Raw genomic sequence first — 54,925 nt, 5'->3', positions numbered from 1 at the left:
ACGCTTTGGAATTGACCTGCGTCAAATGCCGCCGCTGCGGCGCGCGGATGGGGCGGGAGTGACGAAAACGCCACATTGCGCAGTTCCCCTTACCTGAGCGCCGATTCAGGACTAGACTGCAGGCCGTTCTCCTCGGGAGGCGCTCATGACGGATCCGGCCTGGCCCGAACTGCCCTATTCCGCCTGGCGTGAAACGGCGGCGACCCTGCAGCTCATGACCCAGATCGTCGGGAAGATCCGGCTTTCTCTCACGCCCTGGCTCAATCACGGCTGGCATGTGCCGCTCTATGTCTCGGCGCGGGGATTGAGCACGTCGCCGATGCCTTTCGACCGTGAGATGCTGGAGATCGAGTTCGACTTCATTGCCCATCGCCTGCTCGTCCGCACGAGCCGCGGAGAGGAGCATTCCCTGCCGCTTCGGCCGCAGAGCATCGCGGATTTCCATTCCGGCCTCATGAGCCTTCTGAACGAGATCGGCATGCCTGTCGCGATCAACGAGATGCCGAACGAGGTTTCCCACCCCATCCGCTTCTCGCAGGATCGCGTGCATGCGGCCTACGATGCGGATGCGGTGCATCGCTTCTGGCGCGCGCTCGTGCAGGCCGACAGGCTGTTCAAGGTGTTCCGCAGCGGATTTCTGGGCAAGTCGTCGCCCGTGCATTTCTTCTGGGGCAGCTTCGATCTCGCCGTGACGCGCTTCTCGGGGCGCCACGCTCCGCCCCATCCCGGCAGCGTGCCGGGCCTGCCGGATGCGGTCACGCGCGAGGCCTATTCGCACGAGGTTTCGAGCGCGGGATTCTGGCCCGGCAGCGATGCGTATCCGCAGGCGGCGTTCTATTCCTACGCCTATCCCGAACCGCCGGGTTTTCGCGACGCTCATGTCACGCCGGGAGCGGCCTTCGATGCCGCCCTGGGCGAGTTCATCCTGCCCTACGATGCCGTGCGGCAGGCGGGTGATCCCGATGCGACGCTGCTCGACTTTCTCACCGCCACCTACCGCGCGGCGGCCGATGCGGGCGGATGGGATCGCGCGGCGCTCGAATGCGATTTCGGAGTGCCCGGACGCGTGCGCGCGACGTGAGTCTTGCAAGGTGATGACGTTGCCGTGAGCTGCCACGCCTCTGCCACATCCCGAGTCTAGCCCTAATGCTCAAAAGATCTCCGTCGTCGAGCAAAAGGTTGCGAGGATTCCCATGCAAGTCGGACATTTGCCCCGAAGCCGGACAAAGCGCGACATGCGCGACAACGCAGTCCTGCAGGGATTGCGGATTCTGCTGGTGGCAGGCCTCATGGCGGGCGGATCGCTCGCCCTCTGGCGTTCGGGAATCGGCGGTTCCTCGGCCGAGGGCATGATCGCGGCAGCGCCGCCGGAGACCATTCCGAGCGAGCCGCAGAACTCTCGTCCCGCCCGTGTTCACGTCGCCGATGCGGCCCCCGCCGCGCCCGTCGCCATCCCCGCTCCCGAGCCGGAACCGGTTGCCATTCCCGAGGCCGCGCCGAAGGATCCCGCCCGAGCTCCCGCCATGGAGGCGCAGGCTGCGGGCATCCCGGAACGGACCATCGCCGCGCCGCCTGCGCCGCCCGTGCCCGCTCGTCCGGACGACATGAACATGACCGGCACGATCGCGAAGCAGGCGAGCCTCGCTGAGCCTGCGGCTGCGGAAACCTCAGCCGCCGCCGGTCAGGCCCTGGTCGATCTCAACACGGCCTCGTTCGCGCAGCTGAATTCCCTCAAGGGCGCCGGCGCCATGGGCCGCGCCATCATCAGGGGGCGTCCCTATGCATCCGTCGAGGATCTGGTGACGAAGAGAATCGTTCGCCGGAATGTGTACGAGCGCATCAAGGAGCAGGTCACCGTGCGCTAAGTTTCAAGGCCCTCTGTCGAGGGCGATGCTCCCTCCATGGCTGTGGAAGAGGGAGCGGACGGCCGCAGGGAGCGGTTCAGCAGAAAGGCGCCGACATCGCTTCCCGGCATGGGCCTTCCGGTGAGATAGCCCTGGGCCTGCATGCATCCGGCCTCGCGCAGCGCGGCCAGGTGCTCCTCCGTCTCGACGCCCTCCGCGACGGTTGTCAGGTCGAGACGCCGCGCCAGCTCCAGCACCGTTCGCACGATGTTTTCGCTTTCCGCGGAGGCTCGCATGTCCCTGACGAACGACTTGTCGATCTTCAGCTTCTTGAAGGGGAGGCGGCGCAGGTAGGCCAGCGAGGCATAGCCGGTGCCGAAATCGTCGAGAGCGATGGCGACACCGATCTCCTTCAGCTTGTGCAAGGCGGCGTCCGCCTCCTTTGCCTCGAGCAGCGCCGATTCCGTGATCTCCACTTCGAGGCGGCTCGCCGGAAGGCCCGCCTTTTCCAGCGCGCCGACGACAACCTTGTAGATGTCCTGGCTCTCGAACTGAACGGGCGAAAGGTTCACCGCCACAGTGACGGCAACGGGCCACTGCGCCGCGGCCCGGCATGCTTCGTGAAGAACCCACTCACCCAAAGGGACGATAAGGCCGATGGCTTCCGCCGCCGGAATGAACGCGTCGGGCGAAACGATGCCCCGTTCGGGATGCCGCCAGCGCAGGAGGGCCTCGAAACCGGCCACGCGATTGCTCCCGATATTCAGAATGGGCTGGTAGTAAAGTTCGAATTCATTGTCTCTCACCGCCCTCCTGAGATCGCTCTCGAGCTGGCGTCGCGCGGAGGCTTCCTTCTCCAGGGCCTCATCGAAGAACATGATGCTCTGATGTCCGTCATCCTTGACGGCATAGAGAGCGAGATCGACTCGTGACTGGAGCCTGTCGGGATCGCGCCCGTGATCCAGGGTGTTCACGACGCCGATGCTGATGCCGAGCGTGATGCGGATGCCGTTGATGTCATAAGGCCGTGTCAGGACGTCGATAAGACGTTCCGCGAAAGCTTGCGCGGATGCCCGGTCGCAATCGCCCATGCGGATGACGGCGAATTCGTCGCCATCGAGGCGGGCGATGAAATCGTCCGGCCCCACGCATCGATGCAGCCTGACCGTCAGCTGCTTCAGGACCGCATCGCCGATGACGTGGCCGAAGCGATCGTTGACGTTCTTGAACAGATTCAGATCGAGCGTGAAGAGCGAGAAGTCATCCTGCCCTTTCGACAGCTTTCGGATCGTCTCATCGAACCGGATGCGGTTCGCAAGGCCCGTCATGGCGTCGTAGCGGGCCAAGCGGCCTTCCATGCTGGCCAGCCGGGCCATCGCCCGGCCTTGGCGATAGCTGACATAGCAGAATGCAATGAGTGCGGTGTCGACAAGTGCGACGAACAGGCTGACCAGAAGAGACTGCGTGCGCCATCTGGACAAGGCCGAGGCATAAGTCTGGCTGACGGCGACGGAGAGCGGATAGTTTTCAAGTTCATGCAAACCGACGAGACGCGCTGCGCCATCGCCCGGATCGGCGAAACTGACCACGCTCGCATGCCTCTGCGTCGAATCGTCCGGCCGTTTCTCAAAGATCGTGCCGTCGCTGCTCTTCTGCACGATGGGCTCTCCCACCCGGGTCAAGAGAGCGGCCGCGATATCGGGGCCGGGCCCGACGATTGCAAATTCCCTCTTGAAGAAATCGACCGGGATCGCGCCGGTGACGACGCCGATGAAAAGCCCGTCCCTGTTGACGATCTTTCGCGCGAGGACGATGACCGGCTCTCCGCTCGCCAGGTCGATATCCCGTTCACCGATGGCGACGATCTCCTGCGGATCGTTCTTGAGCGACTGGAAATAGCGCCTGGAGGAGGCATTGATCTTTTCCGGGGGCCAGCTTGAAGACCAACCGGCGAGGTCGCCGTTGCTGTCCAGGATCGCCAGCGTCCCGATGTAGGAGAAGGAGGAGACCTGCTGCTTGAGAAGCGCATGGATCTCGAACTGCCCGGCGATGCCCTTGACGGGTTCTCCGAAGAACGCGGTCCTGTCGCCGATGGTTTTCGCGACATGGGTCTGGATGGCGCTGATGGTGTCGAACGCCATGCTGAACCCGTGGGCCAGCGTGCGGGCGGTATTCTGTTGCATTGTTTCGGCGTCATGCAGATCCGTCGTGTAGCGGCGATGCATGAAGACCGCGGATCCCGCTGTCGATATCGTCGTGATCAGGGCTCCTGCGACGAGGATCCAATGCAACCGCTTCCACACGATACCAATTCTCGAAACGCAGAGCCGCGAAGGAGGGCAAATCTGAACGGTGCCGTAAGGTTTGGCAAGAAGACTTCCCTTTTCCGGTCGAGTCTCATGCGCCTCGAAAGGCGTTCCCGATCGCTGCCTTCACGATCTCGGACGGCCCCTGCCTGAGCGCAAGGGGCCGCAGCCACGCCCGGCTGGAGCCGTTTGCATTTCGTGGAACCGTGAGCCGCTGCACAAGTTCTTGCTTGCCGCCATGCCGGACGGAAAACCGGTTCCCACTTGTCCCGAAATGGCTCTATAAGACAATAATCTTCCTTCGCGATTTGGATCACGACCCATGGCCGTCAGCGTTACCGACCGTTTCCTGCGTTACGTCGTCATCGATACCCAGTCCGACGCCTCGTCCCGGACACAGCCTTCCACGGAAAAGCAAAAGAATCTCGGCCGCCTGCTGGTCGAGGAACTGATCGCCATCGGCGTCACCGACGCGCATCTCGACGAGCACGGCTATGTCTATGCGACCATTCCGGCGAATACGACGAAGAACGACGTTCCCGTCATCTGCTTCTGCGCCCATATGGATACCGCGCCGGATTATTCCGGCACCGGCGTGAAGCCGCAGATCGTCAGGAACTACCAGGGCGGCGACATCAGGCTTCCGGGCGATGCCGCCCAGGTCATCCGGGTTGCCGATCATCCGGTGCTGAAGGACCTGATCGGCCATGACATCGTCACCTCGGACGGAACGACGCTTCTCGGCGCGGACGACAAGGCAGGCATCGCCGAGATCATGGCGGCCGCCGAGTTCCTGATGAAGAACCCGGACATCAAGCACGGCGCGATCCGCATTCTCTTCACCACGGACGAGGAGATCGGCCGCGGGGTCGACAAGGTGGACCTGCAAAAGCTCGGCGCCGATTTCGGTTACACCATGGATGGGGAGACCGCCGGCACGATCGAGGACGAAACCTTCTCCGCCGATGCGGTGGAGATCGCCATCAAGGGCGTGGCGATCCATCCGGGCTTCGCCTATGGCAAGATGGAGAACGCCGTCAGGATCGCGGGCGCCATCGTCGACCGGCTGCCGAAGGACATGGCCCCCGAGACGACGAAGGGCCGTGACGGCTTCATCCATCCGACCGGAATCTCCGGCGTAATGGAAAAGGCGAATGTGAGCTTCATCATCCGCGACTTCACCGAGGAGGGCCTCAAAACCAAGGAGGCGCTTTTGGAGAAGATCGCCCGCGACGTGATGGCGGATTACCCGGGCTCCAGCTACACCTTCACGGTCAAGGAGCAGTACCGCAACATGAAGGTCGTGCTCGACAAGCATCCCGAGATCGTCGAGTACGCGGTGGAGGCGATCCGCCGGGCCGGGATGAACCCCGTCCGCGGCAGCATCCGTGGCGGCACGGACGGATCTCGCCTCTCCTTCATGGGGTTGCCCTGCGCCAACATCTTCGCCGGCGGCCATGCCTTCCATTCCCCCCTGGAATTCGTCAGCAGCCAGGACATGGAAAAGGCGGTCGCAACCATCGTGGAGCTTGCAAAGCTCTGGGAGGAGCGTGCGTAAGTCACACCGAGGGCAAGGCGGCCACGAGGCGGGGGATGGCCTCGTCCACCGTGGCTCGCGGGCAGCCGAGGCTCACCCGCATGGAGCCCGTCTCCAGGCAGATCCTGGCGTGAGCCCAAGGCCGCCCGCGGCAACACCGCACGGTGGAGACCTCCGCCTGATGCTCACCTGGCGGCTGCCGGACACGGCGTTCCGGCTCTGCCGGATTGGCTCGTGCGTGAGGAGGGCGCGCACGTTACCGTCCGCACGATGCGCTAGGCCGGCAGGACGACCACCTTCGTCTTGACCGGCGTGCGGTCGTAAAGGTGCAACATGTCCTGGGTGAGCAGGCCCACGCAGCCGCTCGTGATGCCGTTGCCGATCGATTCGGCATCGAGGCTGGCATAGATCGTGTAGAGCGTGTAGGCGCCGTTCTGGTAGAGATAGAGCGTGCGGGCGCCGAGCGGGTTTTCGAGGCCGCCCGGCATGCCGCGGGCCCATTTGGCCGCCTCGGGCTGGCGCTTGATCATCTCCCTGGGCGGGGTCCAGGTCGCCCATTCGCCCTTGCGCCCGACATAAGCCTCGCCGCTCCACCGGAACCCGTCGCGGCCCACATTGGCGCCGTAGCGGGTGGCGTTTCCGTCCTCCTCGATGCGGTAGACGTAGTAATTGCCGGGGTCGACGATGATCGTGCCCGGTTCCTCCTTGGTGTCGTAGCGAACGGTCCGGCGAAAATATTTCGGATCGACCTTGCTGACATCGATCGCCGGGATCGGGAATTTCTCATCGGGGACCGGCCCGTAGAGCCTCGACGCTTCTGCGAGGCTCATGCCGTCGGACGTCGCGCAGCCGGCGAGCCCCAGCGCGCCGACGCTGGCGGCCGAGCCGGCCAGAAACGACCGGCGGCTGAGAAGTCCCGCCCGGCGCTTCAGCGAAGCGACCTCGTCCGTCCCGCCGGCCTCGGCGTTCTTATCGTCCATGATCATGATTGGGCCGCTTCCCTTGTCCAGGTGACGGACGCAACGATGCGCCGGCACCTACCTGCTGCACGTTTTGGTAAGCGTCAGAGTGCCGTTGCACGGCCCGATTGGCAAGCCCGGGCCTCCGCTGCGCGGACCTGCGGGCCGCACCGGCTCCGGCTTGCGCGGCGTCCGGCGCGCGGTTTGCGAGGCTCCGGTGGCGACGCCAGCCGCCTTCCGCCGCATAGCGGGATATTCCGAGCGCGGTGCCGATGCGCTTGAAGGAGCGGGTGGAATCCTCCACCCATTCGCGCATCTGCGCGATCCGTTCGGGCGCGAGCTTGTCCCGCAGGAGCGAGGGCAAGGGCCCGCCGGGGTCGCTCGAAGTGGGGGAGGAAGCATCGTTCGGCATGAGGTCGGGCTTCTTTGTCGAGCAAAGCAGGAACACGACAATCTCCTCGCTCCGGTTTGAGAGCTGGAGCTTTTCCAGCAAGGGGAAACGGCTCCAAGGACGGGGCTGGCTCAAATTCCTCCGCCGTCCTCGAACGTGTCCATCCAGCGTTCCTCGTAGTCCCGCTCCTCGCGCTCGATGCGCTCCAGATGTGCGACGAGCTCGTCGCGCAGCTCGTGGAGGGTGCGGCCCTTGGGTTTCTTGATGTCGGGATAATCGTCATCGGGCGGGGCTGCGAGGGGCCTGTGCTTGTCCATCTCGCCGAGGGTGCGGGTGAGGCGGGCGAGCGGCGGGAGGGAGCGTTCGGCGCGCTCGATGGGCTGGCTCTCCAGGACCTCGGCATGGCGCTCGGCGAGAGCCCAGAGCCTGTCGACGATGTGCTCGCGCCGCTCGCCGGCCTGCGCAGGCGCGTTCTTCCGCGGGCGCAGCGGTTCGGGGTTGCGCCGGGCGATCCGGGGCGGCGGTGCCGCGCCCGCCGGGCGCTTCCAGCCGCCTTCCGTCGCGTAGCGGGAGACGGTGGAGGCCGAGACCCCGAGTTCCTCCCCGATGCGCTTGAGGGAGCGGGTGGTGCATTCCACCCAGTCGCGCATCAGGGCAATGCGTTCCGGGGCAAGCTTCTCCCGGATGGGCGAGGAAGGCCGGGCCTCGGGCTCCGACGGAGCAGGGAAGGAAGAAGAGGGCGTCATGGCAATCGGCTCTCCGGCGAATAGAACAAAGAGTGAACAATATGGGCGACCGGAAAGGTACGGTCAAGCTCGGGGATCGGCCGCTTCTCGCCATGCCTGGAACGGGGCGTTCCAGGGCATTCCAGGGATTCCAGGCCGTTCCAGGGCGTATTCCAGGGGAGACCCTTGGAACGTTTCATCACCGTTTCAGAGGATATCGATCAGCTTTCATCATTTGTGTTCATGGCTCACCCGCCGTATCCAACCCTCCTGTGAGGGAAGAGACGCCATGAGCCAAGCCACCGCCGCCATGCCCGGACCGAGCCTGAAAGGCCTGAGCGGGACCACTCTCGGCCTCTACGCCGCCACCGTGTTCCTGTGGGGCGTGAGCTGGATCGGGATCAGGGCGCAGCTCGGCGTCGTGGCGCCGGAGATGTCAGTGCTGTGGCGCTTCCTGCTCGCCGCCGGGCTCATGTGGGGCTGGGTGCTCGTCTCGGGCCACCGGGTGCGCTTCGGGCTCGCCGATCACCTGCGCTTCATGGCGGTGGGATGCTGCCTGTTCTCGTTCAACTTCATCTCGTTCTATTACGGCGGCCTGAGCGTGCCCTCGGGCCTGCTCTCCGTGGTGTTTTCGCTTGCGTCCGTGTTCAATCTGGGCCTGGGCTTCCTGATCTTCCGGCAGAGGGTCGAGCCGCGGGTGGCGCTCGGCGGCGTGATCGGCGTCGTCGGAATCCTGTTCCTGTTCTGGCCGGAAATCGCGGGCGCGGGCTTCAACACGGCCGCTCTCAAGGGGCTCGGGCTCTGCGTGATCGGCACGCTGTTCTTCTGCTCGGGCAACATGGTCTCGACGGTGGTGCAGCGCCGGGGCGTGCCGCTGCTCTCCGCGGTCGCCTGGGGCATGACCTATGGCTGCGCGGTGCTGCTGGCGCTCAACCTCGCGCGCGGCAACGCCTTCATCATCGAGCCCACGGTCAGGTATATCGGGTCGCTGCTTTATCTCGCCGTCGGCGCATCGGTGCTGGCCTTCATGTGCTACCTCACCCTGCTGCGGCGGCTCGGGGCCGCGCGGGCGGGCTATGCCACGGTGCTGTTTCCCATCGTGGCGCTCACGGTTTCGACCCTGATCGAGGGTTATGTGTGGACGCCTCTCGCCGTGCTCGGCGTCGCGCTCGCTCTTGCGGGCAATGTGCTCGTGCTGCGGCGCTCGGCGGCCTGACGGGCCTCACTCGGCCGCGATGGGCTGCACCGTGCGGGTGGAGCCCAGGTTGTCCAGCGACTGCTTGATGTGGAAGCCCAGCGCATCCGCCAGCGGGTTCTCCTCGCCGCGGGCGCGGATGAGGCCGATCTTGCAGGAGGGCAGGGCGGGGAAGCCGTCGGAGGGGCCGAGAATCCGCATGCCGGGACGCACGGCGCTCTCCGGCAGCACCGAGACCGCGAGGCCCGCGAGCACCGCCGCGCCCACGGCGGTGGAATGCCAGCTCACATAGGCGATGCGGAAAGGGCGGTCGGCGCCTTCGAGCGCTTCCGTCGCCGAGTGGCGCCAGTCGCAGCTCGGACGGCCCAGGGCCAGCGGAATCGGCGTTTCCTCATGCACGCCGTGGCGGGCGGACGTGACCCACAACAGCTGCTCGATGCGCACGATCTCGGACGGGCCGCGCCGGTCCACATGGGTGATGATGGCGAGGTCGAGATCGCCGTGCTGCACCCGCTCGATGAGGTTCGGCGTCGGCTCGCACATCACCGTCACCTCGGCCTTCGGGTTCGAACGCGAGAAGCGCGCCAGGATCTCCGGCAGATAGCGGTCGGCGTAGTCGTCGGGCAACCCTAAGCGCACGCGGCCGGTGAGCTCGTTGTCGTTGAAGGAGGCCATGCATTCCGCGTTTAGCCGCACGATCCGGCGCGCGTAATCCAAAAGCCGCTCGCCCTCGTCCGTGAGCTTGGACAGGCGCCCGTCGCGCTCGAAGATCGGCTTGCCGACCCGGTCCTCCAAGCGTTTCATCTGCATGGAGACCGCACTCTGCGTCTTGTGCACGATCTCCGCCGCGCGGGTGAAGGACCCGGTATCGGCAATGGCGACGAAGGTCCTCAGCTGGTCAATGTCGAGCAGGTGCATGGCTCTCACATCCATCATCAATCATGTTGATGATACGCATCTCAAACAATCGTTTCAAGTGATGAAAAACATTTGGTAGATCCTTTCCAAATGCAAAACGGACATCAGTAAAATCAATCACTTAAGTGAGAGTTTTCCGATAGGAGCTCTCATTCATCCTGGAAGGGCCCGCCACGCTTCCGGGTGTGACTTCGAGAGACGAAAGCAAGGAGACGACCGATGGACCGGTCTCTATCGACAAGGACATCCTTCCCAGGTGCGGCCGCTCTGGAGCGGCTCCTCCGCTCGCTCGTCGATCTTGCGAAAGCCCTCCGGCACCGCCGCGAGATCAAGCATCTCGCCGAGTTCGACGACCGCATGCTGAAGGATATCGGTCTCACGCGCAGTGACGTATACAGCGCCCTGTCGGAGCCTCTCGTGCGCAATCCGTCATGGGTGTTGGTTCGAAGGGCGGAGCGGGAATCCAGGCACGCGAGGAACACTCATCCGGTTCGTCAAACACGCCCTGTCGTTCCGGTCGTGAAGCCGTTGAAAGGCTGCGCATAGCCCATCGTAGGCGCACGTAGGTGCGCCTTTGCGATGCGCTCATCCCGGAGCGGGAACCGGATCCGCAGATGGAAGTCCGCTGCCGGGTCCTAAGCCTTCTTGTCGTCGATCTTCCACGCCTCCGCGAAGATCGATTGAAGGGACGTGAGATACTGTATCTGCATCTCACGTCCCTTTTCCATCATCTCGTCGAAAGACGGGGCTGAAGCCTGGTCCTGCGCTTCCGGTTCGGAGTGTCGAGAAGGCTGCGCAGGCTGCATCTGGAGGAAGGCGGTGAGCACGTCCTCGAGCGGAGAGGCAGGCTTCTTCGCAGGCGTAGCAGCCTTCATCCAGCTGGACCAAAGATCGGCCCAAGGATTGGCAGCCCCCGACCGGGCCTGCTTGTTCTCCTTCGGAGCGGCAAAGGCCTGCATGGCCTGGGCCTGGGCCATCATCCACTGAGACATGCCGCCTGCCACGATGCCGGCGAGGAGCGGCAGCAATTGCTGCATCGTCTCCGCGCTGATGCCGGCATAATCGGCGGCCTGGTGCGCGACGCGGCGGCTGATCTCGTCGGAGCCGAAAATCTGGTCGAGCAGCCTTCGCCCCTCCTGCTGCGCCTGGGGCGTGAAAGGGTTTGCCCCGGCCTGCCAGAAATTCTGATAGGCGCCGCTCATCATGGATTGCATGAGGCGCGTGGGATCGCTCGAGGCCATGGCGTGCTGGAGCCCCATGGCGAAGGCAGGGATGAAGGCCGCGATGGTCTTCTGGGGCTGATCGCCGGAGAGCTGGAACTGCCGCGTCAGGGCGTCCAGGGCTGCACTGGTCTGGGCCTGCCGCATCAGATCGAACCAGTTGAACATGGCAGCCTCCTCAACGCTGAAATGCCGGTTGCCCTATCCGGGAACAGCTTGCCTCTCCAAACGCCGGATTGTCCAGAACGCCGTGATCACGGCGGCGATGCCGAAAGCCACGGATCCCACGCCGATGCCGATCAGGGCCCCGTTCGGCCCGCCCATATGGGCGCCGACATAGGCGAAGGGTATCATTCCGAGCGTGGCGCGCCCCCAATTGAAGAAGGTGGAGAGCAGGGGATAGCCCAGGTTATTGAACGAGGCATTCGCCACGAAGACGAGGCTGACGAAGAACCAGATGAAGCCGCTGACGCGGCAGAAGAACTGCACGATGTCCGCCGTCATCGGCGGCGCATTGAAAGCCTCGGTGATGGGAACCTGTACAAGGACCAGCATCAGCCACACGCCGCCCACATAGAGAATCGTGAAGGTCAGCGCGTCCTTGAGGGTCTGCCGCATGCGGTCGTAGCGCTGAGCGCCCCAGTTCTGCCCCAGCACGGGGCCGATGGCGCCAGCCAGGGCGAAGACGCCTGCGAAGGCGACGGGCGTCACCCGGTCGATGATGGCGGAGGCCGCGACCGCCTGGTCGCCGAACTGGGCCATGATGCTCGTGAAGAACGCATTGGCGACAGGTGCGGCGATATTGGTCAGGATGGCGGGGACCGCGATGGCGAAGAACGGTCGCGCATCGGAGAGGATTGCCTTGAGCCGCGGCTTTTCCAGAAGATCGTGGCTGCGGGTGAGATACCTGTAGCCGACATAGAGATAGGCCACGCGGGCGATGTTGATGGACATCGCCGCGCCGTTGGCCTTGAGGCCGAACCCGAAGATCAGGATCGGATCGAGGACGATGGTGACGGCGGCGACGGAGAGAGTCGCGTACATGCTGCGCTTGGCATCGCCAGCGGCGCGCAGAACCGTGGAGAACGCCATGCCGAAGGCCATCAGCACATTGGTGGGCAGGGCGATCCAGAGAAAATTCAGCGCCACCTCGTAGGTCTGCGCGCCCGCGCCGATCGCGTTCAGAATGAGCGGCAGAACCGGCAGAAGGACCATGCTCACCGCAGCTGCGACCATGGCCATGAGAATGCTGCCCGAGGTCGCCATGCGCCGGGCATCCTCCGGGCGGCGTGCGCCGAGGGCGCGCGAGACCAGCGCTCCGATGGGGATCATCAGGCCCACATTGATGGAGACCGTGAAGAACATAACGACGGTGGCGAGGCCGACCCCTGCGGTCAGGCTCGGGTCGTTCAGCCATGAAATGTAGAGAAGCGAGATGAGATCGACGATGAAGATCGCGATCAGACCGGCCGCTCCCGTTCCCGTTCCCGTCATGACGAGGACATGGCGCATGGTGGAACCGGCGACGAAGCGCGGCGTCTCGGCCTTTCGGCTTGCTTCGTTTACGGAAGGACTGGCGTCCATCACATCACCCCTTCGCCAAGGATATCGCGCGTTTCGGGACTCAAGGCCTTCGCCTTGCCCGTCGGTGCCGTGAGCGGCTCGGGGGCAATCTTGGCGCCGACCACGAGTTCCGCGCCGCCCATTGCGCCGATCTCCTTTTGCAGGACGAGGCGGGCGATGTCGCGCTTGCGCACGTCGTTGGCGGCGGCGGCCGCCGTTTCAGGATCCGTTCCCAGCTCTTCCAGGGCCGCGCGCCCGAAGACGATGGCGGATTCGAAGACCTCGCGGATCTGGTAGTCCACATCAAGCTTCATGAGCTCGACCGCGTGGATGCGGTCGAAAGCCCGCACGAAGCTGCGGGCATTCTGGAAATTCTCGTGAATAATCTCGATGATCTTCGTCAGGGCATCCTGGTCGTCGATGCAGACGCAGATCATCTCGGCTTTCTCGGCTCCTGCCGCGCGCAGCACGTCGAGGCGGGTGCCGTCCCCGTAATAGACCTGAAGGCCGAAGCGCCCCGCATCGCGGATGCGCTCCACATCGTTGTCGATCACGGTGGCCTGAATGCCCCGCGCAAGAAGAACCTGGTTCACGATCTGCCCGAAACGGCCGAAGCCGATCACGAGAACGCGGCTTTCAAGGGTGCCCTCCTGGCCGGCGAGACCCTCCAGATCCGGCTCCTCCTGCTGTTCGCCGTCGCGGCTGAGCAGTTTCTCCACGAGGGTGGAAAGGAGCGGTCCGACCAGCATGGTGATGGCGGCAAGGGCCGTGAGCGGCTGCGCTTCGCCTTGCGCCATGAGGCCGAGCCCCGCCGCAACGGGAATGAGCACGAACGCGAATTCGCCCGCCGTGCACAAAAGCGTGCCCGACCGAAGGCCGTCGCGCCAGCTCGCGCCGAACAGCATCGAGAGAATGGCGATGATGAAGGTCTTGCCCAGAATGACGATGGGCGCGGCCAGCGCCAGCAGCAGCCATTGCTCCCGCACGAGGGCGAGATCGATCGACATGCCCACGCTCATGAAGAACAGGCCGAGCAGCATGCCGCGGAAAGGCTCGATATCCGCCTCCAGCTGATGGCGGAAATTCGATTCCGCGAGCAGAAGACCCGCCAGGAACGCACCCATGGCCATGGAGAGCCCGACCTCCTGCATGAGCATGGCCGCGCCGAGAACGACGAGCAATGCCGAGGCGGTCATCACTTCGCGGGCGCCGCTGCGGGCGAGAATCCGGAAGAAGGGGTTGAGCCCATAGCGGCCGATCAGCACGACGGCGGCGATGCCGAGAAGAGCCTCGCCCACGGCGAGCAGGCGATCCGCGAGCGAGCCATGCTCCTCGGCGGCTCCCGAGGCGAGGAGCGGGAGGATGGCGAGCAGCGGAACGACGGACAGGTCCTGGAAGAGCAGGATGGCGAAGGAGCGCTGTCCGTAAGGGGTTTGCAGGTCGCTTCTCTCGCCCAGCATCTGCAGGGCGATGGCGGTGGCGGAGAGGGCGACGGCCACGCCGGTGACGAAGGAGGCTTCGGGCGAGAAGCCGATGCAATAGGCCGCGGCCCCGAGGCAGATGGCTGTCACCGTCAGCTGCGCGAAGCCCAGGCCGAAGATGTCGCGCTTCATCTCCCAGAGATGGGAGAGCTTCAATTCGAGCCCGATAATGAAGAGCAGAAGCACCACCCCGAGCTCGGCCACGGTCGCGATGGTCTGCGGGTCGCCGACCAGGCTCAGGCCCGACGGACCGATAGCCACGCCCGCCGCGAGATAGCCCAAAACCGCGCTCAGGCCGATCAGCCGGAAGATCGGCACGGCCACGACCGCTGCTCCGCAGAAGGTCAGGACGGGGGGAAGAAAGCTGACGTGGGAAGCCGTGGATGCCATGGGGATCGGAAGGAAACGAAGGTCTGTTGCACCTTTCTAGGGATTCTTGGGCATGAGAGCGAGCGTTTCTTGAGGGCGTTGTCCCGTCTCGTGCCTCACCGCACAGGTTTGGGCTGGATGCCCGCGCCGTGCCGGCCTTGGGTCGAGGGCTCGATCCCAGGCGCCGCTTCCCTTGCGGGGAGGGAAGAGCGCGCCTTTCGGGCTCACCTGCGCCGCGAATAAGCGCCGCTCCCGCTTGACAGGAGGGGCCTCGTCTCGCCACATCGGCACATCATGACGAAGCCCCCTCTCGACATTCTGCTCTGCGCCCCGCGCGGCTTCTGCGCCGGGGTCGTCCGTGCCATCGACGCGGTCGAGAAGGCGCTCGCGCTCCATGGCGCACCGGTCTATGTGCGCCATGAGATCGTGCACAACAAATATGTCGTGGAAAACCTGAAGCGGAAGGGCGCGGTCTTCGTCAAGGAACTCGACGAGGTCCCCGATACCCGCGCGCCGGTGATCTTCTCCGCCCACGGGGTTCCGAAATCTGTTCCCGAAGCGGCCGAGAGCCGGAACCTTTTCGCCATCGACGCGACCTGCCCGCTGGTGACCAAGGTGCACCGCGAGGCGCAGATTCATCACAAGCGCGGCCGCCACATCGTCCTCATCGGCCATGCGGGCCATCCGGAGGTGATCGGCACCATGGGCCAGCTGCCCGAGGGGGCGGCGACCCTGGTCGAGACCGTCGACGATATCGCCCGTCTCCAGCCCGCCGATCCGGAAAACCTGGCCTTCGTCACCCAGACCACGCTCTCCGTCGACGACACCAAGGACATGGTGGAGGCCCTCAAGAAGCGCTTCCCGTCCATCGTCGGCCCGCACAAGGAAGACATCTGCTACGCCACCACCAACCGCCAGGGGGCGGTGAAGCGCGTGGCGCCCCAGGTCGATGCCATGATCGTGGTAGGCTCGCCCAATTCCTCCAATTCCCAGCGCCTGCGGGAGGTCGCCGAGCGGGAGGGATGCTCCCTGGTCAGGCTGATCCTGCGGGCCGAGGATATCGACTGGTCTCTGTTCGGGAACATCCGCAGCCTCGGCATCACCGCCGGAGCCTCCGCGCCCGAGATCCTGGTGGAAGAGATCATCGACGCCTTCGCCGAGCGCTACGAGGTCTCGGTGGAGAGCGTGTCCACGGCGGACGAGAGCGTGTTCTTTCCTTTACCTCGCGAGCTTCGTGAGCAGGCGGCGGAGTAAGCGGTGGCAGTCTATACGGAAGTCAGCGACGAGGAGCTGTCGGCATTCCTCGCAACCTACGACATCGGCACGGTGCTCTCCTACAAGGGCATCGCCGAGGGCGTGGAGAACACCAACTATTTCCTCCATACCACCAAGGGGTCCTACATCCTCACCCTCTACGAGAAGCGGGTGCGGGAGGACGACCTGCCTTTCTTTCTCGCGCTCATGCAGCACCTGGCGCAGAAGGGGCTCAACTGCCCGCTGCCGGTCAACAACCGCCGCGGCGAGCCCCTGGGGAGGGTCGCCGGGCGGCCCGCCGTCATCATCACCTTCCTGGAAGGCATCGCGGTGCGCCGCCCTACGGCCCAGCATTGCTGGGCGCTGGGCGCGGCCCTGGCGAAGCTGCACCTGGCGGGGCGGGACTTTTCCATGCGGAGGGCCAACGCCTTGTCGCTGGAGGCCTGGGGGCCGCTCTTCGCCCAGGCCGAGGCCCAGGCGGACACGGTCTCCGCGGGGCTGGCCGAGCGCACGCGGAGGGAGCTGGCGAGCCTGGAAGCCGACTGGCCGCGCGGCCTGCCCGGCGGCATCATCCATGCCGATCTCTTCACCGACAACGTGTTCTTCATCGGCCCCGAGGTGTCGGGCCTCATCGACTTCTACTTCGCCTGCACCGACGCTTTCGCCTACGACGTCGCGATCTGCCTCAATGCCTGGTGCTTCGAGGCCGACGCTTCGTTCAACCTGACCAAGGGCCGGGCGATGCTGGCGGGCTACCAGTCCGTGCGCCGGCTCGAGCCGCAGGAGATCGAGGCCCTGCCGGTTCTCTGCCGGGGGTCGGCCATGCGCTTCATGCTGACCCGCCTCGTGGACTGGCTCAACGTGCCGCCGGGCGCGCTGGTGAAGCCGAAGGATCCGCTGGAATACGACCGCAAGCTCAACTTCCACCGCCATGTGCAGCATGCGCGCGAATACGGGCTCAAGGCATGAGCGATCCCGCGCGCGTGATGATCTACACGGACGGCGCCTGCTCGGGAAATCCCGGGCCGGGCGGCTGGGCCGCGATCCTGTTCTTCAAGGGCAGCGAGAAGGAGATTTCCGGCGGGGAGGAGCACACCACCAACAACCGCATGGAGATCCGCGCCGCCATCGAGGGCCTGAACGCGCTCAAGCGCTCCTGCGCGGTCGATCTGTTCACGGATTCCCAATATGTGCGCCAGGGCATCACGCAATGGATGCACAACTGGAAGCGGCGCGGCTGGCGCACCGCCGACAACAAGCCGGTGAAGAACGAGGATCTGTGGCGGGCCCTCGACGAGGCGGCCTCCCGCCACGATGTCGCCTGGCACTGGGTCAAGGGGCACGCGGACGACCCGACCAATATCCGCGTCGACGAACTCGCCGTGGCGGCCATGCAGCCGTTCAAGAAGCAGGGCCGGAGGGCGCAGGTTTAACCCTCCGGCTTCGGGAGCAGGAGGATCAGAGGTCCTTCAGGATATTCTCGGCGCCGGAATGCTGCGCCTTGGAGGGAGCGTCCTCGATGTTGAGCGCCTTCACCACGCCGTCCTCGACCACCATGGAATAGCGCTGCGAGCGCGTGCCGAGGCCGAAGCCCGAGCCGTCCATGGACAGGCCGATGGCCTTGGCGAAATCGCCATTGCCGTCGGAGAGGAAATCGATGCCGTCGGCGCTCGAGGCCTTGCCCCAGGCATCCAGCACGAAGACGTCGTTGACCGCGGTCACGAGGATCGCATCGACGCCCTTGGCCTTGATCTCATCCTTCTTCTGCACGTAGCCGGGCAGGTGGTTGCGGTGGCAGGTGGGCGTGAAAGCGCCGGGAACGGCGACGAGAACCACCTTGCGGCCCTTGAAGAGATCGTCCGTGGTCTTCGCGACGGGACCGTCGGGCGTCATGACGCGGAAAGTGACCTGGGGCAGGCGTTCTCCAACCTGGATGGGCATGCGGATCCTCCAAAGCTATGCCGTTGAATGAGACTCTTCCCTAGCGCGGCCGCCCGCTGCCGTCGATACCGATCTCCGTCTCGACGGCCTTGTCCCCGGCCACCAGGGTCAGGCGCAGGGGAACAGGGCCCGAGGCGTCCCGGGGCTTGTCCTCGATGGTCACGGTGACGCGGTTGTCCCCATCGGGCTTCGAGGTCGAGAGATACCAGTTCTCAGGCCCCTCGGCGAAGAGAGCCGGAACCGTGCCGGACGGGGCGCGGACGGTGACGGACAGGGCGGGCTTGTCCGGGGTGGAGGAGGCCGGGGCGACCGAAAGGACGGACAATTCCGCCGGCGCGCCGAGAGGCTGCGGGACCGGAACCTTCGCCAGGGCCGTCTCGATGGCGCCTCGGTCGGCGCCGGCCCCGCTCAGGTCGAGGGAGAGGTTCGCCTGGGCCGGAATGCAGATGTCCTTGCAGATCCCGTATTCCGCCGACAGCACGAGCCTGACGGGCCTGGTGGCGTCCTTCGCCTTCACGACCACGGGAAGAACGACCTTCTTGCCATAGGCATAGGTGATGCCCGCCGCATCCTCGTGGCGCGCGGGAGCGGGCCATTTGATGTCGGCGCTTTCCACGTTTTCCGAGCCCGTCCAGTCGAATCGGGGCGGCAGGCCGGAATCGCCCGGCGTCCGCCAATAGGTCTTGAATCCCTCGTCGAGGCTGATCTCGATCCCGGCGAGCCAATGATCGCCCTGCGCGCCGCCCGAGATCAGGCGGGTGCGGGAATGGAAGCCCTGGGTCGTGGCGGAAGACGCAAGGGGTTGCGCGACGGCGGCTTCCAGGGACACAATCAGAAAAAGGGCGGCCGAAGCGGCGCGGAGCATGAAAGCCATGGAACTGACGCCTCCCTGAGGCGCTTCCTTTATGCGTTTATTCCCGGATCGGCCATCCACAATCCTGTGATCGCGTGGCCGGGTCCGGCAAGGCAGATTGAGGATATGGGCTCTCAACCTTCTCCATACGGCACCGAATCCCCCTACCTCGACGGGCAGGTTCTCGTGGCCATGCCCGGCATGATGGACGAGCGGTTCGCCCGCTCCGTCATCTATGTCTGCGCCCATTCGGCGGAGGGGGCGATGGGCATCGTCCTCAACCGTCCCGCCGCGCATGTGAAGATGCCGGACCTCCTGGTGCAGCTCGAGATCGTCCCCGAGCCGGAGCGCATCCGGCTGCCGCAGAGGGTCGGCAACATGCAGGTTCTGATCGGCGGCCCTGTCGAGACGACGCGCGGCTTCGTGCTTCACACGCCCGACTATCACATCGCCCAGTCGACGCTTCCCATCGATGACGGCATCTGCCTCACGGCGACCGTCGACATCCTGCGCGCCATCGCCACGGGCGATGGACCCGAAAACGCAGTGCTCGCCCTCGGCTATGCGGGCTGGGGCGCGGGGCAGTTGGAGCTCGAGATGCAGGCGAACGGCTGGCTCAATTGCCCAGCCGATGCGGAGCTGATCTTCAACACCGCCGCCGACCTGCGCTACGAGATGGCCCTGCGCCGCATCGGCATCGAGCCGGCCATGCTGTCGATGGAAGCCGGCCACGCCTGAAATCAGGCGGCGACCGGGGAGGCGCCGACGAGCTGCCGTGCCTGGAGCGTCGACATCGGCTCGCCGAAGACGGGCCCCTGCGCATATTCGCAGCCGAGCTGGTAGAGCTCGATCGCCTCGGATTCGCTCTCGACGCCCTCCGCCACGATCTCCATGCCAAGTTCGTGCGCCATCTTGACGATGGAGCGCAGGATCACCGGCTTGCCGGCCGCCATCTGGCGCACGAAGGACTCGTCCACCTTGATCGTATCGAAGGGGAAGCGCAGCAGGTAGGAGAGGGCGGAATAGCCCGTTCCGAAATCGTCGAGCGATAGGCCCGCGCCCAGATCCCTCAGGCGCGTGAGCATCTGGGCGGAATATTCCGGATTCTCCATCACGAGACTTTCGGTCATCTCGATCTTGAGCGAGCCGGGAATGACCCCGGTGCGGGCGATGACCGCCTTCACGTCCTGCAGCAGGTCGTGCCGCAGCAGGTGGTGGCTCGACATGTTCACGCTGGCGAAGATCGGCGGATCGACCTCGAGCGCGTTCTGCCAGGCGGAGAGTTCCCGTCCAGTCTGCTCGAGCAGGAACACGCTCAGCTTGACGATGAGGCCCGTTCCCTCGGCGATGGACATGAAATCCTCCGGGCCGATGCGGCCGAGCCGGGGATGATCCCAGCGCAGCATGGACTCGAATCCCGCGATGGTCCGGTCCTCCAGGCGCACGATGGGCTTGAACAGGACCTTCATCTCGCCGCGGTCGACCGCATGACGAAGGTCGGTCTCCATCGTGAAATGGTCGCTGCGGTCCGAGCGCATGGTGGGGCGGAAGACCTCGATCCGGTCGCCGCCGTGACGGCGCGCATGGGCCATGGCGATTTCGGCATTGCGCAGCACCTCCTCGCGCCGCGCCGCGATCTGCGGATCGTACAGGGCGATGCCGATGGAGGCGGTGAGGAAGAACTCGCGCTCCGCATAGGTGTAGGGCGTCGTGACCACGCGCCGCACCATGTCGGCGAAGGAAATGATCCGGTCTGGCTCCCGCTCGGAGAGCAGGATGATCGCGAATTCGTCGCCCGAGATGCGCGACAGGGTGTCCTGCGGCTTGAGCAGGCGGCTCAGGCGGCGGGAAAGGGTCAGCAGCATCGAGTCTCCGGCGGCGTAGCCCGCCGTGGCGTTGATCTCCTTGAGCTTGTCGATGTCGATGACGAGCACGGTGGGGCGCAGCGAGTCGTCCTGTCCGGCGAAGGTGAGGGCCGCTTCCAGCCTGTCGTAGAAGAGCTGCCGGTTCGGCAGGCTCGTCAGGTTGTCGTGCACCGCGTCGTGGAGCAGGCGCTCCTCGGCGGTCTTGGTGTCCATCACGTCCGCGAGCGTGCCGACGATGCGCAGCACCTCGCCGTCGGAGCCGATCACAGGACGCGCCTTCAGGCGGAACCAGTGATGCGCGCCGGAAGACGAGCGCAGGCGGAAATCCTGGGTCAGGCGGCCCCGGCGCTGCTCGATGACCGCATCGAGGCCCAGCCGGTAGCGGTCCTTGTCGAAGGGGTGGATCAGGTCGAGCCAGGCGGAGGCCGGGCCTTCCAGCGAGCCGCGCTTGAGCCCGAGCTGCTGCTCGACCTCGGGGCTCACGAAGATGTTGTCGGAGACCACGTCCCAGTCGAACACGATGTCTCCGGCGCCGGTCAGGGCGAGGGCCCGGCGCTCGGTGTCGTTCACGAAGCCGCGCGCGAAGGCGCCGCCGGCGAAGGCGTGCTGCATCACCGTGAAGCCGATGAGCATGACCACCAGGACGAGGCCGCCCACGAGGGCGGGGGGCACGAGGTCCGAGGTGAGCTGTCCCACCACCGTGAAGCTCGCCGCCGTCACCCAGGCGACGAGGAGCAGCCAGGTCGGGACGAGCATCACGGCGCGGTCGTAGCCGTGGGTCGCCAGATGGATCACGAGCACGAAGCCGATCCCGGCCACCGCCGCGATCGACATGCGGGCGACGCCCGAGGCCACCGGTGGGTCGACGATGGCGAGCGCCACCAGCCCACCGAGGAACAGGAGCCAGAATCCCGTCACGTGGCTGTAGCGCACGTGCCAGCGGTTCAGGTTGAGATAGGCGAAGAGGAAGACGAGAAGCGTGGCCGCGAGCACCGCCTCCGCACCGGCGCGGTAGACCTGCTCGGTCGTTTCCGTGATGGGGAAGACGCGCTGGAAGAAGCCGAAATCGATGCAGGCATAGGCCAGCACCGCCCAGGCCAGCGCCGCCGCCGCCGGGAAGATCAGGGCGCCCTTCACCACGAAGACGATGGTGAGGAACAGGGCCAGGAGCCCCGCGATGCCGATGATGATGCCCTTGTAGAGGGTCAGGCCGTTCACCCGGTCCTTGTAGGCATCCGCATCCCACAGATGGAGCTGGGGAAGGTTGTCGGTGCGCAGCTCCGCCACGAAGGTCACGGTCGTGCCCGGATCGAGGGTGATGAGGAAGATGTCCGCATCCTCGCTGTCGTCACGCTCGGGCCTGATGCCCTGGCTCGCGGTGATCGCCGCGATGCGGGTCGCGCCGAGATCGGGCCAGAGGACGCCCGAGCCGGTGAGCCGGAAATGCGGGGCGACCAGAAGGCGCTCGATCTGCTCGTCGGTGTCGTTGGTGAGCGCGAAGACCATCCAGTCCGGCCGGGTGCCGGCCTCGCGCGCCTTCACCGCGATGCGGCGGACGATGCCGTCGCGTCCGGGCGCGGTCGAGATCCGGATCTCGTCCCCATCGGAATTGTAGTGCTCGATGGCCGGGGTGAGGTCGATGGCCTTCATCTTGGGGTCGACGCGAACGGACTCCACGGCCCAGCCGTTCGCCGGCCAGGCGAGCCCCAGGAATGTCGCCAAGAGAAGGGTTATGGCGAAAGATACGATCCGCAATGCTTCGGTCTTTCGTCCGGTACTAGACAAGGGAGCTGGATAGGTACCGGTCAGGAGCCTTGAGGGCAAGCTGAAGCCCGGTCAGGCCCCCACTTGTCCGCAAGACTCGTTCGTTATTGTTAACCACAGGCCATGGGACCCGTTTGCGGCGGGATTGAGGAAAAACGAGCCTGCCGTTGGGGCATGTGCGACGGAAAGGCTCAGCCGCGCAGGCCCAGGGCGATGGATTCCAGGGACGGCAGATCCTTGATGGGGCCGATGGCCGCCAGGGTAGGCGTTCCCTGCAGCAGGCGTCGTCCCGCCTCGCGGACACGGTCCACGTCCAGGGCGTCGACCTTGCGCACGATCTCCTCGCTGGAGATCAGGCGGCCCCAGGACAGGAGCTGGCGCGCCACCCGCTCGATGCGCCCGCCCGGCGTCTCCAGGGCCGTGAGAAGGGCGACCTTCATCTGCGCCTTGGCGCGCATGAGCTCGACCTCGCTGATGTCCTGGGTGGCCTGGACCATGCAGGCGAGCGTCACCTCCATGAGTTCGCGCACGTCCGAGCCTGCCGTTCCCGCGCCGATTCCGAACAGGCCGCAATCGGAGAAGGGCCAGTGGAACGAGTCGATGGAATAGGCGAGGCCGCGCGTCTCGCGCACCTCGTGCCAGAGCCGGGACGTCAGGCCGCCGCCGAGCATGTGCGCGAAGAGATGGGTCGCGTAATAGTCGGGGTCCTTGAAGGAAAGCCCCTGCAGGCCCAGCACCAGACTGGCCTGTTCGAGCTTGCGGGGAAGCCGCCGCTCGCCGCCGGTATAGCTCCCCGTCTCCGGCTTGCGGGCCTCGGCCGCGGGCATCGTGCCGAACAGGCGTTCGGCCATGTCGACGATGCGCGCGTGGTCCACGTCGCCCGCTGCGGCCAGGACCATCTTGCCCGGAATGTACTCCCGCGCCAGGAAGGCGCGGATCGTCGCCTCGTCGAAGCTCCGGATCGTCTCCGGCGTGCCGAGGATCGGGCGCCCGACCGCCTGGCCCGCGAAGGCCGTTTCCATGAAGGCGTCGTAGATGAGATCGTCGGGGGTATCCTCGACGGCGGCGTATTCCTGCAGGATCACGCCCTTCTCGCGGGCGAGTTCGCCCGCATCGAACACCGAATGGATGAGGATGTCGCCCAAGACGTCGAGGGCGACGTCCACGTTCTCGCCGAGAACGCGGGCCGTGTAGCTCGTATATTCGACGCTGGTCGCGGCGTTGATGTCGCCGCCCACGTTCTCGATGTCCTCGGCGATCTGTCGGGCGGAGCGGCGCGACGTGCCCTTGAAGGCCATGTGCTCGATGAGATGCGACAGGCCGTGCTCATGAGGTTGTTCGTGGCGCGAGCCGGTGCCGACCCAGACGCCGAGCGTCGCCGTGGCGATCTCGGGCATGCGCTCGGTGGCGACCATCAGGCCGTTGGACAGGGTCGTGATGTCGATCCGCTTTTCGCGGACGAAATGCTGGTTCATGCAGCCGCGCCTTTGACCGCCCGCGCGCGCTCGCGGATGAAGCGCTCCACGGCAGCCTGGTCGTTGGGGAGAACGGTGAAGCTCTCCTTGCGCTCCATCAGATCAGCCATGTGCGGCGGAAGTGCGGGCCGCACGCCGGTCGCGCGCTCGACCGCGTCCGGGAACTTCGCCGGATGCGCGGTGGACAGGGCGACGACGGGAACGCGCGGATCGGCCTTCAGCTGGGCGCGGCCGGCGCGGGTGGCGACGGCGCTGTGCGGATCGAGAACATAGCCGGTGGCGCGATAGGTTTCGGCCATTTCGGCGGCCACGTCCGCCTCGCTCACGGCTTTGGCCACAAACTCAGCGCGGATGCGCGCGAGCGGCTCCGGCGCGATGGTGAAGGAGCGTGACTGGCCAAGGCTCGCCATGAGGCGGCGGACGGCCTCGCCGTCGCGGCCATAGGCCTCGAACAGCAGGCGCTCGAAATTCGACGAGATCTGGATGTCCATGGACGGGGAGGTCGTGGGCTCCACGCCGCGGATCTCGTAGGTGCCGGAGGCGAGCGTGCGGGCCAGGATGTCGTTGGCGTTGGTGCCGATCATCAGCCGCTCGACGGGCAGTCCCATGCGCTTGGCCACCCATCCGGCGAGGATGTCGCCGAAATTGCCGGTGGGCACCGAGAATGACACGGGCCGGTAGGGCGCGCCGAGGGACACGGCGGCGGTGAAGTAATAGACCGCCTGCGCCGCCACGCGGGCCCAGTTGATGGAGTTCACGCCCGAGAGCTGGAGCTCGTCGCGGAAGCGGGCATGGTTGAACATGCCCTTCACCATGGTCTGGCAATCGTCGAAGGTGCCCTCGACCGCCAGCGCGTGAACGTTGGGCGAGGCTACCGTCGTCATCTGCCGCCGCTGCACGTCCGACACGCGGCCATGCGGGTAGAGGATGAAGATGTCGACCTGGTCGAGGCCCTTGAAGGCCTCCACCGCAGCGCTGCCCGTATCGCCCGAGGTAGCGCCCACGATGGTGGCCCGCGCCCCGCGCTCCTTCAGCACGTGGTCCATGAGCCGCCCCAGCAGCTGCATCGCCACGTCCTTGAAGGCGAGGGTCGGGCCGTGGAACAGCTCGAGCACGAAGAGGTTGTCGGCGATCTGGGTCAGCGGGCAGACCGCCGCGTGGCGGAAGGAGGCATAGGCCTCGTCGATCATCCGACCGAGCGGGCCTTCAGGAATGTCGCCGTCCACCAGCGGTCCGAGCACGGCTTTCGCAACCTCGGCATAGGGCTTGCCGGAGAAGTCGCGGATCGTCTCCGCCCCAAGGACCGGCCAGCTTGCGGGCAGGTAGAGGCCGCCGTCCCGGGCGAGGCCGGTCAGCAGGGCATCGGCGAAACCGAGCGCGGGGGCTTCCCCCCGGGTCGAAACGTGGAGCACGGTGGATCTCCTGGAAAATTCGGCCGGACATTAGCGCATCGTGCGGAAAAGTGGACCCGCTTTTCGCTGACGCGACCCTTCGTTTCCGCTCGATACGGTGCGCTCGTCCGAGAAAGAGGCACCGGATCGAACGCGAATGCGCAAATCCGCTTCGGGGCCGTTGCTTTAGGGGCAGCGGCCGGTCGCGGCAAGCCGCAACCGGCCTTGGCGGTCACGGTTTCAACCGGGCCATGGTATGGGCATCGACGAAGGAGCCGTCCCGGAAGGCGAAGTCCCGGTGGGTGCCCTCGATTGCGAAGCCATGGCGCTTGTAGAGAGCGATGGCGGGCGCGTTGTCCACGTAGACCGTCAGCTCCATCCGCCTGAGGTTGAACCAGTTGTCGGCGGTATCGAGGATTTCCCGCAAAAGACGCGCGCCGATTCCCCGGCCGTGATAATCGTCGTGCAGGCCCATGCCGAGAGAGGCCACATGGTTTCGCCGGCCCTGATAACGCTCGAAGCCGCCGCTGCCGATGATGACGCCGTCCTTTTCGACCACGAGGCTGAGATTGTTCGGAGTTTGGCTTTCCAGCCATTTCTTCGTCGCCTCGGGGGATTGATAGGGCAGTCGCAAAGTCCCCCAGCGGAGGCGGGGCAGGCTCCCCAAGGCAGCAATGCCTTCATAATCGGAAGGCCGGGCGGCGCGGATGACGATGCCGTCGGCCGCGATGGGGCTGGGAGGATGGATGTCCGGTTCTGGGTTCATGTCGCTCTCTTCTGGAAGAGGCGGAGGCGAACCGAACCGTTTCAAGCCCTGCTCGTCTCCGCAGGGCTTTCGGGAAATGCTCGACGCCGATCAGACGCGCAAAGCCTCTCCCGTGCGCCCTGCCAGGCGCATCGTGAGATGGGTTACGGTCGTAAGAAGCGTGAACATGGGCGCAGAATAGCCGCGCCCGGATGAAATGACAAACGTCCTATTTCAGCGCGGTTGAATCGGCCTCTTTCAGCCGCTTCCATGCGAATGCCGCGAACACGCCGACGAGCGTGAGCGCGATGCCGAACCAGGTCAGCGCGTATTGCAGGTGGTTGTTCGGCAGGGTGAGCGGGGTCTGGCCCACGCGCGGCCAGCCGCCCGGGTTGGGGCTCGCATCGGCATCGATCAGGAACGGGGCGACGCGCTCCAGGCCATGGGCCGCGGCGATCCCTCGAGGGTCGCGGGCGAACCATTGGTTGCGGGCGGGGTCGTCGTTCGGCGTGAAGGGATTGCGGGTTTCCGGCGCGCGCACGAGGCCGGTGACCGTCACCTCGCCCGAGGGCTGGCTATCGGTCCGGCGCGCCGGATCGCGCAGGTCGGCCGGCACGAATCCCCGGTTGACCATCACGATGGCGCCCGTCGCGAGCTTGAGCGGCGTGATCAGGTAATAGCCCTGGATCGGTGCGCCCTGCCTTTCGCCTTGGGCGAGGCCGTAGACCGGGGCCTCGAAGGGATGCAGGAAGGTGCCGGTCACCCGGACCTTGCGGAACTCGTCCCGGTCCGCCCGCCAGGACGGCCATTCCGCTTCCGGCACGAGGGCTCCGGGCTCGCCATAGGCGCGGGCCTCGATCTGGGCGATCAGGTCCTCCTTCCAGGCCTTGCGCTGGAGTTGCCAGGTGCCGAGCCCGAGGAGGATGGCGAGCGCCACCAGCGTCGCGAGGCCCGGGAGGACGAGGGAGCGTCCCCTGCTCGACGCGGCGGCGGTCACTTCTCGAAACGCCCTTCCTCGGCCTTGTGGTGGTATTGCAGGTTCACCAGAACCCCCTTGAGCGGCCGCACCATGGCGAGGCTCAGGACGATGCTCAGGGTCGTCCATAGGACGATGTGCAGCCAGATCGGCGGTTCGAAGGCGAACTCGGCCCACAGGGCGAGGCCCACGACCACGATGCCGACGATGGACATGACGAAGAAGGCGGGGCCGTCACCGGTATCGGCAAAGGCCAGGTCGAGGCCGCAGACCTCGCATTTCGGCTGGACCTTCAGGTAGCCCTGGAACAGATGCCCCTTGCCGCAACGGGGACACAGGCCCTTGAGGCCGGTCGTGACGGGGGAGGGGGCGGAAGGATCGTGGGCCAAGGCTGTTCTCCGAAGTGATGGGCCGGGAAGGGCTGCCCGTCCCATGGACGTCACATGGGGTCGGAAGGCCCAAATGCGAAGGGCGGCTTTTGGGAGCCGCCCTTGCCGAGAATGCATGTGGTGGGCGGTCAGTGACCGACGCCGCCTCCGCCGTAGCCCCACACGTAGATGGAGGCGAAGAGGAAGAGCCACACCACGTCCACGAAGTGCCAGTACCAGGCGGCAAACTCGAAGCCGAGATGCTGCTGGGGCGTGAAGTCGCCGCGATAGGCGCGCAGCAGGCAGACGGCCAGGAAGATCGTGCCGATGATCACGTGGAAGCCGTGGAAGCCCGTCGCCATGAAGAAGGTGGCGCCGTAGATGTTGCCCTTGAAGCCGAAAGCGGCGTGGCTGTACTCGTAGGCCTGCACGAAGCTGAACACGATGCCCAGGATCACCGTGAGCCACAGGCCGGCCTTGAGGCCCTGGCGGTCGTTCTCCAGGAGCGCATGGTGCGCCCAGGTGACCGTGGTGCCCGAGGTCAGCAGGATCAGGGTGTTGAGCAGCGGCAGGTGCCAGGGGTCGAAGGTCTCGATGCCCTTCGGGGGCCAGACGCCGCCGAGCGCCTCGACGCGCGCATAGAGCTGCGGGTCGCCGGCATAGAGGGCCGCGTCGAAATAGGCCCAGAACCAGGCGGCGAAGAACATCACCTCGGAGGCGATGAACATGATCATGCCGTAGCGGTGGTGAAGCTGGACCACGCGGGTGTGGGAGCCGGTATTGGCCTCGCGCACCACGTCCGTCCACCAGCTGAGCATGGTGTAGAGCACGCCGATGATGCCTGCGCCGAAGATGTAGACGCCGATATGCATCCCCGCGATGGAGATGTCCTTCCACCAGGTGACGAACCCGGAGGCCATCAGGAAGGCGCTGAGCGAGCCGATGAGCGGCCACGGGCTCGGTTCAAGGATGTGGTAATCGTGGTTCTTGGCGTGGGCCTCGGCCATTTCGTGTCGTCTCCGTGCCTCGAATGTGAACTCGCTTTAAGACGTTTCTGTCCAGCTTGTCACGTCCCTTATTGAGCGATGGGTTTGGTGGATGATGTCGCCTCCGCCACCGGCTGCCCCCCCTTGGAGGGGAAGTAGGTGTAGGAAAGCGTGATGGAGGTCAGGTGCTTCACGTCGGGATCTTCCGCCAGACGGGGGTCGACGTAGAACACAACCGCCGATTCCAGGGTTTCGCCCGGCTGCAGGGTCTGCTCGGTGAAGCAGAAGCATTCGAGCTTGGAAAAATAGGTGCCAGCGAGATCGGGCTGCACGTTGTAGGTGGCGATGCCGGTGGTCGGCTTGTCGCTCTTGTTGGTCACCTTGTAATGGACCGTCGTCGTCTCCCCGAGCTTCACCTTGACCTCGGGAGTCTCGGGCGCGAAGCGCCAGTTCAGGCTGGGAGAAACGTTTGAGTCGAAGCGGACGGTGATCGTCCGGTTCAGGATCTCCGAGCCATTGCTGTCGCGGGCGATCGGCGTGCCGCCGAAGCCGGTGACCTTGCAAAAGAGGTCGTAGAGCGGCACGGAGGCATAGGCGAGACCGACCATGCCCACGACGATGCCGGCGCAGGCGAGGGCCGTGCGGTTCATCTTGCGCCGATGCTGGGAGGTTTCAGCCATTGTCAGCCTCACATGGGACGCTTCAGGACACCGGGTCCGAGCTTCGCGATGGTGACCACGTAGAAGATTAGCACGAGGGCGCCGAGGGTCAGCGCCAGGGCGAGCGACCGCTTGCGGCGGCGCTTCTGTTCTTCGGGAGTCAGGCTCTGGGGGGCTTTGCGGTCGGTCATCGGATCACCCGAACACGGGCCGGAAGAGGCCGAATCCATGCTCCGCGAGAAGGGTCGCGAAGAGCAGGAAGAGGTAGAGGATCGAGAACCCGAAGAGCTGCTGGGCCACCCGCATGGCAGGCTCCCCCTGCCGCAGGCGGTAGACCTGGACGGCCAGCGCGAGCATTCCCAGGCCGCCGACGAGGGCGACGATGGCATAGGCCAGTCCGCCGAAGCCGAGGGCCACAGGGGCCAGGCCGAGCGGCGCCAGGAGAACCGTGTAGGCCAGGATCTGGAAACGGGTGGAATCGGGGCCCGCCACGTTCGGCATCATCGGGACGCCCGCGCGCTCGTAATCGCCGGATTTCACGAGGGCCAGGGCCCAGAAATGGGGCGGGGTCCACATGAAGATGATCGCGAAGAGGACGATGCTGTCCCAGGACACGTGGCCCGTGACGGCCGCCTGCGCCACGATCGGAGGGAGGGCGCCCGCCGCGCCGCCGATGACGATGTTCTGCGGCGTCGAACGCTTCAGCCACATGGAATAGACGACCACGTAGAAGAAGATTGTGAAGGCGAGAAGGCTCGCGGCCAGCCAGTTGCTGGCGAGCCCGAGGATGATCACGGAGCCGACGGAGAGCGTCACGCCGAAAGCCAGGGCCTCGCCGGGCTGGATCTTCCCGGCCGGGATCGGGCGCTTGCGGGTGCGGGTCATGACCGCGTCGATATCCGCGTCCCACCACATGTTGAGGCAGCCCGAGGCCCCGCCGCCGACGGCGATCATCAGGAGCGACACGAAGGCCAGGATCGGATGAACGGTGGGATGGCTCACGACCATGCCGACCAGGGCCGTGAAGACCACGAGGAACATCACGCGCGGCTTCAGCAGGGCGAAGAAGTCGGACACGTCGCCCTGCGAAAGGCCTGCGGTGGCAAGGCTTTCGGCTCGGGTTTCGGTCAAACTGTTCGACATGGTGCTCATAACAAATGATCTTCCGAATGCCGGGACAAGGCCGAAAAGGCCTCGGGAATTGTCGGCTCCTCGCCGGAAGGCTTGTGGGTCCAAGCCCTCTGGGGAGGAGCGGGCGGCGCGGGGCCGCCCACTCGATCGTTTCTTAGTGACCCGTATCGACCACGCGGGGGAGCGTCTCGAACTGGTGGAACGGAGGCGGAGAGGACAGGGTCCATTCCAGCGTCGTTGCACCTTCGCCCCACGGGTTGCCGGCAGCCTTCTCCTTGCGGACGAAGGAGTAGATCACGCCGAAGATGAAGATGAAGAGGCCGGCGAAGAAGATGTAGGCGCCGATCGACGACACGTAGTTCCAGCCCGCGAAGGCATCCGGATAATCCGCGTAGCGGCGCGGCATGCCGGAGAGGCCGAGGAAGTGCATCGGGAAGAACAGCACGTTGGAGCCGATGAAGGCGACCCAGAAGTGCAGCTTGCCGATCCATTCGGGCATCACGTAGCCGGTGATCTTCGGGAACCAGTAGTACATGGCCGCGAAGATCACGAAGACCGCGCCGAGCGACAGCACGTAGTGGAAGTGGGCCACCACGTAGTAGGTGTCGTGCATGTAGCGGTCGACGGGAGCGTTCGCGAGCACGACGCCGGTGACGCCGCCGACCGTGAACAGGAACACGAAGCCCACCGCCCATTGCATGGCTGCCGTGAAGCGGATGGAGCCGCCCCACATGGTGGCGATCCACGAGAAGATCTTCACGCCGGTGGGAACCGCGATCACCATCGTGGCGAACACGAAATAGGCCTGGGTCTGGAGCGAGAGGCCGACCGTGTACATGTGGTGCGCCCACACGATGAAGCCGACCACGCCGATCGCCACCATGGCGTAGGCCATGCCGAGATAGCCGAAGATCGGCTTCCGGGAGAAGGTGGAGATGATGTGGGACACGATGCCGAAGGCCGGCAGGATCATGATGTACACTTCGGGGTGGCCGAAGAACCAGAACAGGTGCTGATAGAGCACCGGGTCGCCGCCGCCCGACGGATCGAAGAAGGTCGTGCCGAAGTTACGGTCCGTCAGCAGCATCGTGATCGCGCCCGCGAGAACCGGCAGCGACAGGAGCAGCAGGAACGCGGTGACGAGCATCGCCCAGGCGAAGAGCGGCATCTTGTGCAGCGTCATGCCGGGAGCGCGCATGTTCAGGATCGTCGTGATGAAGTTGATCGCGCCGAGGATCGAGGCCGCGCCGGCGAGGTGCAGGGCCAGGATGCCGAAGTCGAGCGCCGGGCCGGGATGGCCCGCGGTCGAGAGCGGCGGATAGACGGTCCAGCCGCCGCCGAAGCCGAGCGAGCCCGGAGCGCCCTCGACGAAGAGCGAGCAGAGCATCAGGGCGAAGGCCGAAACGGTAAGCCAGAACGAGATGTTGTTCATCCGCGGGAAGGCCATGTCCGGCGCGCCGATCATGATCGGGATGAACCAGTTGCCGAAGCCGCCGATCAGGGTGGGCATCACCATGAAGAACACCATGATGAGGCCGTGGCCGGTCACGAAGACGTTGAAGGCCTGCGGATTCGAGAAGAACTGGAGGCCCGGCTCCTGGAGTTCGAGACGCATCCCGATGGAGAGCAGGCCGCCGACGATGCCCGCCGTGAAGCCGAAGATGAGGTAGAGCGTTCCGATATCCTTGTGGTTCGTGGAGTAGAACCACCGGCGCCAGAAGCTCGGAAGGTGATCGTGGTGATCCGCGTGAGCGGCATCAGCTGCATGTGCCATGATGAGACCTCTGTGGCCTTGTCCAGATTACTGAGCGGTCGCGAGCTTGAGCGGGGCCGAGCCCTCGGTGGAAGCATAACGCTTCTTCGCCTCGGTCAGCCAAGCGGCATATTGCTGCTCGCTCACGACGCGGATTTCGATGGGCATGTAGGGGTGGCCGTTGCCGCAGAGCTCGGAGCACTGACCGTAATACACGCCCTCCCTGTCGGCCTTGAACCAGTACTCGTTCAGGCGGCCGGGAATGGCATCGATCTTCACCGCGAAGGAGGGAACCGCGAAGGAGTGGATGACGTCGGCGGAGGTCACCTGGACCAGGACGGTCTTGCCTACCGGAACGACCATCGCGTTGTCCACGCCCAGCAGGCGCGGCTGGTCGGGCTTCCGGTCCTTGGCTTCGGTGATCATGTTCGAATCGAACTTGAAGCCGCCGTTTTGGTCGGCCGGGTACTCGTAGCCCCAATACCAGGAATAGCCGGTCACCTTCACCACCAGGTCGGCCTGCGGCGGCACGAGCTGCTGGCGCAGGAGGCGGAAGGAGGGGATCGCGATCGCCACGAGGATCAGGACCGGGATGATGGTCCAGGCGACCTCGAGGAGGGTGTGGTGGGTGGTCTTGGAGGGGACCGGGTTCTTCTTCTCGTTGAAGCGGGCGACGACCACCAGGAGCAGGGCCAGCACGAAAAGGCAGATGCCGGTGATCAGCCAGACGAGATAGGTGTGGAAGTTGGACACGCCATGGGCCAACTCGGTCACCATTTCCTGCATGCCGGTTTCCCAGGGGGAGGGCTGACCGACACCGGCCCACGCCTCACTTATGCCCAACACAAGTGCGACCGCTGCCGTGGAGAGGGCGGTCACCGATCGACGTTCATTCTCGATCCGCATCGGCGTTCCAAAGCTCCTAAAGATGTGATGGCCGGGGGCCATGAAAGCATCGGGGAAGGCGCGGGCGCACGAAAAGCGGCGCCCGGCTTGCGCCATCACCTTTGATCTGCGTCAAAGATCACAGGATCGACTGAAGCGCAACGGTTCAGTCGCCTCAATTTATGCGTCATAACCGCCAAAACGCGTTTCGGGGCCCGAAAGCGGCCCTCTCGCTTGACATCGCGCCCCCTGCCATGGTCCCAACGGGCCAACGATGGATCGGAGCGGCGGCGCGCCGCGACTCCCTCCGCAGGGTTAACGAATGGAGAAACCGATGGGCGCATCGCAGTGGGTTCGCCGTGGCGTGGCCGCATTCCTGGGGCTGTCCGCCCTGTTCGGGGCCAGCGGCGCCGGCGCTCAGGGCATGGTCAAGAACACGTTCGGCGACTGGCAGATGCGGTGCGAGATCCCGGCCGGCGCTACGGCGGAGCAATGCGCCCTCGTGCAGAACGTTGTCGCCGAGGACCGACCGAACGTCACCCTCGTCATTATCATGTTGAAAACCGCCGACGGCAAAAGCCGCCTCCTGCGCGTCGTTGCGCCGCTGGGTATTCTGCTGCCCTCGGGCCTGGGCCTCAAGATCGACCAGACGGATATCGGCCGGGCGGGATTCGTCCGCTGCCTGGCCTCCGGGTGCGTCGCCGAGGTCGTGATGGAGGACAGCCTGGTCGAGCAGATGAAGACCGGCCGCTCGGCCACCTTCATCGTCTTCCAGACGCCGGAGGAGGGGATCGGGATTCCCGTGTCCCTGAACGGGTTCGCGGCTGGGTTCGATGCCCTTCCGTAAGATGTAAAGACAAGGGTGGGGGACACCATGACGAATGGATGGGGCCGGAAGGCCGGATGGTCGCTCGCAGCGCTGGGCCTGACGGCCCTGACGGCCTGCGGAGCGCCGGGAGAAGGCGGGTTCGGCGTAGGCGACATGCTGCTCACGGCGGGAACAACCCAGGCGCCGCCCCAGGCTGCGGAGATCCGGGACGTCTATTGCCCGACCGTCGACGTGGTGGACGGCGGCGCGGCCCTCCAGGTCCGGGGCGGGGGCGAGGGCGCCTCCATCCGCAGCCAGGTCTCCTTGAGCGACGTCGCCCGCGAATGCATCGGCCAGACGGACGGCTCGACCGTCGTCAAGGTCGGCGTCGAGGCCCGGGCGCTCCTGGGTGTCGGCGGTTCCGCCGGCCGCTATGACGTGCCGGTCCAGATCGTGGTCCGGGATGGCTCGACCGTCTTCGCCAACCGCTCCCGCCGGGCTGCGGCGGCGATCCCGGCCGGCCAGACCCAGACGACCGTCTCGGTGATCGAGGACGGAATCGTGGTTCCCGCCGCCAGCGCCAACAGCTTCAAGATCGAGGTCGGCCTCGGAGGCCGCGCCCCCGCCGGCCGTCGCGGCTAACGCCGCGAAGGCCGCGTGGCCGATCAATTTGGCCGATCAATAGAGAGCGGCTGCGCCCGCTCTCTGGTTCAACGGAATGGCCAGCACCTTGTCGATCCGGCGCTCGTCGAGATCGATGACCTCGAAGCGCCAGCCGAAGGTTTCCACGTGCTCGCCCGTCGTCGGCAGGTGCTGAAGCTCGCTGATCACGAGACCGCCCACCGTGTGGTAGCTGCGGGCCTCCGGCAGCGTGACCCCGAGAACCTCGGCCATTTCGTCCACGGGCATGGACCCCGCAAGCAGCCATGAGCCGTCCTCGCGCCGGACCGCATCGGGTTCGGGCGCTTCGCCGTCGGAGCGGAAGGCGCCGACGATCGCCTCCAGGGCGTCCGCCGGGGTCACAACCCCCTCGAAATGGCCGTACTCGTCATGGACGAGGGCCATGGGCACCTCCGAGTCCCTGAGGATCGCCAGGGCGTCCAGGGCGTAGAGCGTGTCCGGAATGACGGGCGCGCGCAGCACGTGCTTGCGGATGTCGAGGGGCTGGCCCGACAGCATGGCCGCCAGGAGCTCCCGCGAGTGGACGACGCCGATCACGTTGTCGGGCGTGGTCTCGCTGACCGGCAGGCGCGAATGCGAGGTTTCGATCAGCGCCTGGCGGATCGCCTCATGGTCGTCGTCCAGGTCGATCCAGTCCACGTCCGTGCGGGGCGTCATGAGCCCGCGCACCGTCCGGTCGCCGAGGCGGAGCACGCCCGAAATCATGCGCCGCTCCTCCTCCTCGATCACGCCGGCGCTCTCGGCCTCGCCGACGAGCATCTTGATCTCCTCCTCGGTGACGGTCGAACCGTCGTCCGACTTCGTCCCGAAGAGGCGGAAGATCATCCCCGTGGAAGCGTTGAGCAGCCACACGGCGGGGCCGGCGACCTTGGACAAGACGAGCATCATCGGCGCCATCGTGCAGGCGATGCCCTCCGGATGGCGCAGCGCGAGCTGCTTGGGCACGAGCTCGCCGATGACAATGGAGAGATAGGTGATCACGCCGATCACGAGACCGTAGCCGAGGGGCTGGGCGGCCCCCTCCGGCATGCCCTGGGCCAGGAAGAACTGGGTCAGCCGGTCGCCCAGGGCCGCGCCCGAGAAGGCACCGGCCAGGATGCCGACGAGGGTGATGCCGATCTGGACCGTGGACAGGAAGCGCCCCGAATCCTCCATGAGGGTCAGGGCCGTGTTGGCTCCGGAGCGGCCCTGCTCGGCCATGGCCTTGAGGCGGGGCCGCCGGGCGGAGACGATAGCGAGTTCCGAAAGAGCGAAGACGCCGTTCAGGGCGACGAGAGCAAGAGCGATGATCAGTTCGAGCAACGAATTCAGGAGCTGCTGACCGGATCGGGCCGCGCTTCTCCCCTTCTGTGACAGGTGGCCCTAAAATGGAGCCTGGAGGAGGCCGCGTCAATTAAAGGGTGAACAGGGATGCCCTGATTTGTTGACAGGACCGCATTTCCTCTTCAGAGCTTAATCCCAGCCGATGATCCCCGCGGAAGAGACCGGACTTCTTCTCAAGTCCGGCGCCGAAGGCGCAACCGCCCCGGAAACGCTCAGGCCAAAGGACCGCGCGGGAGCTGGCACTCTGGAAAGCGGCGACGTTTCGAGAAATGTCGCCCACCGACGGGCGTAACCTGGGCGCTTCATGGCGCGAAAGGGAAATCTCTCAGGTCTCGGGACAGAGGGGGCGCAAAGCAACGGGCCGCAAGGCTCGATGGAACGCGCACCTTTGAGGGATACCAATGGCCGAGCCTGCCCATAGCGACGAGCCGCTCCTGAAAACCCCGCTTCATGCCGAGCATGTGGCCCTTGGCGCCCGGATGGTGCCCTTCGCGGGCTACGACATGCCGGTCCAGTATCCCTCCGGCATCCTGACCGAGCACAACTGGACCCGCGAGCATGCGGGCCTGTTCGACGTGTCGCATATGGGCCAGGCTTTCCTCTTCGCAGAGGACAAGAGCCACGAGACGGTGGCCAGGGCGCTCGAGGCACTGATCCCGGCGGATGTGCAGGGCCTCAAGCCGAACCAGCAGCGCTACTCGCAGCTGCTCTCCGAGGACGGCGGCATCCTCGACGACCTGATGGTCACCCGCGTCGGAGCGCCTGGCCATGAGGGCTGGCTCTATCTCGTCGTGAACGCCTCCATGAAGGAGGCGGATTATGCTCATATCGAGGCCCGCCTGCCGAAGGGCGTCGCGTTGCGGCGCAAGGACGATCTGGGCCTGATGGCCCTGCAGGGGCCGTCCGCCGAAGCCGTGCTGGCCAAGCTCGCGCCGGAGGCGGCAGCTCTTGCCTTCATGATGTCCGCGGATGTGCAGATCGGCGGAATCTGGTGCCATGTCTCCCGCTCCGGCTACACCGGCGAGGACGGGTTCGAGCTTTCCTGTCACGGCAAGGATGCGCCTACGCTCTGGAACAAGCTTCTGGCCGATCCCGAAGTGAAGCCCATCGGCCTCGGCGCCCGCGATTCGCTGCGCCTCGAAGCGGGCCTGTGCCTCTACGGTCACGATATCGACACCACCACCTCGCCCATCGAGGCGGGCCTGATCTGGTCGATCCAGAAGCGCCGCCGCGAGGAGGGAGGCTTCCCCGGCGCCGCACGCGTTCAGCGCGAGATCAAGGACGGTCCCGCCCGCGTGCGTGTCGGCCTCAAGCCTGAGGGCCGTGCTCCGGCCCGCGAGGGCACGATCATCACCACGCCCGACGGCCGCGAGGTCGGCATCGTGACCTCCGGCGGCTTCGGCCCCACGGTCAATGGCCCGGTCGCCATGGGCTACGTCGCCAAGGACGTGTCCGCCATCGGCACGGATCTTCATCTCGTCGTTCGCGGCAAGCCGCTGCCCGCCAAGGTCGCGGCCATGCCGTTCGCACCGCATCGCTACAAGCGCTAATCTTAAGGGGAAGCAATCATGACCACGCGTTACACCAAGGATCACGAATATATCCGCGTCGAAGGCGATGCCGGTATCGTCGGCATTTCCGACTACGCTCAGAGCCAGCTGGGCGACGTCGTCTTCGTGGAACTGCCGAGCGTCGGCAAGTCTCTCTCGAAGGGCGATGAAGCAGCCGTCGTCGAGAGCGTGAAGGCTGCGAGCGAAGTCTACGCTCCGGTCTCCGGCGAGGTCGTCGAGGTCAACAGCGACCTCGAAGCCGCCCCCGGCACGGTCAACGAGGATCCCGCCGGCCGCGGCTGGTTCCTGAAGCTCCGCCTCACGAATCCGAGCGAGCTCGACGGCCTCATGACCGAAGAGCAGTACCAGGAATTCGTGAAGTCGATTTCCTAAGGAAGGGCACTTCGATGGCGCACGAATATACGGCCACGGTTCTGTGGACGCGCGGAGAGGGCGAGGCCTTCTCCGACAACAAGTACAGCCGCGGACATCGATGGTCGTTCGACGGCGGCATCGAATTCATGGGCTCGGCATCGCCTTCCGTGGTGCCGCTTCCCTTATCCCGCGAAGATGCGGTGGATCCCGAGGAAGCCTTCGTTGCGGCAGCGTCGAGCTGCCACATGCTGACCTTCCTCTCGATCGCCGCCAAGAAGCGCTTCGTGATCGACTCCTACAAGGACAAGGCTCTCGGCGTGATGACGCCGAACCAAGAGGGCAAGCTCTTCGTCTCCAGGATCACGCTCGATCCGGTGATCGAATTTTCGGGCGACAGGATCCCCAGCCCTGAGCAGATCGCCGAGATGCATCACCTCGCCCACAAGGAGTGCTTCATCGCCAACTCCGTTCTCACGGAGATCGTGGTGAAGGGCATTCCCTCGCACTAACCCAAGGTTTTCAGCCGATGCGTTATTTGCCTCTCTCCGACACCGACCGCAGCGAGATGCTCGCGCGCATCGGTGTCAAGAATGTCGACGAGTTGTTCGCCGACGTGCCGAAGAACCTGCTCCTGAAGGAACCGGTCGACCTGCCGCGCCGCAAGGGCGAGCTGGAGGTCGAACGTATCCTCTCCCGCATGTCGTCCAGGAACGTCACGGCTTCATCTGTGCCGTTCTTCGTGGGCGCGGGCGCCTACAAGCACCATGTGCCGGCCACCGTCGATCACCTGATCCAGCGCTCCGAGTTTCTGACAAGCTATACGCCGTATCAGCCGGAGATCGCTCAGGGCACGCTGCAATACCTGTTCGAGTTCCAGACGCAGGTCGCCGCGCTCACCGGCATGGAGGTGGCGAACGCCTCCATGTATGACGGCTCTACCGGCACGGGCGAGGCGGTGCTAATGGCGCATCGTGTCACCAAGCGCCGCAAGGCCGTGCTCTCCGGCGGCCTGCATCCGCATTACGCCGAAGTGGTGCGCACGCTCTCCGACATGGCGAGCGATGCTGTCGTCACCATGAAGCCGGACGTGGCGGGCAACGAGGACATCCTCTCGCAGATCGACGACGAGACCTCCTGTGTGGTCGTGCAGTCGCCGGACGTGTTCGGCAACCTGCGCGATCTGAGGCCCATCGCTGAGAAGGCGCACAAGCATGGTGCGCTGCTGATCGCCGTGTTCACGGAAGTGGTGTCGCTCGGTCTCGTCGCGTCTCCCGGCAGCCAGGGCGCCGACATCGTCGTCGGCGAGGGCCAGTCCATCGGCAACGCGCTGAATTTCGGTGGCCCCTATGTGGGCCTTTTCGCCACGCAGTCGAAGTTCATCCGCCAGATGCCGGGCCGCCTCTGCGGCGAGACGGTGGATGCGGACGGCAATCGCGGTTTCGTGCTCACGCTCTCGACCCGCGAGCAGCATATCCGCCGCGACAAGGCAACCTCGAACATCTGCACCAATTCGGGGCTTTGCGCGCTCGCCTTCACCATTCACATGACGCTGCTTGGCGAGGCAGGCCTGAAGCGCCTTGCCCGCGTGAACCATGCGAACGCGATCAAGCTCGCCGATCTTTTGGCAGGGGTGAAGGGCGTCGAGGTTCTCAACAAGTCCTTCTTCAACGAGTTCACCGTGAAGCTGTCAAAGCCCGCGGCTGAAGTCGTCGAAGCGCTCGCCAGGAAGGGCGTGCTCGCGGGCGTGCCCGTCTCGCGCCTGCTGCCCGGCGCCGACCTGGAAAACCTGCTTCTCGTGGCCTCCACCGAAGTGAACACCGATGATGATCGCGCGGCCTTCGTCGCCGCCTTGAAGGAGGTTCTGTGATGTTGAACCGTCAGGGACGTCCCACCGCCGCCGGAGAAGCCGGCACCCAGGCGCATCCGACCTTCACCGGCAACAAGGCGCTGGCGCAGATCGAGCCTCTGCTCTTCGAGATCGGCCGTCATGACACGACGGGCGTCGACATCGACGAGCCGGAAGCCTTCACGCCGCGCCTCGGCGGGCTGGAGCGCAAGGAGGCCATCGGCCTGCCGGGTCTCTCCGAGCCCGAGACCATGCGCCATTATGTGCGCCTGTCTCAGATGAACTACGGCATCGATACGGGCCTCTTCCCCCTCGGCTCCTGCACCATGAAGCACAATGCGCGTCTGAATGAGCGCATGGCGCGTCTGCCGGGTTTCTCGGACGTGCATCCGCTCCAGCCGGTCTCGACCGTGCAGGGCGCACTGGAACTCATGAGCGAGCTCGGGCGCTATCTGATGACGCTCACCAACATGAAGGCCGTGGCGCTCTCGCCGAAGGCCGGCGCGCATGGCGAGCTCTGCGGCATGATGGCGATCAAGGCCGCCATCGAGGCGAAAGGCGAGGGCAAGACGCGCAACGTGGTGCTCGTGCCCGATTCCGCGCATGGCACGAATCCTGCGACCGCGGCGCTGATCGGCTTCGTGGTGAAGCCGGTTCCGGCCCGTGACGACGGCTCCGTGCATGTGGAGGACGTGAAGAAGCTTCTCGGCCCCGATGTCGCCGCGATCATGCTCACGAATCCCAATACCTGCGGTCTCTTCGAGCCGCAGGTGGTGGAGATCGCCAAGGCGATCCACGATGTGGGCGCTTACTTCTATTGCGACGGCGCGAACTTCAACGCCATCGTGGGCAAGGCGAAGCCGGGCGATCTCGGCGTCGACGCCATGCACATCAACCTGCACAAGACCTTCTCGACGCCGCATGGCGGCGGCGGCCCGGGCTCCGGCCCCGTGGTGCTCTCCGAGCGCCTCGCGCCCTTCGCGCCCGTGCCGTTCGTGCGCGCGGGCAAGAACGGGTTCGAGCTGGTGGAGCAGGCCTCCGACACGGACGAGAAGCCTTTCGGCCGCATGACAGCGTTCCACGGCCAGATGGGCATGTATGTGCGCGCGCTCTCCTACATGCTCTCGCATGGCTCGGACGGCATGAAGCAGGCCTCGGAAGACGCCGTGCTCAACGCCAACTATATCCGCGCGGGCCTGTCCGACCTCATGTCGCTGCCCTTCGGCAACAAGCCGTGCATGCACGAGGTGCTGTTCGACGATGCGTGGCTGAAGGATACGGGCGTGACCACGCTCGATATCGCGAAGGCCATGATCGACGAGGGCTATCACCCGATGACCATGTACTTCCCGCTGGTGGTGCACGGTGCGATGCTGATCGAGCCGACGGAATCCGAATCGAAGGCGTCGCTCGACCTCTTCATCGCGACTCTGCGCGATCTCGCCATGGCCGCGAAGACGGGCAACGACAAGGAGCGCTTCACCGGCGCCCCACATCATGCCCCGCGCCGCCGCCTGGACGAAACCCGCGCCGCCCGCAACCCGATCCTGAAATGGACGCCGCCGTCGCCGGTGGCCGAGGCTGCAGAGTAGGGCTCGCACTTCTCACGGCTTGAGCTGGAACTCGACTGATATAAAGTGGCGCCATGACCATCATGGCGCCACTTGGTTATGAGCTTGCCGCAGGCATTCCGAGCGTCGACGATTATGTTCGTCTGCGCGTCGCCGCCGGATTGGGCGGGCGCACGCAGGAAGCGGCTGCGGCGGGATTGCCGAATACGTGGTTCGGCGTTCTCGTGGCGCACCAGAAAGAGGTCGTCGGCATGGGGCGCATCATCGGCGACGGTGGGTGCTTCTTCCAGATCGTGGATATGGCGGTCGATCCAAGGCACCAGGGCAAGGGCTTGGGTCAGTGCATCATGCGCGCGCTTGTGGAGCATCTGAAGGCGCACGCGCCGGACAGCGCCTATATCAGCCTGATCGCCGTGCGGCGGGCGCAGAGCCTCTATGAGCGGTTCGGCTTCAGGCCGACGCGGGGCTTGGGCATGTCGCTCGATCTGAGCTGACCCGACAGGCGGCGCCGCTCAACCGATGCTCTTCACGACGTGCGGTAAATCCGCCATCCGCCCGATGATCGTGGACGCTCCCGCCTGCCGGAGCTTCTCCGCATGGTCGGGGCCGCAATGCCCGCCGCCCGTGAAGCCGATCACGCGCATTCCGGCGGCAATCGCTCCCTGCACGCCTGCAGGCGAATCCTCGATCACGATGCATTCATCGCTTGGCCGGCCCATGCGGCTCGCCGCATGGAGAAACAGATCGGGAGCGGGTTTCCCGCGTGCGACCTGCGTCGCGCTGAAGACGTGCTCGAACAGGTCGTCGAGGCCGGTGACGCGCAGCGACAACGCGATTCGGGCGGGCGTGGAGGAGGATGCGACGCAGCGGGAATGGGGGAGGGCCAGAATGGCCGCTCGCACGTCCTCGATGGGCTGCAACTCCGCCTCGAAGCGGGCGAACAGAACCTTGTCCATTCGCTCGCCGAAATCCGCAGGAAGGGCGCGGCGGTGCTCGGCCTCGATTTGCGCCACCATGTCCTTGAAGCTCACCCCGACGAACTGGCGCTTGATCGCGTCAACGGTATAGGGAAATCCCAGTCCGGTCAGAAGGTCCGCATCGACCTGGCAGGCGAGCGCCTCGGAATCCACCAGGACACCGTCGCAATCGAAGATCAAGAGCATGGCGTTCTCCAGCAAAAAGGCCGCCTCGGAGGGCGGCCTTTGAATCGTTGTCGACGTCAGGAAGCTTACTGAAGATTCTTGCGCACGTCGCTGAGGCTGGCGCTGACGAGCGAGGCGGCGGTCGGGCCGGTGATCTGCTCGCGCAGAACGCGCTCGGAGGCCTTGATCGCGACGTCGACGGCGGCGGCGCGGACCTCTGCGGAAGCCTGAGCCTCGGCCTGGGCGATCTTCGCCTCGGCGGAGGCGGTGCGGCGCTTCACGAAGTCGGCCATCTTCTCCTGCGCTTCGCGGGCGAGGCGCTCGGCCTCCTCGCGGGCGGTGGAGACGATGTCGGCGGCTTCACGCTCGGCGGCGGCGCGCTTCGCCTCGTATTCCTTGAGGAGCTTCTCGGCGTCCTCGCGCAGGCGCTTGGCCTCGGCGAGTTCGTCGGCGATGCGCTTCCCGCGGCTGTCGAGCTGCTTCGCGACGTTGCCGGGCACCCCGTAATAGACGAGAACGCCGATGAAGATGGCAAGGGCGACGGCGACCCAGAAGGTTGGATTGGCCAGCATGGGGCTCTCCTTACGCCTTGGTCTGATCGAGGGCGGCTTCGACCACCTGCGGGGCAGGGGCCTTGCCGGTCAGCCGTTCGACGATGGCCGTCGCCGTCTCGGCGGCGATGCCGCGGACATGGCCCATGGCCTCGGTCTTCTTGGCCGCGATGGTGGCCTCGGCTTCGGCGAGACGCTTGTTGAGGTCGGCTTCGAGCGCCTTGCGCTTGGCGTCGCTCTCGGCGGCGAGCTTGGCGCGGGTCTCCTGAGCGAGAGCCTGCGCACGGCCCTTGGCTTCGGCCAGTGCCTTTTCATAAGCCGAGCCCGCTTCTTCCGCGCGGGTCTTCATGGCGGCGGCCTCGTCGAGATCCTTCGCGATCAGGGCGCGGCGGTTCTCGATGATGCCGGAAAGACGCGGCAGGACGAGCTTGGAAAGAAGGGTGTAGAGCACCACGAAGGTGATCGCGAGCCAGATGATCTGGCCGGCGAAGGTTTCCGTCGCGAAGGGCGGAAAGGTGGCATCCGCAGCGTGGGCGCCGCCGTGCGCTTCCGTACCAGCCTGGGTGGTCTGAGCCTGAGCCATGGATATGGTCCTGGAATGTGTAAATGACGGCGGTCGGGCCGCCGTCACTGTCTCAAGCAAGGCGCGGCATGCGCCTTGCTCTCCCGATCACCGAATGACGTGGATTAGGTGAACAGCAGGAGAAGGGCGACGACGAGGCAGAAGATGCCGAGACCTTCCGCGAGCGCCGCACCGATGAACGCGCGAGCGAACTGGCCGTCGGCAGCCGACGGGTTGCGCAGGGCGCCCGAGAGGAAGTTGCCGAAGATGTTGCCGACGCCGAGAGCGGCGAGGCCCATGCCGAAGCAGGCCAGGCCCGCGCCGAGGTACTTGAAAGCGATAGGATCCATCGTGATCTCCTAGGTGATGATCGGGAGAGAGAAAGGACGACGCCGAGCCTTAGTGTCCCGGATGCAGGGCGTCGTTGAGGTAGATGCAGGTCAACACCGTGAAGACGTAGGCCTGCAACGCGGCGACGAGGAACTCGAGCGCCGTAAGACCAACCGCCATGAGAAGCGGAAGAGGGGAAAGGAGCGCGATGCCGATCCCGGCGGTGCCGAGGGAAACGACGAAGCCGCCGAACACCTTCAGGGCGATGTGGCCCGCGAGCATGTTGGCGAAAAGACGCAAGGACAGCGAGATCGGGCGGGACAGGAAGGAGATGATCTCGATGACGGTGATGAAGGGCAGGAGCCAGCCCGGCACGCCCGACGGCGTGAACAGGTGCAGGAAGTGCAGGCCGTGCGCCACGAAGCCGTAAATGATGACGGTGCCGATCACCAGGAACGCGAGCGCGAAGGTCACGACGATCTGGCTGGTGACGGTGAAGAAGCCGGGGATCATGCCGAGCAGGTTGGCTGTGAGCACGAACATGAAGAGCGAGAACACGAAGGGGAAGAACTTCATTCCCTCGCGGCCGGTCGTATCCGTGAGCGTGGTGGCCACGAAATCGTGCAGGATTTCAGCGACCGACTGGGCGCGGCCCGGCACCAGCGCGCGCTTGCGCGTGGCGTAGAGCAGGCCGCCGACGATGAGGCCCGCGGCGCCGATCATGAACAGCGACGAATTGGTGAAATTGATGATCGGAATAATGGGCTTGACCTGGAATTGCTCGATCGGGCTCGCCATGATCCGCTCTCAAACTCGCTGTTGTTCGCTGCCTGTCTGCTCTTCAAAGGTCAGGCGTCACTTTTTGTCGTCATACCGGGCCGGCTTGATCGTGCCGGACGCTCTCAGAAGGTTGAGCATGCCGGCGCAGAAGCCGAGGATGAGACAAATTATGAGTCCCCAAGGAGAGATGCCGAACAGGCGATCGACGAGCCATCCTACGATCCCGCCGGCGATGACCCCTGAAACGAATTCGGCCGAATAGCGAAACGCCTGGCCGATTGCACTGGAGTCGGTCTTAGAGCGGGGACGGGGCTCTGCTTCTGCCCGTTGCGCGGATGCTTGAGAGATCCGTGCATCGAGAGATTTCAGCCTCGCCGATAGGTTGGCGTCATCGGTGCTGTCCGGTTTCCGCTCATTCTCGCCGTTCCGCTCGTGAGGGTCCGCCATTGCGATCTCCTGAAAAGCGTTGCGGGAAAAGTGCTTGGAAGCCTGGCCCCGAAAGCCGGGCGCAACATATGAGCGGGGGTCCCCCCTGTCAAGGACCGTCTGAAAAGATATAAGTCTTTGAAATAGAATTAGAAAAGCCGTTTCCAGGCATGCGGAGGGGGAAAGCGCACATGTTTTTGGGGCCGAAGCGTGGCGGGGCTGAAAGCCTTAGGCCACCTCAAGAATGCGCTCGGCGCTCTGCAGGTCGACGGAGACCAGCTGCGACACGCCCCGCTCGGCCATGGTGACGCCGAAGAGCCGGTCCATCCGCGCCATGGTGATGGGGTTGTGGGTGATGACCACGAACCGGGTCTCGGTCTGGCGCGCCATCTCCTCCAGAAGATCGCAGTAACGCTCCACGTTGGCGTCGTCGAGCGGCGCGTCCACCTCGTCCAGCACGCAGATCGGCGAGGGATTCGTGAGGAACACGGCGAAGATCAGGGCGGTGGCGGTGAGCGCCTGCTCGCCGCCGGAGAGCAGGGTCATGCTCTGGGGCTTCTTGCCCGGCGGGCGGGCGAGGATTTCGAGGCCCGCCTCCAGCGGATCGTCCGAATCGACCAGGGTCAGCTCCGCCGTGCCGCCGCCGAAGAGGGTGGTGAAGAGGCGCTTGAAATGGTCGTTCACCACGTCGAAGGCGGCCAGCAGCCGCTCGCGGCCCTCGCGGTTGAGGCTGCCGATGGCCTGGCGCAGGCGCTTGATGGCCTCGACGAGGTCGTCCCGCTCCGTGGCGATTCCGTTGTACTTGGTCTCGAGTTCGGTGAGCTCCTCGTCGGCGCGCAGGTTCACCGCGCCTAGGCGTTCCCGGTCGCTCTTGAGGGAGTGGAGCTTCGACTCGATCTCCGTGTGGGAAGGAAGCTCCGTCGCCTCCTTCAGGCCGGCGAGCACGATGAGCCCGGCCGGGGTCGTTTCGAGATTCTCGGCGATGGTGCGGGTGATCTCCGCAAGGCGCGCCACGGCGGCCTCGTGACGGGCCTGGGAGCCGGCGCGGGCCTCGCGGGCGGCGGCGAGCGCTTCCAGGGCTGCGCGGGCCACCCGGTCCGATTCGGCGAGACTCGTCTCCGCATCGGCCAGCCGGTCGGCGGCCTCCTTGCGCTTCGCCTCCGCCTCCTCGACCTCGGCGATGAGGGCGCGGCGGCGCTGGAGATAGGTATCGGGAGCCTCCAGCAGGCGCTGATGCTCGTCCTGGGCCCGTTCGAGGCGCTCGCCGAGGTCCTCGAAGGCCTTGGCGGCGCGGGCGGCGCGTTCGGTCCAGAGGCGGATATCGGCGGCGAGAGCGTCCTGCCGGCGGCGGCGCAGCTCGGATTCGTGCAGGAGCGCCTGCACGGCGGCCCGCGCCTCCGAGGCGGCGGCCCGGCGCTCGGCGACGCGGGTACGTTCCTCGAGCAGGCGGCTTTCGAGATCCGGCGCGGGGGCGAGGTCCTGCAGGGCGCTCTCGGCATCCTGCACGCGCTCCAGGGCCTCCGCCTCGCTCTCGGAGAGGCGGGTCAGGCCTTCCTGAAGGGCCGAGCGGCGCTGGCCGAGCTCGGCATCCTTGCGCTCGGCGGCGGCAAGGCGGGTCCGGGCGGAATCGAGGGCCTGGCGCGCCTGGCGCGCGGCCTCGATGGCCTGCATTTCGTGCGAGGCGGCCCGGCGCACGGCGTCGAGCGCGGCTTCCGCCTCATGTCGCAGATGCTCGGCTTCCTCGCGGGCTTCCGCGGCCTCGCGTTCCAGGTCGCCCAGGCGGTTCTTCTCGGCGAGGCGCCGGGCCGCGGGAGAGGGCGCTTCCGCCGCGGTGGTGAAGCCGTCCCAGCGCCACAGGTCGCCTTCCTGAGACACCAGCCGCTGGCCGGGCTTCAGGAGGCCGCGCAGGCGCAGCCCGTCGGCCTTGCTCACCACGCCGATCTGGCGCAGGCGGCGCTGAAGCTCGGCGGGGGCGCGGGCCAGATCGGCAAGCGAGCGGACGCCGTCCGGAAGGGCGGGGTCGCCCTCACCGGCGCCGGTCATTTCCCAATGTGCCGGAGCGGAGGGGTTGGTGGAGGCTTCGAGGTCGTCGCCCAGGGCGGCGCCGAGCGCCGTCTCGTAGCCCTTCTCGACGGTGATCTGGTCCAGGGCCGGGGGCCAGAGGTCGCCGGTGGCCGAGGTGACGAGCTTGGCGAGCGTCAGCGCCTCGGTCTCCAGGCGCTGCGCCTTGCGCTCGGTCTCGTTGAGGGGCTGGCGCAGGCGGTTCTCCGCCTCGCGGGCTGCCGCGAGAGCTTCACGGGCCTCGATCACGGCCTCTTCGGCGGATTGGGCGGTCTCCTCGGCGATCGCCGCGTCCTCGCGCAGGTCGTCGAGGGAGGGGCCATCCTCCGGTGACGCGGACAGGGCCGCGATCTCGCGTTCGAGGCGCTCCTTCTCGGAGCGGAAACGGGCGGCGCGCTCCATCTCCTCGCGCACGGCGCGCTCCAGGGCGGCGCGGCGGGCGTTGAGGTCGGAGGTCTGGGCCTGGAGGGCGCTCAGGGCGGCCTCGGCCTCGGCGAGTTCCGCCTCGGCGGTATGAAGGCGCTCCTCGGCCTCGGTGCGGGCATCGTCCGCTCCGTCGGAGGTCTGGGCGATTTCAGCGGCCTCGGACTGGAGGCGCTCGATGGTGGCCTCCGCATCCGTGCGCTGGGCGGCCTCGCGGGCGATGTCGCGGTTGAGATCGCCGATATGGCGCTCGAGCTCGGTAACGCGGTCCTTGGAGCGCCGCTCCTCCGATTCGAGCTCGTTGCGGGCATGGGTGAGCCGCTGCAGGGCGGCGGCGGCGGCGGCCTCCTCCTGGCGCAGGGCGGGAATCGCATGGGCGGCGACGGCCTGGGCGGTGGCGGCCCGGGTCTGCTCCTCGGTGGCGTCGGCCACGGCCTTGAGGTCGTCGGCCACCTGACGTTCCGCCGCGGCGGCCTGCTCCCGCGCCTCGGCGAAGCTGATGGCGTACATCAGCGCTTCGAGACGGCGGATCTCGGCGGAGAGGTTCTTGTAGCGTGAGGCCTGGCGGCCCTGGCGCTTCAGGCTCTCGATCTGGCTTTCCAGCTCGCGGATCACGTCCTCGGCGCGGACCAGGTTGTCCTCTGCGGCCTTCAGGCGCAGCTCCGCCTCGTGGCGGCGGGCATGGAGGCCCGCGATACCGGCGGCGTCTTCGAGGATGCGGCGGCGGGACTGGGGCTTGGCGGAGATGATCTCGCTGATCTGGCCCTGGCGGACGAGGGCGGGAGAGCGGGAGCCGGTGGCGGCATCGGCAAAAAGGATCTGCACGTCGCGGGCGCGCACCTCCTTGCCGTTGACCCGGTAGGTCGAGCCTTCCTCGCGCTCGATCTTGCGGGAGATTTCCAGCAGGTCCGTATCGTTGAATGCGGCGGGCGCCGTGCGCTCGGCATTGTCGATGGTGAGCATCACCTCGGCCCAATTGCGGGCCGGGCGGTTGCCGGAGCCGGAGAAGATGACGTCGTCCATCCCCGTGGCGCGCATGTTCTTGTGGGAGTTCTCTCCCATGACCCAGCGCAGGGCCTCGACGAGGTTGGACTTGCCGCAGCCGTTCGGCCCGACGACGCCGGTCAGGCCCGGCTCGATCAGGAAGTCGGTCGGCTCGACGAAGGTCTTGAAGCCTGCGATGCGAAGGCGCGTCAGTTTCATGGACGCGCCTTCCCGTCCCGCTCCCTGGGGGCGGGTTGAGGGAGATTACTCTCCCAGCAGAGGCTTGATGACCTTCTCAATCTCATCGATCGACAGGCTTCCGGGGTGACGCTGACCATTGATGAAGAAAGTGGGCGTGGAGTCCACACGGAACTGTTCCATACCCCGGTTCTTCACCGCGTTGACTGCGTCATATAGTTTCTGGTCCTTGAGGCAAGCGTCAAATTTTTCCTGTGAAAAACCGGCCTGCCGCATGAGCTGGCGCAGGGCGTCCAGGGGCTTGTCCACAAAGGCCCAGTTCCGCTGCTGCTCGAAAAGCAGGTCCGTGATCGGGTAATATTTTTCGTTCCCGTCGCAGCGGGCGAGCATGAACCCGGCGGTCGCCAGGGGATCCAGCGGGAACTCGCGCAGGACGAACCGGATCTTGCCGGTGTCGATGTAGCGCTTCTTCAGCTCCGGCCAGGTGGTCTTGTGGAAATTGGCGCAATGCGAGCAGGTCAGCGAGGCGTACTCGATGATCGTCACCTTGGCGTTTTCCGGGCCGAGGGCCACGTCGCCCAGGGGGCCCTGGACCGCAAGGTCCGATGGGGACACGTTCTGGGCGAAGGCGGGGCCGCCCGTGACGAGAAGAGCCGTCGCGGCTGCGGTTCCGAGAAGCTGAAGCGTCTGACGCCGGGTGATCATCGTAGAATGGCTCCTGAGAGAATTCGTCCTGCGGTAGAATGACTGCGCTCGCGAGGCAAGCGCCGGATATCTCACGCTTTCGTGCGTGAACCGGAGCTGACGATCGCCTGGCCCAGCCGGTCGAGGGCCGCCCGCAGGGATTCCTCCGCGATGGGCTCGACGGCCCTGCCGACCTTTTCCCGGTCCGCCGGGGCGATGGCGGGAGGGGCCGGGCGCTTCTTCTCGACCCGCCGCACGGGGCCTTGTTTCAGCACCAGCTTCCCGATGCAGCGCCAGCCGTAATAGGTGTTGACCCGGTCGATGATGGTCGGGGCCATGTGCTGGAGTTCCAGGGCGAAGGCGCTTTCCGCCCGGATGACCAGGGTGGCCGGATCGGGCCGGGCTTCCGGATCGGCATGGGGGGCTTTGCGCTTCCACTCGATCTTGAGGGGCTGGGTGAAGGCGGCCAGCCGTTCGCCCACGATGTCGGGCCAGGCCAGGAGGATGTCCGAGGTGGCGAAGCCCTGCGCCGCCAGGCTGGGGGACAGGCAGACGTCGAGGAATTCGGCGAGGGGGCGGGCCAGGGGTCTCGGTCGTCTCATGTTGAATGTCCAAAAGCCACGTTGGAATATGTGCGCAGGACCGTTATTCCACGTCACATGTTAACGCCCGCTTCGAGCGTCACCAAGCCCGACCCGCAGGACCTCCTCGCCTGGTACGACCGTCACCGGCGCGATCTGCCATGGCGCGCGAAGCCCGGGGAGGTCGCGGATCCCTACCGCGTCTGGCTGTCCGAGATCATGCTGCAGCAGACGACGGTCGCTGCGGTCAGGCCCTATTACCTGAATTTCCTGGAGCGCTTCCCGACCGTGAAGGCGCTGGCCGAGGCGCCGACGGAATCGGTCATGCAGGCCTGGGCCGGTCTCGGCTATTACTCCCGCGCCCGCAATCTTCACGCCTGCGCCAAGGCGGTCGTGGAGACGCATGGCGGGGTTTTCCCCGCGACCGAGGCCGAGCTCTTGAAGCTCCCCGGCATCGGTGCCTACACGGCCGCCGCCGTGGCGGCCATCGCCTTCAACGAGAAGGCGGCGGCGGTGGACGGCAACGTGGAGCGGGTCATGTCCCGGATCTTCCTGGTCGAGGAGCCGCTGCCCAAGGCCAAGCCCCTAATTCGCTCCCTGACGGAGGAGCTGGTGCCCGAGGACCGGCCCGGCGACTTCGCCCAGGCGGTCATGGACCTGGGCGCCACGATCTGCTCGCCCAAGCGCCCGGCCTGCGCGCTCTGTCCCTGGATGGCTCCCTGCCGCGCCCGCGCCGAGGGCCTGCAGGAGACCTTCCCGCGCAAGCAGAAGAAGGAGAGCGGGCAGTTGCGCAAAGGCGCGGCCTTCGTGGTGCTGCGGGCCGACGACACGATCCTGCTCCGCACCCGCCCGCCGCAAGGGCTCCTCGGCGGCATGGCAGAGCCGCCGACGAGCGCCTGGGAGCCGGGTTACGAGCCCTCCCGCGCCGTGCTCGACGCGCCCATCGAGGCCCGCTGGCAGCGCCTGCCGGGCACGGTCCGGCACGTCTTCACCCATTTCCCGCTGGAGATGACGGTGCTCTTCGCCAAGGTGCCCAAAGGCACGCCCGCTCCTCATGACATGCGCTGGACGCCGCGCCTGCACCTGCACGAGGAGGCGCTGCCCGGCGTCATGAAGAAGGTGCTCGCGCACGCCTTGGGCGAGCTGCCGGGGGCGAAGGCGTCGGGAAAGAAGCCTGCGAAGGGCGCGGCGAAGCCGCAGGACTGATCACCCGCCGACGAGCGCCTTCTGATTGCGCTTGAACAGGGCCGCGAGCGCATCGGCGACCCGCGTCACGTTGGGGCGGCTCCGGCTGCGGCGGTGCATCACGAGGAACACGTCCTCCACCAGGTCTCCCTCGGGCTTCAGTACCTGGACGAGGTCGGGGTCCGCATCTCCGAGCCAGCAGGGCAGGAAGGCTGCGCCCAGGCCCGCCTTCGCGGCCTGATAGCGGATCGGCATGTCGCCGATGCGGGCGGCAATCGTGCGTCCCTTGGCGAAATCGGCCACATAGGCCGCTTGCCGCGACAGGGTCGGATCCTCCGGCGGGGCGATGACGGCCTCCGGGTTTTCCGTGCGCGCATAGATGGCGAAGGCGATCCGCCCGATCCTGCGCGCCACGAGATCGTCCGTGCCCTCCGGCAGGTTGCGCATCCGCAGGCCGATATCGGCCTCGCCGGATGCGAGGTCGAGCCGCTGCCGGGTCGGGATATAGGCGATTTCCACGGGCGCGGCGGCCTCGTGCAGCTCCGCCGCGTGGAGCGAGAGGAACATGGTGACCGAGGCGGTCGCCGTCACGCGCACGGGTGCGTCGGGATCGGGCCTGTAGGCCGCCGCCGTGCGCGTGACGGCCGCCGCCGCCTCGCCCATGGGGAGAGCGGCTTCGAGAAGGGCCCGCCCGGCCTCCGTCAGCTCGAGATTGTTCGGGCCGCGCTGGAAAAGGGAGAGCCCGAGGGCTTCCTCCAACGCCTTGACGCGCCGCGCGACGGTCGGCTGGCTCTGGCCCAGCGCCCTGGCGGCGGCGTTCATCGATCCGTGAGCCACCACGGCCAGGAAGATCCGCAGGTCGTCCCAGGACGGGTCGGCGAAGGCGAGGCGAGAGGAGTCGAGAGACGAAGAAGCCATGAAAGGATGCTAAAGCGTTGAACCGGGTTCGGCATAGGGGAATGTTCCGGCCTGTTTGACGGGCCGCACCATCGCCTGCGGGACGCCTGCCCGCAGCCCGCCAGCCGCATGGGGGACCTCCTCAGTTTTGAGGGAGGGGAAGCCCTTCACAAAGCCTCGCACTTGAGACAAAAGCATCCCTGAACGCGAAAGGACACGGCCATGCCCCTCATCCGTTAGCGACGGATCCGGCAGAGCATCGTGGCATGCAAGCCACCTCTCAACGCGCCGAAACGGACGTTTCGGCCGGATCATGACGCATGGATGAAGGAAACATCATGTCTGACAGCAATCGCGCCGTCGCGCGCGGCACCGTTCACGCAGGCCCTTTCACGCTGGCCTATTCCGTCGAGGGCGAGGGTCAGCCCGCTCTTGTGATCGGCAGCGCAATCTATTACCCACGGGTCTTCTCTCAAAACTTGCGGCAGTCGCTGCAATTGATCTTCGTCGATCATCGGGGCTTTGCCCGGTTGTCGGGAGAGGCGACCTCTTCCGATTACACGCTGGATGTCGTCCTCGACGATATCGAGCGGGTCCGGCGACATCTGGGATTGGAGAAGATCGTCATCATCGGCCATTCCGGCCATGGATACATGGCGCTCGAATACGCCAAGCGCTATCCGCAGCACGTGTCGCATGTGGTCGTGATCGGCACGGGGCCGAGCCACAGCGCCGCGCATCAGGAGGCATCGGAGCAGTACTGGACGGAATCCGTCTGCCCCGCGCGCAAGGCGAAGCTTGCGCGCGATCTCGCGGCTCTTCCCGCCGAGATCGAGGCTGCGCCCGAGAGGCGCTTCATCACCTTCTGCATCCGGCTGGGCGCAAGAAGCTGGTACGATCATGACTTCGACGCCGCGCCCCTGTGGGAAGGCGTGCATGTGAACATGCCCGTCTTCGACCATCTCTGGGGCGAGATCTTCCGCGATATCGACATTGCGAATGGCCTGGACCGGCTCGACGTGCCGGTCTTCCTCGCCCTCGGACGATACGATTATCTCGTCGCGCCCTATGCCACATGGGCCCCGTATCGCGAGCGCTTCAAGGATCTGACGGTCCGCGTGTTCGAGAAGAGCGGGCATACGCCGCAGCTCGAAGAGAGCGCTCTCTTCGATGCGGAACTGCTGCAATGGCTGGCGGCGCATTGAGGGTGTGAGAAAGCATCATGGCCGGGCCTTCCCGGCCATGATGGGCAAAGGCAGCATTGGCATGAATGCGATCATCGTCATGCCGAACCAGTGCGGTAAGCCAAAGCTGCACTCGCCAAGAGAAGCAACGCGGCATTTGCAGCATGGGCCGCCCGCAAGGCTCCGATGCCTGTGACCTCGCCTACCGCCAGCCAGACGATCTGCAGCAGGTAAAGGGCAAAGACCGTCATGCTCAGCATGCGCAAACAGCGCATGCTTGTGCTGACGAGGCCGATCAGCAGCATCGTGGTGATGGGAATGGCAATGAACCCGCCCAAGGCGGCATGAAGATTCCACATGGCCCCGTCCGCGAAGATCGCGAGTCCGACGAGAAAGAATTGCGTCACGATCAGGAGCGGGATGATCCACGTCAGAGCGATGACGATGGCCGGGAGAAGCCTGGGGCGGAGGGGGTGGGACAGGGCTTGCATGGCGCCCTCCTTTCATGCGGCCAGGGTGAGGCTGAGATTGCCGAGCCGATTGGCGTAACGATCACCTGCGTGAGCCAGTATCTCGTCACTTGCATCGCGCGCGTCATAGACAATGAAGGGTTCCTGCCAGTGCAGGCCGCAGCGATTGGCGGTCGCCTCCAGGGGGCGCAGCAATTCGGCAACCGAGAAGAGATTGTAGCCTTCCGGGCTGTAGGCCTTCTCCGGCGCTCCGGCCGTGACCGCAGCCAGAATGGGTTTGCCCTTGAGCAGCCGACCTTCCTGTTCGAAGGCCAGATAAACCATGCGCGTCAGCACCTGATCCTGCCATTCCTTCAGCAGGGATGGGGTTGCATACCATTGCATGGGAAACTGCAGAACGATCCGGTCGGCACCGAGAAGATGGCGAACCTGTGCTTCCACATCGATGCGCCCGCCGGGAGAGGCACCGTAGAGATCGACGATCGCGATGCCGGGACGCCCCGCGACGGCGGCAAGAAGCGCTTTGTTGGCGCGCGATGCGTCCATCTGGGGGTGGGCGACGAGGATGAGCGTATTGGGCATGGCAGCCTCCTGTTGATGACAGGAAGGAGCTTGCGGCCTACGATAAAATTTATCTAATGGATATAAAATATATGATATTATTCGTTTCATGAATTTAAGAAGTGTCGATCTCAACCTTCTCGTCGTTCTGGATGCCGTGCTCGACGAGGCGCATGTCAGCCGCGCGGCGATCCGGCTCGGACTTTCCCAGCCGGCGACATCGAGCGCCCTCGACCGCTGCCGCCATCTTTTCGGCGATCCGCTGCTGGAGCGGGCGGGAGGGGGCATGAGGCTGACGGCGAAGGCGAAGGCCTTGCGTGAGCCCTTGAAGGAGGTCCTGGCCTCCGTCGTGACGATCCTGGATCCGCCCCAGCGCGCTCTGGCGGATATCAGGCAATCGGTCCGTGTGGTCATGGCCGATCATCCGGCCGTCATCGTGACGCGAAGCCTCTTCGGGCCATTACGGGATACCGCGCCCGGAATCGATCTCGTGATCATGCCCTGGCATGGGGCTGCCGATGTGACGGAGCGGCTTTCCCGCGGCGATGTCGATCTGGCGATTTCGGTCCTGCCGCCTTTGGGCTCGCAGTTTCACCGCATCGAACTGCTGCAGGAGACCTATGTGGTGGCCATGCGCAAGGGCCATCCTGCGGCAGCTGGATTCAACCTCGATGCATGGCTTTCCTATCCTCATATCCTTGTCTCAGGGCGAGGCGACAGGCACGGCCCTCTTGACGAAGCACTTGCATCCCTGGGGCGCTCCAGGCGCGTAGGTCTCGTGATGCCGAGTTTCCTGATGGTGCCGTCGACGCTCGAAGCCTCAGACCTGATCGCGCTGCTGCCGCGTCATTGCATCCCGCCCGATCACGAGTCTTCGCTTGCCGTTTTCGAGCCTCCGATTGCCGTTCAGGGCTTTCCGCTTCACATGGCCTGGCACAAGCGCCGCGACAGCGACATGGCCGTTCAGCATGTGGCGCAACTGATCCGGGATTGCCTACAGGAGGAGTAATCGCCCTGCGATGCCTGGGGCATCGCGTGCTTCTCAAATCCCCAGAGCAGGTTTCGGATCGAGCTGTCCGGGATTGTGGGCACGAGACCGCGTGCGACCGGGTTCCGCGCCCAAGGGCATGCCATCGGCCACGCAATGCCAGGGCAGGGTGGCCGATGGCAGATACCGGCCCAGGGCATCGAGCGCCAG

56 protein-coding genes and 1 riboswitch (1 of these 57 running past the window's edge) are annotated in these 54,925 nt (G+C 65.7%); of the genes, 20 read left to right on the top strand and 36 right to left on the bottom strand.

Going from position 1 to position 54,925, the window contains the following annotated elements; genetic code table 11:
* Positions 1–145 precede the first annotated feature (145 nt).
* Both L879_RS0105850 and L879_RS0105845 read left to right on the top strand, forming a co-directional pair.
* On the top strand, positions 146–1,081 hold the full coding sequence (locus tag L879_RS0105850; RefSeq protein WP_027315282.1) for a DUF5996 family protein: 936 nt from the start codon (positions 146–148) through the stop codon (positions 1,079–1,081).
* Positions 1,082–1,235: 154 nt separating this feature from the next.
* Positions 1,236–1,865: a ComEA family DNA-binding protein gene (locus tag L879_RS0105845; protein WP_051435089.1), complete on the top strand. Its 630-nt coding sequence runs from the start codon at positions 1,236–1,238 to the stop codon at positions 1,863–1,865.
* Here the strand turns inward: L879_RS0105845 and L879_RS22625 are convergent.
* A complete protein-coding gene (locus tag L879_RS22625; protein WP_161634636.1) occupies positions 1,862–4,027 on the bottom strand; it encodes a bifunctional diguanylate cyclase/phosphodiesterase in 2,166 nt (721 codons plus the stop codon). The two genes, L879_RS0105845 and L879_RS22625, sit on opposite strands and share 4 nt — an antisense overlap.
* 445 nt (positions 4,028–4,472) lie before the next feature.
* Here L879_RS22625 and pepT point away from each other — a divergent pair, with 445 nt between their 5' ends.
* Positions 4,473–5,708 carry a peptidase T gene (gene pepT, locus L879_RS0105835; RefSeq protein WP_027315280.1) on the top strand — a complete coding sequence of 412 codons (1,236 nt, stop codon included), beginning with the start codon at positions 4,473–4,475 and terminating at the stop codon, positions 5,706–5,708.
* Between the two features lie 254 nt (positions 5,709–5,962).
* Here pepT and L879_RS0105830 read toward each other — a convergent pair whose 3' ends face one another.
* The 3 genes from L879_RS0105830 to L879_RS0105820 form a co-directional block, all read right to left on the bottom strand.
* A complete protein-coding gene (locus L879_RS0105830; protein ID WP_027315279.1) occupies positions 5,963–6,673 on the bottom strand; it encodes a L,D-transpeptidase family protein in 711 nt (236 codons plus the stop codon).
* The gene (locus L879_RS0105825; protein WP_154664099.1) at positions 6,657–7,094 is read right to left on the bottom strand and encodes a hypothetical protein; all 438 of its coding nucleotides are present in this window, start codon (positions 7,092–7,094) and stop codon (positions 6,657–6,659) included. Before L879_RS0105825 ends, L879_RS0105830 begins: the two co-directional genes overlap by 17 nt.
* 74 nt (positions 7,095–7,168) lie before the next feature.
* Positions 7,169–7,783, bottom strand: coding sequence for a hypothetical protein (locus tag L879_RS0105820; RefSeq protein ID WP_027315277.1), 615 nt, complete (start codon positions 7,781–7,783; stop codon positions 7,169–7,171).
* Between the two features lie 268 nt (positions 7,784–8,051).
* Between L879_RS0105820 and L879_RS0105815 the strand changes: the two genes are divergently transcribed.
* A complete protein-coding gene (locus L879_RS0105815; protein WP_027315276.1) occupies positions 8,052–8,978 on the top strand; it encodes a DMT family transporter in 927 nt (308 codons plus the stop codon).
* 6 nt (positions 8,979–8,984) lie between these two features.
* Here the strand turns inward: L879_RS0105815 and L879_RS20620 are convergent, their stop codons facing one another.
* Entirely contained in the window at positions 8,985–9,875 is an 891-nt protein-coding gene (locus tag L879_RS20620) for a LysR substrate-binding domain-containing protein (protein WP_035458887.1), read from the bottom strand.
* A 219-nt stretch (positions 9,876–10,094) separates the two neighbouring features.
* On the opposite strand from L879_RS20620, the gene L879_RS20615 reads away from it, so the two are divergent.
* Positions 10,095–10,421, top strand: a complete 327-nt coding sequence (locus L879_RS20615) for a DUF1127 domain-containing protein (protein WP_051435087.1) — start codon at positions 10,095–10,097, stop codon at positions 10,419–10,421.
* 89 nt (positions 10,422–10,510) lie between these two features.
* Here the strand turns inward: L879_RS20615 and L879_RS22620 are convergent, their stop codons facing one another.
* The 3 genes from L879_RS22620 to L879_RS0105790 are packed head-to-tail and all read right to left on the bottom strand — an operon-like array spanning position 10,511 to position 14,529.
* Positions 10,511–11,263: a DUF937 domain-containing protein gene (locus L879_RS22620; RefSeq protein ID WP_051435086.1), complete on the bottom strand. Its 753-nt coding sequence runs from the start codon at positions 11,261–11,263 to the stop codon at positions 10,511–10,513.
* A gap of 33 nt (positions 11,264–11,296) precedes the next feature.
* On the bottom strand, positions 11,297–12,679 hold the full coding sequence (locus tag L879_RS20605) for an MATE family efflux transporter (RefSeq protein ID WP_035458792.1): 1,383 nt from the start codon (positions 12,677–12,679) through the stop codon (positions 11,297–11,299).
* Positions 12,679–14,529 carry a monovalent cation:proton antiporter-2 (CPA2) family protein gene (locus L879_RS0105790; protein ID WP_027315275.1) on the bottom strand — a complete coding sequence of 617 codons (1,851 nt, stop codon included), beginning with the start codon at positions 14,527–14,529 and terminating at the stop codon, positions 12,679–12,681. The genes L879_RS20605 and L879_RS0105790 overlap by 1 nt, the downstream gene beginning before the upstream one ends.
* 273 nt (positions 14,530–14,802) lie before the next feature.
* On the opposite strand from L879_RS0105790, the gene ispH reads away from it, so the two are divergent.
* From ispH to rnhA, 3 genes are read left to right on the top strand one after another with little or no spacing between them, the layout of a single operon-like run.
* Positions 14,803–15,762 carry a 4-hydroxy-3-methylbut-2-enyl diphosphate reductase gene (gene ispH, locus L879_RS0105785; protein ID WP_027315274.1) on the top strand — a complete coding sequence of 320 codons (960 nt, stop codon included), beginning with the start codon at positions 14,803–14,805 and terminating at the stop codon, positions 15,760–15,762.
* A 3-nt stretch (positions 15,763–15,765) separates the two neighbouring features.
* Entirely contained in the window at positions 15,766–16,731 is a 966-nt protein-coding gene (locus L879_RS0105780; protein WP_027315273.1) for a homoserine kinase, read from the top strand.
* Positions 16,728–17,195 carry a ribonuclease HI gene (gene rnhA / locus L879_RS0105775; RefSeq protein WP_027315272.1) on the top strand — a complete coding sequence of 156 codons (468 nt, stop codon included), beginning with the start codon at positions 16,728–16,730 and terminating at the stop codon, positions 17,193–17,195. The genes L879_RS0105780 and rnhA overlap by 4 nt, the downstream gene beginning before the upstream one ends.
* A 25-nt stretch (positions 17,196–17,220) precedes the next feature.
* On the opposite strand, the gene L879_RS0105770 is transcribed toward rnhA, so the two are convergent.
* Together L879_RS0105770 and L879_RS20600 are read right to left on the bottom strand one after the other, a co-directional pair.
* On the bottom strand, positions 17,221–17,703 hold the full coding sequence (locus tag L879_RS0105770; RefSeq protein WP_027315271.1) for a peroxiredoxin: 483 nt from the start codon (positions 17,701–17,703) through the stop codon (positions 17,221–17,223).
* 40 nt (positions 17,704–17,743) lie between these two features.
* Complete coding sequence (locus L879_RS20600) at positions 17,744–18,577, bottom strand: protein-disulfide reductase DsbD domain-containing protein (protein ID WP_051435085.1); 834 nt, start codon at positions 18,575–18,577, stop codon at positions 17,744–17,746.
* Between the two features lie 105 nt (positions 18,578–18,682).
* Here L879_RS20600 and L879_RS0105760 point away from each other — a divergent pair, with 105 nt between their 5' ends.
* Positions 18,683–19,294 (top strand): YqgE/AlgH family protein, encoded by a 612-nt coding sequence (locus L879_RS0105760; protein WP_027315270.1) that lies wholly within the window; start codon positions 18,683–18,685, stop codon positions 19,292–19,294.
* Positions 19,295–19,296: 2 nt separating this feature from the next.
* On the opposite strand, the gene L879_RS0105755 is transcribed toward L879_RS0105760, so the two are convergent.
* The 12 genes from L879_RS0105755 to coxB all read right to left on the bottom strand — a co-directional run bounded on the left by L879_RS0105755 (position 19,297) and on the right by coxB (position 32,575).
* Positions 19,297–22,176 carry an EAL domain-containing protein gene (locus L879_RS0105755; protein ID WP_027315269.1) on the bottom strand — a complete coding sequence of 960 codons (2,880 nt, stop codon included), beginning with the start codon at positions 22,174–22,176 and terminating at the stop codon, positions 19,297–19,299.
* Positions 22,177–22,376: 200 nt separating this feature from the next.
* Entirely contained in the window at positions 22,377–23,660 is a 1,284-nt protein-coding gene (locus L879_RS0105750; RefSeq protein WP_027315268.1) for a M16 family metallopeptidase, read from the bottom strand.
* Positions 23,657–25,072 (bottom strand): threonine synthase, encoded by a 1,416-nt coding sequence (thrC, locus tag L879_RS0105745; RefSeq protein WP_027315267.1) that lies wholly within the window; start codon positions 25,070–25,072, stop codon positions 23,657–23,659. Before thrC ends, L879_RS0105750 begins: the two co-directional genes overlap by 4 nt.
* 211 nt (positions 25,073–25,283) lie before the next feature.
* Positions 25,284–25,817 carry a GNAT family N-acetyltransferase gene (locus L879_RS0105740; protein ID WP_027315266.1) on the bottom strand — a complete coding sequence of 178 codons (534 nt, stop codon included), beginning with the start codon at positions 25,815–25,817 and terminating at the stop codon, positions 25,284–25,286.
* Positions 25,818–26,025: 208 nt separating this feature from the next.
* Positions 26,026–26,793, bottom strand: coding sequence for an SURF1 family protein (locus L879_RS0105735; RefSeq protein ID WP_027315265.1), 768 nt, complete (start codon positions 26,791–26,793; stop codon positions 26,026–26,028).
* Positions 26,790–27,161: a DUF983 domain-containing protein gene (locus L879_RS0105730; RefSeq protein WP_027315264.1), complete on the bottom strand. Its 372-nt coding sequence runs from the start codon at positions 27,159–27,161 to the stop codon at positions 26,790–26,792. Before L879_RS0105730 ends, L879_RS0105735 begins: the two co-directional genes overlap by 4 nt.
* Before the next feature lie 128 nt (positions 27,162–27,289).
* Complete coding sequence (locus L879_RS0105725) at positions 27,290–28,147, bottom strand: cytochrome c oxidase subunit 3 (protein WP_027315263.1); 858 nt, start codon at positions 28,145–28,147, stop codon at positions 27,290–27,292.
* 68 nt (positions 28,148–28,215) lie between these two features.
* Positions 28,216–28,806, bottom strand: coding sequence for a cytochrome c oxidase assembly protein (locus L879_RS0105720; protein WP_027315262.1), 591 nt, complete (start codon positions 28,804–28,806; stop codon positions 28,216–28,218).
* A gap of 8 nt (positions 28,807–28,814) precedes the next feature.
* Entirely contained in the window at positions 28,815–28,976 is a 162-nt protein-coding gene (locus L879_RS23940) for a cytochrome c oxidase system small membrane protein (protein WP_027315261.1), read from the bottom strand.
* Positions 28,977–28,980: 4 nt separating this feature from the next.
* Positions 28,981–29,937, bottom strand: coding sequence for a heme o synthase (locus L879_RS0105710; RefSeq protein WP_027315260.1), 957 nt, complete (start codon positions 29,935–29,937; stop codon positions 28,981–28,983).
* Positions 29,938–30,070: 133 nt separating this feature from the next.
* The gene (gene ctaD, locus L879_RS0105705) at positions 30,071–31,690 is read right to left on the bottom strand and encodes a cytochrome c oxidase subunit I (RefSeq protein WP_027315259.1); all 1,620 of its coding nucleotides are present in this window, start codon (positions 31,688–31,690) and stop codon (positions 30,071–30,073) included.
* A gap of 27 nt (positions 31,691–31,717) precedes the next feature.
* Entirely contained in the window at positions 31,718–32,575 is an 858-nt protein-coding gene (gene coxB, locus L879_RS0105700; RefSeq protein ID WP_027315258.1) for a cytochrome c oxidase subunit II, read from the bottom strand.
* A 313-nt stretch (positions 32,576–32,888) separates the two neighbouring features.
* On the opposite strand from coxB, the gene L879_RS0105695 reads away from it, so the two are divergent.
* Positions 32,889–33,401 carry an invasion associated locus B family protein gene (locus L879_RS0105695; RefSeq protein ID WP_027315257.1) on the top strand — a complete coding sequence of 171 codons (513 nt, stop codon included), beginning with the start codon at positions 32,889–32,891 and terminating at the stop codon, positions 33,399–33,401.
* A gap of 27 nt (positions 33,402–33,428) precedes the next feature.
* Positions 33,429–34,004: a hypothetical protein gene (locus L879_RS20595; RefSeq protein WP_051435083.1), complete on the top strand. Its 576-nt coding sequence runs from the start codon at positions 33,429–33,431 to the stop codon at positions 34,002–34,004.
* A 36-nt stretch (positions 34,005–34,040) separates the two neighbouring features.
* Here the strand turns inward: L879_RS20595 and L879_RS0105685 are convergent, their stop codons facing one another.
* Positions 34,041–35,345, bottom strand: a complete 1,305-nt coding sequence (locus L879_RS0105685) for a hemolysin family protein (RefSeq protein WP_035458789.1) — start codon at positions 35,343–35,345, stop codon at positions 34,041–34,043.
* Positions 35,346–35,508: 163 nt separating this feature from the next.
* A riboswitch (glycine riboswitch) is annotated at positions 35,509–35,604 on the top strand.
* Positions 35,605–35,767: 163 nt separating this feature from the next.
* Between L879_RS0105685 and gcvT the strand changes: the two genes are divergently transcribed.
* The 6 genes from gcvT (at position 35,768) to L879_RS0105655 (ending at position 41,202) form a co-directional block, all read left to right on the top strand.
* On the top strand, positions 35,768–36,916 hold the full coding sequence (gcvT, locus tag L879_RS0105680; protein ID WP_027315255.1) for a glycine cleavage system aminomethyltransferase GcvT: 1,149 nt from the start codon (positions 35,768–35,770) through the stop codon (positions 36,914–36,916).
* Between the two features lie 18 nt (positions 36,917–36,934).
* The gene (gene gcvH, locus L879_RS0105675) at positions 36,935–37,309 is read left to right on the top strand and encodes a glycine cleavage system protein GcvH (protein ID WP_027315254.1); all 375 of its coding nucleotides are present in this window, start codon (positions 36,935–36,937) and stop codon (positions 37,307–37,309) included.
* A gap of 14 nt (positions 37,310–37,323) precedes the next feature.
* On the top strand, positions 37,324–37,800 hold the full coding sequence (locus tag L879_RS0105670) for an OsmC family protein (RefSeq protein WP_027315253.1): 477 nt from the start codon (positions 37,324–37,326) through the stop codon (positions 37,798–37,800).
* Positions 37,801–37,817: 17 nt separating this feature from the next.
* Positions 37,818–39,158, top strand: a complete 1,341-nt coding sequence (gene gcvPA, locus L879_RS0105665) for an aminomethyl-transferring glycine dehydrogenase subunit GcvPA (protein WP_027315252.1) — start codon at positions 37,818–37,820, stop codon at positions 39,156–39,158.
* Positions 39,158–40,729 (top strand): aminomethyl-transferring glycine dehydrogenase subunit GcvPB, encoded by a 1,572-nt coding sequence (gcvPB, locus tag L879_RS0105660; RefSeq protein WP_027315251.1) that lies wholly within the window; start codon positions 39,158–39,160, stop codon positions 40,727–40,729. The genes gcvPA and gcvPB overlap by 1 nt, the downstream gene beginning before the upstream one ends.
* 62 nt (positions 40,730–40,791) lie before the next feature.
* Positions 40,792–41,202: a GNAT family N-acetyltransferase gene (locus L879_RS0105655; protein WP_027315250.1), complete on the top strand. Its 411-nt coding sequence runs from the start codon at positions 40,792–40,794 to the stop codon at positions 41,200–41,202.
* An 18-nt stretch (positions 41,203–41,220) separates the two neighbouring features.
* Here the strand turns inward: L879_RS0105655 and L879_RS0105650 are convergent, their stop codons facing one another.
* The 9 genes from L879_RS0105650 to L879_RS0105610 form a co-directional block, all read right to left on the bottom strand.
* A complete protein-coding gene (locus L879_RS0105650) occupies positions 41,221–41,871 on the bottom strand; it encodes an HAD family hydrolase (protein ID WP_027315249.1) in 651 nt (216 codons plus the stop codon).
* A 65-nt stretch (positions 41,872–41,936) separates the two neighbouring features.
* Positions 41,937–42,419, bottom strand: coding sequence for a F0F1 ATP synthase subunit B family protein (locus L879_RS0105645; RefSeq protein WP_183501354.1), 483 nt, complete (start codon positions 42,417–42,419; stop codon positions 41,937–41,939).
* 13 nt (positions 42,420–42,432) lie between these two features.
* On the bottom strand, positions 42,433–42,984 hold the full coding sequence (locus L879_RS0105640; RefSeq protein WP_027315247.1) for a F0F1 ATP synthase subunit B family protein: 552 nt from the start codon (positions 42,982–42,984) through the stop codon (positions 42,433–42,435).
* A gap of 104 nt (positions 42,985–43,088) precedes the next feature.
* Positions 43,089–43,313: a F0F1 ATP synthase subunit C gene (locus L879_RS0105635; RefSeq protein WP_027315246.1), complete on the bottom strand. Its 225-nt coding sequence runs from the start codon at positions 43,311–43,313 to the stop codon at positions 43,089–43,091.
* Positions 43,314–43,362: 49 nt separating this feature from the next.
* A complete protein-coding gene (locus L879_RS0105630) occupies positions 43,363–44,091 on the bottom strand; it encodes a F0F1 ATP synthase subunit A (protein ID WP_027315245.1) in 729 nt (242 codons plus the stop codon).
* Positions 44,092–44,148: 57 nt separating this feature from the next.
* Positions 44,149–44,520: an AtpZ/AtpI family protein gene (locus tag L879_RS0105625; protein WP_027315244.1), complete on the bottom strand. Its 372-nt coding sequence runs from the start codon at positions 44,518–44,520 to the stop codon at positions 44,149–44,151.
* A 207-nt stretch (positions 44,521–44,727) separates the two neighbouring features.
* Positions 44,728–48,186, bottom strand: coding sequence for a chromosome segregation SMC family protein (locus L879_RS0105620; protein ID WP_027315243.1), 3,459 nt, complete (start codon positions 48,184–48,186; stop codon positions 44,728–44,730).
* A gap of 45 nt (positions 48,187–48,231) precedes the next feature.
* Positions 48,232–48,870, bottom strand: coding sequence for a DsbA family protein (locus tag L879_RS0105615; protein WP_027315242.1), 639 nt, complete (start codon positions 48,868–48,870; stop codon positions 48,232–48,234).
* 71 nt (positions 48,871–48,941) lie between these two features.
* Positions 48,942–49,451: a DUF721 domain-containing protein gene (locus L879_RS0105610; protein ID WP_245265170.1), complete on the bottom strand. Its 510-nt coding sequence runs from the start codon at positions 49,449–49,451 to the stop codon at positions 48,942–48,944.
* Positions 49,452–49,508: 57 nt separating this feature from the next.
* Here L879_RS0105610 and mutY point away from each other — a divergent pair, with 57 nt between their 5' ends.
* Positions 49,509–50,636 carry an A/G-specific adenine glycosylase gene (mutY, locus tag L879_RS0105605; protein WP_027315240.1) on the top strand — a complete coding sequence of 376 codons (1,128 nt, stop codon included), beginning with the start codon at positions 49,509–49,511 and terminating at the stop codon, positions 50,634–50,636.
* On the opposite strand, the gene L879_RS20590 is transcribed toward mutY, so the two are convergent.
* The gene (locus L879_RS20590; RefSeq protein WP_051435082.1) at positions 50,637–51,533 is read right to left on the bottom strand and encodes a LysR family transcriptional regulator; all 897 of its coding nucleotides are present in this window, start codon (positions 51,531–51,533) and stop codon (positions 50,637–50,639) included.
* Between the two features lie 317 nt (positions 51,534–51,850).
* On the opposite strand from L879_RS20590, the gene L879_RS0105595 reads away from it, so the two are divergent.
* On the top strand, positions 51,851–52,717 hold the full coding sequence (locus tag L879_RS0105595) for an alpha/beta hydrolase (RefSeq protein ID WP_027315239.1): 867 nt from the start codon (positions 51,851–51,853) through the stop codon (positions 52,715–52,717).
* A 77-nt stretch (positions 52,718–52,794) separates the two neighbouring features.
* Here the strand turns inward: L879_RS0105595 and L879_RS0105590 are convergent, their stop codons facing one another.
* Both L879_RS0105590 and L879_RS0105585 read right to left on the bottom strand, forming a co-directional pair.
* Entirely contained in the window at positions 52,795–53,187 is a 393-nt protein-coding gene (locus tag L879_RS0105590; protein WP_051435081.1) for a DUF6220 domain-containing protein, read from the bottom strand.
* A gap of 12 nt (positions 53,188–53,199) precedes the next feature.
* Entirely contained in the window at positions 53,200–53,748 is a 549-nt protein-coding gene (locus L879_RS0105585; RefSeq protein ID WP_027315237.1) for an NAD(P)H-dependent oxidoreductase, read from the bottom strand.
* An 88-nt stretch (positions 53,749–53,836) separates the two neighbouring features.
* On the opposite strand from L879_RS0105585, the gene L879_RS0105580 reads away from it, so the two are divergent.
* Positions 53,837–54,736, top strand: a complete 900-nt coding sequence (locus tag L879_RS0105580; RefSeq protein WP_027315236.1) for a LysR family transcriptional regulator — start codon at positions 53,837–53,839, stop codon at positions 54,734–54,736.
* A 33-nt stretch (positions 54,737–54,769) separates the two neighbouring features.
* Here the strand turns inward: L879_RS0105580 and L879_RS20585 are convergent, their stop codons facing one another.
* Positions 54,770–54,925 carry the end of an ABC transporter permease gene (locus tag L879_RS20585; RefSeq protein ID WP_084020742.1) on the bottom strand. 1,653 nt of this gene lie beyond the right edge of the window, so only the last 156 of its 1,809 coding nucleotides appear in the window; the start codon falls outside the window, past its right edge; the stop codon is at positions 54,770–54,772.

Origin of the sequence: Microvirga flocculans ATCC BAA-817, from assembly GCF_000518665.1 — a bacterium.
In the GTDB taxonomy this organism is placed as follows: domain Bacteria; phylum Pseudomonadota; class Alphaproteobacteria; order Rhizobiales; family Beijerinckiaceae; genus Microvirga; species Microvirga flocculans.
This window is presented reverse-complemented; position numbering and strand designations above follow the sequence as displayed.

Bases quoted from the DNA above. Each gene is read 5' to 3' on its own strand.
- L879_RS0105595 (WP_027315239.1), top strand. From the start codon at position 51,851: ATGTCTGACAGCAATCGCGCCGTCGCGCGCGGCACCGTTCACGCAGGC.
- L879_RS0105720 (WP_027315262.1), bottom strand. From the start codon at position 28,806: ATGGCTGAAACCTCCCAGCATCGGCGCAAGATGAACCGCACGGCCCTC.
- L879_RS0105630 (WP_027315245.1), bottom strand. From the start codon at position 44,091: ATGGCGAGCCCGATCGAGCAATTCCAGGTCAAGCCCATTATTCCGATC.
- pepT (WP_027315280.1), top strand. From the start codon at position 4,473: ATGGCCGTCAGCGTTACCGACCGTTTCCTGCGTTACGTCGTCATCGAT.
- L879_RS0105815 (WP_027315276.1), top strand. From the start codon at position 8,052: ATGAGCCAAGCCACCGCCGCCATGCCCGGACCGAGCCTGAAAGGCCTG.
- L879_RS0105585 (WP_027315237.1), bottom strand. From the start codon at position 53,748: ATGCCCAATACGCTCATCCTCGTCGCCCACCCCCAGATGGACGCATCG.
- L879_RS0105650 (WP_027315249.1), bottom strand. From the start codon at position 41,871: ATGCTCTTGATCTTCGATTGCGACGGTGTCCTGGTGGATTCCGAGGCG.
- ctaD (WP_027315259.1), bottom strand. From the start codon at position 31,690: ATGGCACATGCAGCTGATGCCGCTCACGCGGATCACCACGATCACCTT.
- L879_RS0105790 (WP_027315275.1), bottom strand. From the start codon at position 14,529: ATGGCATCCACGGCTTCCCACGTCAGCTTTCTTCCCCCCGTCCTGACC.
- L879_RS20620 (WP_035458887.1), bottom strand. From the start codon at position 9,875: ATGCACCTGCTCGACATTGACCAGCTGAGGACCTTCGTCGCCATTGCC.
- L879_RS0105655 (WP_027315250.1), top strand. From the start codon at position 40,792: ATGGCGCCACTTGGTTATGAGCTTGCCGCAGGCATTCCGAGCGTCGAC.
- L879_RS0105670 (WP_027315253.1), top strand. From the start codon at position 37,324: ATGGCGCACGAATATACGGCCACGGTTCTGTGGACGCGCGGAGAGGGC.
- L879_RS23940 (WP_027315261.1), bottom strand. From the start codon at position 28,976: ATGACCGACCGCAAAGCCCCCCAGAGCCTGACTCCCGAAGAACAGAAG.
- L879_RS0105770 (WP_027315271.1), bottom strand. From the start codon at position 17,703: ATGCCCATCCAGGTTGGAGAACGCCTGCCCCAGGTCACTTTCCGCGTC.
- L879_RS0105820 (WP_027315277.1), bottom strand. From the start codon at position 7,783: ATGACGCCCTCTTCTTCCTTCCCTGCTCCGTCGGAGCCCGAGGCCCGG.
- L879_RS0105850 (WP_027315282.1), top strand. From the start codon at position 146: ATGACGGATCCGGCCTGGCCCGAACTGCCCTATTCCGCCTGGCGTGAA.
- gcvPB (WP_027315251.1), top strand. From the start codon at position 39,158: ATGTTGAACCGTCAGGGACGTCCCACCGCCGCCGGAGAAGCCGGCACC.
- gcvH (WP_027315254.1), top strand. From the start codon at position 36,935: ATGACCACGCGTTACACCAAGGATCACGAATATATCCGCGTCGAAGGC.
- L879_RS20590 (WP_051435082.1), bottom strand. From the start codon at position 51,533: ATGGCTTCTTCGTCTCTCGACTCCTCTCGCCTCGCCTTCGCCGACCCG.
- L879_RS0105845 (WP_051435089.1), top strand. From the start codon at position 1,236: ATGCGCGACAACGCAGTCCTGCAGGGATTGCGGATTCTGCTGGTGGCA.
- L879_RS0105580 (WP_027315236.1), top strand. From the start codon at position 53,837: ATGAATTTAAGAAGTGTCGATCTCAACCTTCTCGTCGTTCTGGATGCC.
- L879_RS22620 (WP_051435086.1), bottom strand. From the start codon at position 11,263: ATGTTCAACTGGTTCGATCTGATGCGGCAGGCCCAGACCAGTGCAGCC.
- L879_RS20595 (WP_051435083.1), top strand. From the start codon at position 33,429: ATGACGAATGGATGGGGCCGGAAGGCCGGATGGTCGCTCGCAGCGCTG.
- L879_RS0105620 (WP_027315243.1), bottom strand. From the start codon at position 48,186: ATGAAACTGACGCGCCTTCGCATCGCAGGCTTCAAGACCTTCGTCGAG.
- L879_RS0105830 (WP_027315279.1), bottom strand. From the start codon at position 6,673: ATGATCATGGACGATAAGAACGCCGAGGCCGGCGGGACGGACGAGGTC.
- L879_RS0105615 (WP_027315242.1), bottom strand. From the start codon at position 48,870: ATGATCACCCGGCGTCAGACGCTTCAGCTTCTCGGAACCGCAGCCGCG.
- L879_RS0105640 (WP_027315247.1), bottom strand. From the start codon at position 42,984: ATGGCTCAGGCTCAGACCACCCAGGCTGGTACGGAAGCGCACGGCGGC.
- mutY (WP_027315240.1), top strand. From the start codon at position 49,509: ATGTTAACGCCCGCTTCGAGCGTCACCAAGCCCGACCCGCAGGACCTC.
- L879_RS0105590 (WP_051435081.1), bottom strand. From the start codon at position 53,187: ATGCAAGCCCTGTCCCACCCCCTCCGCCCCAGGCTTCTCCCGGCCATC.
- ispH (WP_027315274.1), top strand. From the start codon at position 14,803: ATGACGAAGCCCCCTCTCGACATTCTGCTCTGCGCCCCGCGCGGCTTC.
- L879_RS0105625 (WP_027315244.1), bottom strand. From the start codon at position 44,520: ATGGCGGACCCTCACGAGCGGAACGGCGAGAATGAGCGGAAACCGGAC.
- L879_RS0105725 (WP_027315263.1), bottom strand. From the start codon at position 28,147: ATGGCCGAGGCCCACGCCAAGAACCACGATTACCACATCCTTGAACCG.
- rnhA (WP_027315272.1), top strand. From the start codon at position 16,728: ATGAGCGATCCCGCGCGCGTGATGATCTACACGGACGGCGCCTGCTCG.
- gcvPA (WP_027315252.1), top strand. From the start codon at position 37,818: ATGCGTTATTTGCCTCTCTCCGACACCGACCGCAGCGAGATGCTCGCG.
- L879_RS0105635 (WP_027315246.1), bottom strand. From the start codon at position 43,313: ATGGATCCTATCGCTTTCAAGTACCTCGGCGCGGGCCTGGCCTGCTTC.
- L879_RS0105610 (WP_245265170.1), bottom strand. From the start codon at position 49,451: ATGAGACGACCGAGACCCCTGGCCCGCCCCCTCGCCGAATTCCTCGAC.
- gcvT (WP_027315255.1), top strand. From the start codon at position 35,768: ATGGCCGAGCCTGCCCATAGCGACGAGCCGCTCCTGAAAACCCCGCTT.
- L879_RS0105750 (WP_027315268.1), bottom strand. From the start codon at position 23,660: ATGAACCAGCATTTCGTCCGCGAAAAGCGGATCGACATCACGACCCTG.
- L879_RS0105710 (WP_027315260.1), bottom strand. From the start codon at position 29,937: ATGAGCACCATGTCGAACAGTTTGACCGAAACCCGAGCCGAAAGCCTT.
- L879_RS20615 (WP_051435087.1), top strand. From the start codon at position 10,095: ATGGACCGGTCTCTATCGACAAGGACATCCTTCCCAGGTGCGGCCGCT.
- L879_RS22625 (WP_161634636.1), bottom strand. From the start codon at position 4,027: ATGCAACAGAATACCGCCCGCACGCTGGCCCACGGGTTCAGCATGGCG.
- L879_RS0105695 (WP_027315257.1), top strand. From the start codon at position 32,889: ATGGGCGCATCGCAGTGGGTTCGCCGTGGCGTGGCCGCATTCCTGGGG.
- L879_RS0105740 (WP_027315266.1), bottom strand. From the start codon at position 25,817: ATGAACCCAGAACCGGACATCCATCCTCCCAGCCCCATCGCGGCCGAC.
- L879_RS20600 (WP_051435085.1), bottom strand. From the start codon at position 18,577: ATGGCTTTCATGCTCCGCGCCGCTTCGGCCGCCCTTTTTCTGATTGTG.
- L879_RS0105760 (WP_027315270.1), top strand. From the start codon at position 18,683: ATGGGCTCTCAACCTTCTCCATACGGCACCGAATCCCCCTACCTCGAC.
- L879_RS20605 (WP_035458792.1), bottom strand. From the start codon at position 12,679: ATGGACGCCAGTCCTTCCGTAAACGAAGCAAGCCGAAAGGCCGAGACG.
- coxB (WP_027315258.1), bottom strand. From the start codon at position 32,575: ATGCGGATCGAGAATGAACGTCGATCGGTGACCGCCCTCTCCACGGCA.